Below are 55,300 nucleotides of genomic sequence, written 5' to 3' on the forward strand. Positions count from 1 at the left end.
CGCCCGCCGCTCTATTTCGGCGGCTCGTCGGATGCGGCGATCCAGTTTTCCGCCGGTTTCGTCGACAAGTATCTCACCTGGGGAGAGCCGCCCGAACAGGTCGCGGAGAAGATCGCCACGGTCCGCAGGGCCGCGGCCGCAAAAGGTCGCGACGTCAGCTTCGGCATCCGTCTCCACTTCATCGTCCGGGAAACCGACGAGGAGGCATGGGAGGCTGCCGACCGGCTGATCTCGAGGCTCTCCGACGAGACGATCGCTGCCGCACAGGAGGCCTTCGCCAGAACCTCCGATTCCGTCGGCCAGACCCGCATGATCGCGCTCCACAACGGCCGGCGCGACAAGCTCGAGGTCTCGCCGAACCTTTGGGCCGGCATCGGTCTCGTGCGCTCCGGTGCGGGTACGGCGCTGGTCGGCTCTCCGAAGACGGTGGCCGCCCGCCTCAGGGAATACCAGGCGCTCGGCATCGATACCGTCGTCGCCTCGGGGTATCCGCACCTCGAGGAGGCCTATCGCGTCTCCGAGCTGCTTTTCCCGGAAATCGGCCTCGGCAGCCCGCGCAACCAGATCCGCTCGTCCTTCGGCGACCGGCCACTCTTCGGTGGCGGCGGCCACGGCGGCAATCTTCGGGTCGTTTCCGGCTCCTGAGGCCCAAGGAGGACGCCGCGCGGTCTCGTCCGCGCGGCAAGGCATCGAGAAGAAAGGAAAGCGATATGACCGCGTTTGACATTCCGACGAGTAGCGTGATCACACGTAGCCGTCTCGCAGGCGCCGGGCGGGCGCGGTTGCGGATCGATACGGGCAGCCTGCTGCCCTTCGCCGTTCCCGGCCTCGTTCTCCTCGTCTGGCAAATCCTCTCCTCGGCCGGCTGGATATCGGCCCGCGTGATGCCGGCTCCGACCGATGTCGCGTTCGCGTTCGTAGACCATCTGGCAAGCGGCGCGCTCGTCCACGACATCGCGGTTTCCGGCGCGCGGGCGCTTGCCGGCCTGCTGGTGGGGGGCGCGATCGGGCTCGCCCTCGGCATCGCGAACGGCGTCTCCAGGCTTTCTGAGCAGTTGACGGATACGACGCTGCAGATGCTGCGTACCATCCCTCATCTTGCGATGATTCCGCTCGTCATCCTCTGGTTCGGCATCGGTGAGGAATCGAAGCTCTTTCTCACCTCGCTCGGGGTTCTGTTTCCCGTCTATCTCAACACCTTCCACGGGGTGCGCAGCGTTGATCGTGACCTTCTGGAGATGGGCCGCATCTACGGCATGAGCGGCTGGACGCTGTTCCGCCGTGTCATCCTGCCGGGAGCGCTGCCCTCGATTTTCGTCGGATTGCGCTATGCGCTCGGGATCATGTGGCTGACGCTCATCGTGTCGGAATCGATCGCGGCATCCTCGGGTATCGGCCATATGGCGAACGAGGCGAGGGAGTTCATGATGACCGACGTGGTGATCCTTTCCCTGCTGATCTACGCCGCGCTCGGCAAGCTTGCCGACCAGATCGCGCGCACGCTCGAACGACGGATGCTGGCATGGAACCCGGCCTATCAGAAGTGAGGATACCGACATGATCCGCCATGCAGCAAGCCTTCATCACGGCCCGTCAGGGCGGGATGTCGCCGCGGGACGGGGGACGGATATCGCTCCCGCTCCTCCGGTGCCTTCCGGACCGGTTTCGATCTCGCTCACGCATGTCGACAAGCGTTTTGGCGACAATCACGTGCTGAGGGGCGTCGACCTCGAGGTTCCGGCAGGCCAGTTCCTGGCCATCGTCGGCAAGAGCGGCTGCGGCAAGAGCACGTTGCTTCGCCTGCTGGTGGGCCTGGACCGGCCGACCAGTGGCGCGATTGCGATCCGCGACGGAAACGGTGCGGCCGCGGCGAACACCCGCATCGTGTTCCAGGAGCCACGGCTCCTTCCCTGGGCGAGCGTCATCGACAATGTCGCCGTCGGGCTGCGAGACGGCGTTCCCAGTTCGGAGGCGCGTCGCGAGGCGGCGAATGCGCTGCGCGACGTGCAGCTCGCCGACAAGGCCGAACAATGGCCGGCCCTTCTCTCGGGAGGACAGCGCCAGCGCGTGGCGCTCGCCCGCGCCCTGGTGAGCCGTCCGGGACTGCTGGCGCTGGACGAACCGCTCGGTGCTCTCGACGCCCTCACGCGCATAACCATGCAGCAGCTGGTGAGCCGCGTCCGTCGTGAACTCGGCTTTACCGCGGTGCTCGTCACTCACGATGTCAGCGAGGCCGTCCACCTGGCCGACCGGGTGATCGTTCTCGATCAGGGGCGTGTGTCGCTCGACCTCGCGATTGAGACGGAACATCCCCGCCATCACGGTGATCCGGAGCTTGCCGGTTACGAGCGGCAGCTGCTCGAGGCCATTTTCGGCGAGGCGTGAGCGCCTCGCATCGCAGGCATCGGTTCATCTCCCTGCGTTCGGGTTGACGTCAGACGAGGTCGCAGGTCGTGCGAGCCGAGGCCCGGCGGGCGATGATCGTGTGGGCGATCTGGTCGGCTTGCGTGGCGATTTCGGGCACGCCGGTCAGTTCACCGAAGGTGCCGCGGGCGAGCGGCCCGGCGATGAACAGGCTGTCGACAGGATAGCCGTTGCGACCGATCGCCCTGCTTGTCCGATCGCAGGCGACCCCGAGGCCGAGGGAGTCGGCCGCCACAAACCCCAGGCGTTCGAGTTCTGCAAGCCACGGCTGCGAGGTGACGACCGAACCGAAATCCGGACCGGTTGCGACCACGGCCCAGTCGGTGACCAGTCGCTCGACCGTGCCCGCGGGTTTCTTGATCACGTCGACCGAGATCTCGTGGCGGCTACGCTCGATCCGACAGATGCGGCCGGCCCGGTGGCGGAGCAGTCCGGCCTCGAAACGGTCGTGCATGATCCTGGCGTTCTGGGGTGGCAGCCGGTAGCGGCGGGTCTCGAACTGGCGCTTCAGGTGGCGCAACAGACGCGCCTGCTCTTCGAGCGGAAGGCCGGCCCAGATTGTTTGCCCCTGCTGGCGGAGAGCATCGAACACGCTCTGCCAGGAAAGCCCCTGGCTCTCGGCCTCGGCGACGGTTGCGCGCACACGCTGCAGCAGTTGCCGTCCGCTCCGTGGGGAGAACGCTGAGAAATCGCCGAAGGGTTCGACGGCCGAGACGGACTGCACTTGCGGCAGCAGGCCCGACCGAGAGAGCAGGGTGACGACGCCTGCGTGGCCGCGGCCCGCAAGTTGTCCGACGACGTCCGCTGCGGTCAGGCCGGCGCCGAAGACGAGCACACGATCATTTGTGCGCACGTGGGATAGCCATTCGCCTTTGAGGCCGTCTGCCACCAGGCGGGGATGACCATTGAGCGCGGATGCGATGGCCTTGGGCGCTTGCGGTCCGGGCTGACCTGTCGCAATGATCAGCTCGTCGGCAACGGCGGAGGAGCCGGCCTCGCCGGTGACGAGCCAGAGGTCGGCCCGCCGCGTCACGTGCACCACCTGCTCGCGGCGGTGGACGATCCTCTCCTGTTCGATGAGTGGCGCCATCTGCGTGGCCATGAACTCGCCGAAGTCGCCACGACGTGCGAAGACGTGTTCGCCGGCGACCGCCCGGGGATCGGCCGCAAGGCGGCCGGTTCTTGCGTGCCACTCTGCGAAGGCCTCCGGCCGACCGGGGAGCGCACGCATCCTGTGGGCTGCAACGTTGAGCCGGAGCGACGGGTCCGTCGTGTCGTAGGCAAGTCCGGCGCCGATCCGCTTGCGCGGTTCGAAGATCACGACGCCGTCCTTCTCGACGCCGTCGCAGAGGGCGAGCTGCCGGGCAACCGAGGCGCCGGAAAAGCCGCCGCCGATCACCACCACGCGGCAGCGATGAAAGACGGGCGCGGTCCGCGCTCCGATCGCAGAGGAAAGCTGCAGCATCACCTTCTCCTTCCGATTCTCGCGTTGGCTAACGATATTTTCTATAAATTATATGTAAAATAGAAAGCGATGTCTACAGTTCCGGCCCGGTTTCGCCAAGAATGACCCCAAGCTTTTGAAATCCGTATGTGAAAGGATCGAAGCATGAGCAAGGAACTGTCATCCCCGGCATTCGGTGTCCTCGAGGTGACGCCTCCGCTGCTGGACAGCCCGCCCGATGCAGAGGGTCTCAGATCGGCTCTGCGTCTGCTGGCGGGTGGGGTGACGATCATCACCGCAGGCGAGGGTGACGACCGTACCGGCGCCACCGTAACCTCCGCGACGGGTCTCTCCGTCGACCCGCCGCGAATGCTCGTCTCCCTCAATCACACGTCTTCGACCTGGCCGGTGGTCGAGCGCTACGGCCATTTCTGCGTGAACCTCGTCGGTCCGCACCATCAGGCTCTGGCCAACCAGTTCGCCGGTCGCGGGGGGCTGAAGGGTCCGGAGCGCTACCGCGGAGCGGAATGGACGCGACTTGCGAGTGGTGCGCCGGTTCTCGACGACGCGATTGCCGCGGTCGACTGTGTCGTCGAAGAGGTTTTGCCGCGCCATGGTCACGTACTGGTCATCGGGAAAGTGGCCGCGATCCGCAGCCGCGGCGGTCAGTCGCTCGGATATTGCGCCGGTCGTTATGTCCCGATCCCCGAGAGCAGCGTCTTCAACGGTTGAACAGGCGGCGCAAAGTCCTTTAAATGCACAGATTTAGTGGAAATCCTTGACGGTCGCTTCATTCGCTGTGACACTCGCTGGTCTCTGACGAGAGCGAACAGGAGGATGGTTCCATGCCTGTGGGTATCCCGAATGCATCGTTCGCGGCCGCCACGAACGTCCTTGGACGCCAGGTCTTGCAGCCGAAATGTTGGCCTTGCATGGCTTTGGTGCCGAAGGTCGGGTTCCGGAGTCGTCCAGTCGGCGTTGTCCTCCGCTCGAACCGATATGCATGATATCCCTTGGGAACGCTGGGAGCGGAAGCCATGGCAACCATCACGCATCTCGAAGTACACGGGCGCGGACTTCCGGCCCGTATCACCTCTGAAGAGGAGGCGCTTTCCGTCGCCGCCAAGGCGACCGAGATCTTTGCCGTCGCCTCCCCGGATACCGTCGGCGAGTGGCTTGCGCGTTCAGGCTTGCTGGCGATTTCGGTGCCCGCGGAACTGGGCGGTATCGACGTCTCCAATGTCGTCCTGGCGGAGATCGTTTCTGCCTTCGCCCGGGCATCCGCCGAGGCGGCGACAGCCCTCACCGCCCATTTTGCCGCGCTTGAATTGCTGCGCGGCGGCGGTACGGAAGATCAGCGGCGGTCTGTCTTTGATCGTGCCCGCCAGGGCCAGCGTTTTGCGCTCGCAAGACTGCCGACCGACCTGCAAGTCCAGCTGACCGACGTGACCGTCGAAATCGGAAAGGCGGAGGAGGCGGCCGCGCTGCCGCCCGACTGGCGGATCATCTGCCTGCAGAGCCTTCAGGACAGTCCCGTCGCAATGATGCTCGCGCGAACCGGCACTGTTCGGGAGGATGTCGAACGCTCGCCTCTCGGGGCTTTTATCGGAAAGACATCAGCGCCGCATGTCGATGCGATGTTGGCGCTCCAGCAGGACGCGCTTTTGCTCTCGACGGCGCTTTCGCGCCTGCTGACCGCGGCGACGGTGCTCGGCCGATGCGAGAGCGAACTCTCGGCCCTGATCTCGCCGGATCAAGGCGCGGATGATGTGGTCGACCGGGCCGAACGCGCTGGCCTACTGGCGGTGCGCATCGAGACCCTGCGGGGCATTGCGCATCGCTGCGGCGCGCTGTTCGATCGCGCACAGGTGAGCCCGACGACGCAGGCGATCGAGGAGGCGTGCCGCGTCTCGACCATACTCGACGTCGTCATCCGCGAGACAGGTCTGCCCTGTCCCTCGGGGGAGGACCGTGCGGCGCTGCGCGCTGTGGGGAATTCGGTGCTGTTTGGCGGACGCTGACATCGCAGGACGCCGCCCAGAAGCCTTGGATCAGCTGAGCGCCGGCGCGTCGGCGAGCAGGTCCTCGCCCTTGGCGACGAATTCGGCAAGGGTCATGTTGTCGAGGATCGCCGCAATCGCGTCGCGAACTTCCGTCATCGAGATGCGTACCTGACAGCTTACCGGGTCGTCGCAGTCGTCGCAGGCCTCGAAGGCCGTGCGGCTGGCGCAACGGATCGGGGCAAGCGGGCCGTCGAGGGCGCGGATCACCGCGCCGATGCGGATCTCCGAGGCCGGCTTCGAGAGGGCGTAGCCGCCGTTCGGCCCCTTCTTCGAACGCAGCATGCCGTTGTTGCGCAATTCGAGCAGGATGGTGTCGAGGAATTTTTTCGGAATGTTGTTGCGGGCCGCCACCTCGGTGACGAATGCGGTCTCACCGGGGCCGAGACGCGCGAGATCGACGAGCGCCTTCAGCCCATATTTGCCCTTCTTGGTCAGCATTCCAGAGATTCCATCCTGAGAGGTGGCGACAAACGGAGCTCGCCATCGAAGAACTATACTATGCATATAGTTTTTAAGGAATTCCTGTGCAATGACCGATTGCGGCATTCGCCGGCGGCTCTTGCCGCAATCGGCGCGGAAAACATGCAGCTTGCTCCTCCGCAAGACGCTCTTTCGATGCGCATCCGGGTGTCGAGGGCGTGGTCCGCCACGTCAGCCCGGCAAGGGCCCGTAGATCCGCCGCAACTGCTCGACGAAGGATTTGAGTTCCGCCTCGGAAAAACGGGAGGTGAAGCGCTTCTCGTGCAAGGCGATGAGTTCGCGCGCTTCCTGCAGCACCTTTTTGCCTTCCTCGGTGAGGAAGAGTTCCTTGCGGCGCCGGTCGGTCCGGGAGGGGCGTCGTTCGAGAAGGCTGCGCGCCTCCAGCCGGTCCACGAGCGCCATCGTCGTCGCCTTGTCCATGCTGAGAAGCTCGGCGATATCGATCTGCACGACACCGGGATTGCGTCCGACGAGTTCCAGCACGGTGAACTGTTTAGGCGTCAGCGAAAGACCGGCCATTGTCTGCTGATAGTCCTGGAAGATCGCGACATTCGCCATCCTGAGGTGGAAGCCGAGGACCCGCGTCAGGCAGCCCATGTCCAGTGACGGCCCGGCCGAAGCGTTGCCGATGTCGGACGTAAGGTCCTTTTCCGCCTCCAGATTTCCCTCGTCTGCCACACCGGTCTCCCGCAAAGTCTACGATCGCGGCACTCCTATCATTTTCCACTTGTGTCGGCGACCGGTTTATATAATATGTACTACATACTATTTTGGCTCGTATGGGAGTGCGGACCCGGGAGGAGAACATGCTGCAACACGCATTCGTCGGCGCGTCGATGGATACCGCTTTCGCGCTCGGCGATCCGGTCGGCTACCGTGCCCTTGTGGGGCCGGCTCGGCCAGCAGTCTACGAGGTGGAGACCGGTCGTTCGCTGACCTATGCGGAGCTCGATGACCTGATCGCGCGGATCGCCGCGGTCCTGCTGCTGAAGGTTGCGGCGCCGGAGCCTCATCCTCGCATCGCATATCTCGGGCGCAATTCGATCATTCAGGTCGCAATCTGCCTCGCCTGCCAGCGTGCCGGTTACGTCTTCGTTCCTCTCAACTGGCGGCTCGGCCCCGTCGAGATCGGGCAGATCGTCGAGGACTGCCGACCTTCCCTCATCGTCCACGCGGCGGAGTTTGCCCATACGATCGGCGAGATCGCCGATCCGCTTCCGCCGCTGCTGCCCGTCGACGGCGAGGACGGCTTGCTTGCACTCATCGCCGAGAACCCGCGCACCGAGCCGGAAGCGCCCGTCGCCGACGGGCCCTGCATCATGCTCTACACTTCCGGCACGACCGGGGCGCCGAAGGGCGTCGTCGTGACGCGCCGCAACGCCTTCGCCGCGGCGCTCAATTTCGCACTGGTCGGGGAAGTGACGGCACGCTCGGTCGCGCTTCTCGACCTGCCGCTCTTCCATACGATCGGTCTCGTCGCGATCGCCCGCACGACGCTGATGATGGGCGGGCGGCTGGTGATCTCCGACCGGTTCCTGCCCGAACGGACGCTTGCAACGCTCGGCGATCCTTCCCTTTGCGTGAGCCACTACTTCGCCGTGCCGCAGATGGCGGCGGCGCTGCGTGCCTCGCCGAACTGGAACGCCGCCGCGCTGAAGGCCCTCCAGGCGATCTTCATCGGCGGGGCACCGCTCTCTCCGGCGCTGATCGAGACCTTCCTCGAGGACGGCATCCCGCTCGTCAACGGTTACGGCATGAGCGAGGCGGGGACCGCGATCCACATGCCGCTCGATCGCGACATGGTGGCGACCTTCCCCGGCAGCGTAGGGTTTCCGGCGCCGATGCTCGCCATCCGCCTCGTCGGCGAGGACGGCCAGGACGTCGCCGACGGCGAAGTCGGAGAAATCTGGCTCAGCGGCCCCTCCGTGACCCCCGGCTACTGGAACAAGCCGGAGGAGACCGCGCGCGCCTTCGTCGACGGCTGGTATCGCAGCGGCGATCTCGGCCGGCGGGGACCGGGCGGGGTCATCTACGTGCCAGACCGGCTGAAGGACATGTATATCAGTGGCGGCGAAAACGTCTTCCCTGCCGAAGTGGAAGCAGTGATCGGCGCCCATCCGAAGGTTCTGGATGTCGCGGTCGTCGGGGCTCCGGATCCGAAGTGGGGAGAATGTGGCATCGCCTTCGTCGTGGCTGCCGTCGCGGATGCGACGGATGAGGAGATCCTCCTCCATTGCGCCGAGCGGCTTGCCGCCTACAAGCGGCCGGCCCGCGTCGTCTTCCTCGAGGCGATCCCGCGCACTGCATCCGGAAAGGCGCAGAAGCACATCCTGCGCACCCATCACCTTCCCTCGTGAACTCAAGCATTTGCGGTGGCGACGTTCGACCCCGCGTCGATCCAGATGAAAGGACAGAGACCATGACAGAAACCGACAAGAGCAAGGCCGACCCCGTCGTCGTCGACTTCGACGGCGGTATCGCCTTCGTGACCCTCAACCGGCCGGAAAAGCGAAATGCCATGAACCCGGCGCTCAACCGCCGGATGATGGAAGTTCTCGACGATCTCGAAGGGGACGAGCGTTGCGGCGTGCTGGTCCTTCGGGGCGCCGGCTCCTCCTGGTCGGCGGGCATGGATCTCAAGGAATACTTCCGCGACAACGACGGCAAGGGGCGTCACGTGACGCTGAAGAGCCGACGCCAGTCGGGCGGCTGGTGGAACCGCCTGATGTTCTTCGAAAAGCCGACCATCGCCATGGTCAACGGCTGGTGCTTCGGCGGGGCGTTCACCCCGCTCGTCGCCTGCGACCTTGCGATTGCGGCGAACGAGGCGACCTTTGGGCTTTCGGAAATCAACTGGGGCATTTTGCCCGGCGGCAACGTCACCCGCGCCGTCGCCGAGGTGATGAACCACCGCGACTCGCTCTACTACATCATGACCGGCGAGACCTTCGGCGGCGAGAAGGCCCGAGAAATGGGCCTCGTCAACGAGTCCGTGCCGCTCACGGAACTCGAAACACGTGTCCGGCAGATCTGCGCGAGCCTGCTCGAAAAGAACCCGGTCACCCTGAAGGCAGCGAAGGACACCTTCAAGCGGGTCCGCAACATGCCCTGGGATCTTGCCGACGACTACATCTACGCCAAGCTCGAACAGATGCTCTACCTGGACAAGACGCGTGGCCGCGACGAGGGCCTTAAGCAGTTCCTCGACGACAAGACCTACCGGCCGGGCCTCGGCGCCTACAAGCGCTAGCCGGACGGGGCTCGCCCTTCGCCAACCGTCACCCCGCCTGCGGGGCGACGGTTCCGGCGGCATCGAGATAGCTGTCGAGTTCGTGTCCCGAGACCGGTGGCGAATAGAAATAGCCCTGGATCAGCACGGCCCCGAGCGCTGCCAAGGCATCCATCTCCTCCTGCGTTTCCACTCCTTCGATCACGCAGTCGAGGTGCATGTCGCGGCTGAGCGCGAGCAGCGACTTCACGATCTTGTAGCTTGCCGGGTTCTTGTGGAGGTCTTTGACGAAGCTGCGGTCGATCTTGATCTTGGTCAGCGGCAGCGCGTGAAGCCGGGTCAGGCTCGAATAGCCGGTGCCGAAATCGTCGAGCGAGATTCCGCAGCCCATCACGCGCAGTGCTTCGACCGACTTCCGCACCTGCTCGAAATCATGGGCGAAGGCCGTCTCGGTGATCTCGAAATCGATGCGGTGGCTGCCGAAGGCGCTGTTGCCGAGGATCGCGGCGATCGCGAGCACGCTTTCCTCGGTGTTCAGGTCGTGTGCCGAGAGGTTGAACGACAGCCGGGTCCCGGCGGGCCAGGTTTCCGCCGTGGCCACCGCCTTCCGCAACAGGATGCGGGTGAGACTTCCGACGAAACCGGCCCGCTCGGCAATGGGAACGAACTGACCGGGTGGTACGCACCCGAGAACGGGGCTCTCCCAGCGCGCGAGCGCCTCGAAGCCCATGGTTCTTCCGCTCGATCTGTCGACGATCGGCTGGAAGACCACGGTCAGTTCCTGTTCCAGGTCCGCCTGCCTCAAAACCTGTTCGATCAACGCTTCGCGACGGATCTGCGCGTCGAGCGCGTTCGAGAACAGGGTGCAGGTGCCGCGACGGGTCCGCTTTCCGTGGTAGAGCGCGTAGTCGGCATGGTCGAACAGGGTTTCCGGCGAGGTCGCCGCGTCCGGGTGAATGGCGACGCCGACCGAGGCGGAGATCTGCACGGTGGCGGCGGGCAGAACGATGGGCTTCTGCAACGTGTGACAGATGTCCTTGCCCAGTGCCATGACGGCGCTGCCTTCCGTCGCGTCCGTCGTCACGAAGGCGAATTCGTCGCCGCCGAGGCGAAAGAAATGCGTGCCGGAGCCGGCATTGAGGTCGGAGAGGCGCACGCCCACCTGCACGAGAAGCTTGTCGCCGGCCGAATGGCCGTAGACATCGTTGACCGGCTTGAAACCGTCGAGATCGAGGATGCCGACCGCGAGCCGTGTTCCGTCTTTCCGGGCCTCCGCGAAGACGCCCTGCAGGTGCGAGAAGAAGGCGCGGCGGTTCGGCAGGCCGGTCAGGCTGTCGAGATTGGCAAGCCGCAGGTTCTCGTTGCTCAGCGCCTCGGTGCGGACCTGCGCGTTCACCATTTCGGCGAAGTTGCGGTAATTGACCATCAGGATCACCAGCATGCCGACGCTGACGAGGGCGATGTTGACGGCGATCGCGACGAAGGTCGGCTGGCCGGTCAGGGCATAGAAGGGGATGAAGGTGCCGTTGACGATCGCCGTCACGGTCACCGCGGCCGACCGCAGGAACATCAGGCAGAAGATGCAGCTGATCACCGTGATCGACATGTAGAAGGCGAGGTGCGACTGCGCATAGGCGTCGCCATAGGGAAAGAGCATGTAGGACCAGCCGGTGAAGACGGCCGCGATGACGAAGGCCAGCCGGTTGGTACGCCGGAGCGCGTGGAGCGCTGCTTCCGGTGTCGGTTCGATACTGCGTGATGACCACCAGTGCCGGATACGGGCGAGGCTTACCACGGTGAAGAGCGCGGGAAGGGCGGTCGTCAGCCAGAGCGGTGCGGTGGCCATGTGCGTCGCGGCGACAGCCCAGGTGCTCGTCATCAGGATGAAATACATCATCGGCAGCTGCCGGGCGAAGGCGCGGTACTGCTCCCTGAGCAGCGACGGATTGTCGGAGGGCACCGACATGAAGGCGATGACGTGCGACACGGCCGATTTCAAAGGGTGGTCCGGTCCGTCGGGTTCGTGTTCGGCAAAGCGTTCGAATAAGCTCATTCAGACAGATCGCGTAAAGAAACGTTCTGCATTGTCGGCGATGGACGCTAAGAATCGGTTACGCGCCGTGGCTTGAGCCGGCGCTCTTCGGAGACAGGGGCGCGTCGCGTCGTGGGACACCTTGTGGGCGGAGGATTTGCCGGACGAGGCAGGTATTGCCGAGAAAGCCGCGCGCGGGTGTCTCCGCCAATATTTCTTCAGGGGCAGTGCTGTTCTCTGAGGCGGAGCAACAAGCGGCATCGCGCAAGATCGGAACGCGATCTGATTCCGCTAACTGACGCCACTCTCGTTCTTTGCCGAAGGCAAACACGAAAATGGAGATCTCTCCGGGCGCCCTGCCTCGACCTCGTCGAAGCGGGTGACCGGAGAAACGGGTGTCTCCGTGTCAAGATCAACACAGCCGCTCGACCTTATCGGTGGACATGGCCTTCGCGTCTCTGTTGGATCTTGGATAGGTCGTCTTGTCAGAACGAACCCGGATTGGCCGGATGTGCTCCGGTCCTTGCCGGTGTCACTTCTTGCCGCCAAATCGTCGGGTCTTGTCGAGTTTGCCCTTGGCCGATGATGTCTTTGCATCGTAGCCTTGACCGTGGTTCGTTCCGCCAAGGTGTCCGCCGCCACTGGTGTTTGCCACCTGCCGCTGCGCCCTGAGGATCTGTTGTCCTGCGTCCGTCTTTTTCATGGGAGTCTTTCCTGGTTGGAAATGAAAAAAAGGCCGGGCGAGCCCGACCTTGCCATATGGTTCTGCGATCTGTGTCCGCGACGGCGGTCAGAGACCTGAACCCGTCCAGGCTTATGCCGCCTGAAGATTTTCGGCGGCAGTTCTGCCTGAGCGCTGGTCGGTGACGACGTCATAGCTGATCTTCTGACCTTCCATGAGGTGCGTCATGCCAGAGCGTTCGACCGCCGAGATGTGGACAAACACGTCCTTCGCGCCGTCCTCGGGCTCGATAAAGCCGAAGCCTTTTGCCGTGTTGAAGAATTTCACGATGCCGGTGTTCATAACAATTTCCTCTCGCTATCGCAGGAATTTACAGCCGGCATTATGCGGGCCGCGCAGTCATCGATTTTGAAAGGGAAGGTCACATCCGCACAATTGGCACAAAAATGAAGCTAAACAGCCAAATTCGATTGGTGAGAACTATCAGTCGATTGTGTCAGGCACAAGGCGACTTTGATTTTTATTTTGTTGCACCTTTCGGAGGCGAGGCGTATCATAAATTTGTCGGCAGCCATGTTCAGGGCGCTGCTGCTTCAGGGCTGTCATGCCCCGGCCCCAACGAAAGGAGGACGCTCATGTCTTCCGAGCTGCAGTTACACCGAAACCTCTTAAGCGTAAGCGGGTCTGGATACCGTGAGAACATTCAGCATCATGAGACCGGTCCATCGAACGCCGCTGCACGGATTGTAAGGCGATTCCGGGCAGTTCTTTCGGCGCCCGACCAGGTCCTGCTGTATTCGCCATCCCTTGGGGGTTCCTGCGCCATGTCGGCCTTGCTGGGCGGGCGAACGGATACGGAAATTCCTCAAAACTGAGTTCCACGCGGCAGCCGCCTTTCCGCCTCGCGAAGCGCATCCGTCGAAGCGGCCTGCCGGGCCGCTTCCTTTCGCCAGACAGGCAACCTTGGAGAAATTCCCATGGCAAAGGGCCAAATGCGAAGTAACCGCGAGGCGCGGAAACCAAAGAAGGAAAAGGCCTCGTCCGCCCCGCCCGCCGTTTCGGGCGCTCAGGTCAAGCTGGCGAGCAGCGGATTGAGCCTCGGCAAGAAACAGCAATAGCTGCCGCGAACAGAGCAACGGGACCCTTCGCGGACGGTTTGGATCACGAGCGTTTCCCACTTCCCGATTGACCGGATCGGCTGGCTTCTGGCGGTGCTGCCCTTCCAGGGAGCGTCCCGACCTCGAGCTCCCGTCGGAACGACTCCGAATTGGCCGGAAATGCTCGGGGTTTCAGTTCATGACGGATATGGCCTGCCGTTCGGCCGAGAGTTCCTTCCGATGCTCGCTTGCGCGCGAAGGGCTGGAGGCCGCTGCGGCGGTTTCCCCGCGTGTTCAGCTTCAAAAAGAGAGGAATTGGGCGATGAAGAGTGTTGATTACCATGCCGCCGCAGGACTCTATCCCTGCAAGACCGTGCGCCGGACGAGCAGGCTTCGATACAAGAGGTTTGACAGCGTGGCGGAAGCGCTCCGTTTTGCAATCGAGGACATGCCCAGCTCGATGCTCCGGGGCTGCGTGCTCGAGGTCGACGAGGACCGCTTCGATGGAATGCAGATGCAGAAGCTCTACGAAGCCGAGGACTATCCGCTTCTCCGACGCAGCCCCTCGGGCCGTCGGCGCCCGTGACGGGGTGCGTCTATCCGGAGAATGTATACCATAAGTCGAAAACAGAAGAACGCAAAACAAAAGGTTGACGCGGATCCAGCGATCGTATATTGAGTGTTCATCGATACTTTGTTTGCTGATATTTGTTTTGGCTGCGCCTCGCGCTTCGTGACGAACTTCCCCCTTCAAAAGTCGAAAACACCGCCGTGCGTCGCCCGGCGGTAATTAACGTTGCTGAGAAAGGGCTCGTTATGGCCACTGGCACAGTCAAATGGTACAATTCCACTAAAGGTTTCGGCTTCATTCAGCCTGACGATGGCAGCGCGGACGTCTTCGTCCATGTTTCCGCTATCGAGCGGGCAGGCATGAACACGATCGTTGAAGGCCAGAAGATCGGCTTTGAACTCGAACGTGACCGCAAGTCAGGCAAGATGTCGGCGGGCATGCTTCGCGCCGCCTGAAGCTTCAGCCGCAGGTGACCACGGATGTACTGGCATCGCGGCGAAAGGTTGGAAAGGCCAGGCATGCGTCTGGCCTTTTTTCTTAACTTGCACACCGCTGCAAATTCTGAACCCGGTCCCGCTCAGGGCGGGACGCGGGGGAGCTCTCGAACTGACGAGTTCCAAAGGATGAGAGATTGAGACACCCGAACGACAACGGCTTTCATGCGCGCCGTACGGCCGCGGCCGAGGCGAAACGCGCACTATTGGAAAAATTCGCATCTGCACCCAAGGCGATCGATCCGCAGATGCGGGAACGATTGGCCGCTCGTGAAGCGGTCGCCATCGCCAGAGAGCAACGCCGGGCCGAGCGGCAAGCGATGAAAGTCGCGGAGCACGCGCGAATGCTCGCGGATGCAGAGGCTCGTGCGGCTGCAGCAGAAGCCGAGCAGGCAGCCGCCAAAGCACAACAGGACGACGTCAAGACTCGCATGATCGCAGACGAGGCGGCCCGCAAGGCGGAACGGGATCGTCGCTATGCCGCCCGAAAGGCGCGCCGGTCCTGACGACCCGAGATGCGCCCGTGATCGGGCGCGAATAACAACACCGCCGTCTGCACTTTCATGCAGCGAAGCGAGTGAACGGATGGTTTTCCGATGAACACTATGATCCAAGCCCCTGCGAAACCCGCCGAAGTCGATGCTGCGGCCTGGTTGAAAACCTTGTCGCGATATCGCCAACCACGGGCACGGCGCAGCGTCTTTGAGCTCTTGGTTACGATCGTTCCCTTCGCGATTTTCTGGTTTCTCGCATATTTCTCCATCTCCCGCGGTCTTTGGCTGGGGCTGATATTCGTCGTACCCGCTGCCGCGTTTCTCTTGCGCCTGTTCATGATTCAGCATGATTGCGGGCACGGTTCGTTTTTCGCTCGTCGCGGTATCGATGACTGGGTGGGGCGTCTGCTCGGCGTACTTACCTTGACGCCTTATGACTACTGGCGTCGCGCTCATGCCGCCCACCACGCCTCGGCCGGGAATCTGGACGAACGGGGCGTCGGCGACATCACGACCCTTACGGTTGCCGAGTATCGTTCGCTCTCCCGCATGGGCCGTCTCGGTTACAACCTCTACCGGCACCCGCTGGTGATGTTCGGCATCGGTCCCGCGTGGCTGTTCCTCTTCAAACAACGTCTGCCGTTCGGAATGATGCGATCGGGCGCCTTGCCGTGGGTGTCGACGATGGCCACCAACGCTGCCATCGCCGTACTGGCAGGCGTGCTGGTGTGGCTGATCGGAATCGGGCCCTTTGTTGCCATTCACCTGCCGATCGTGCTCTTGGCGGGTGCGGCCGGCGTCTGGCTCTTCTATGTCCAGCATCAATTCGAGACGACCCACTGGGCCAAGGGCGACGACTGGCATTTCCCGGAGGCGGCGCTTCACGGCGCTTCCCATTACGACTTGCCGCTGGTGTTGCGGTGGATCACCGGCAATATCGGCATTCACCACGTGCATCACCTGTCGAGCCGCATCCCCTATTACCGGCTCCCGGAGGTGCTTCGTCATCACCCGGAGCTCGCTTCCATCGGACGTATCACGCTGTGGGAGAGCCTGAAGTGCGTGAAGCTCGTCCTCTGGGACGAGAGAAGCCGAAAACTCCTCTCCTTCCGGGATGCCGCGCAGGTTACAGCCGGCGCGTGAATGCGTTGCAGCCGGCTGCTTGCCGGCCGCGCTTCCTCACCAAGACAACGAAAGACGACGATGATCGAACTGACACCGATACAGATACGAGGTCTGAAACTCGCAAAGGACGGCGATTTGTTTCTCCAGGACGGCAAGAAATGGACGCATCTCGACGCCACCGAAACCTATGCAAAGACGGACCGGTTCAAGGAACGACCACAGAAGGTCAAATTCCTGAAGACCAGCACGCTGAATGAACTGACCGAACTCGGTCTTCTGAAGAGGCTCAATCCCGAAGCGCAGACAGAAGAATCCGCCCACGCCATCACGATGGCGGGAAAGATGTGGCTTCTCAAGAACAAGTGACGCCCGCAAGGGAGCATTGGCCGTGCACCACCAAGACGCATTCTCGGTGCGGGTGGCGGACATCTTCTTCAGCGCATTCGTCGGAACACGAATCTCCGCCAAGCCCCTGTCGCTACGGCAGGGTCGCGGAGCTTCGGTCTTGGGTCTCAGGTCGGCGTTGCACCGCGATGGCGGATCCGTGCTGCGCGATGCCCCTGGCGGCGAGCATTCCTGGATGCCGTCACGCCGCCAGCAGGGGCGAAAAATAGGGATTCTCCAGAACCCCGGCGCCTGAAACGCTGTGGTGGGCGACGAAGCCCCTTTCTCCGAGGTCACCGTTTCGCAGCAGGGACAGGAGTCCTGCCGCGTAGCCCGCCGCGACGGACGTCATCGCGTTGAAGGGGCCGAGGGCCGGGCTCGGGCGGAACCGATAGGACGACGAGGCTTCGAGCTTGCGTGCACCCCTCGCGGAGCGCGCCGTCAGGAACATCACCAGCTCGTCCTCCTCGATGATGGGCAGACCGTTGAGCAGGAGCGAGCGCAGCATGTCGCGGCGGTTCCTGAGGCCGAGGTCGTCGAGGAGGAACTGCATGTGCTCGAGGTGCCCGGGATAGCGCAGCGTCTTGAAGGTGACGTTGCCGACACCGGCCGTGGCGAACATTGCGAGATCCTTCAATCCGCGCGAGGTCGTGAAGCCTTCATAGGTCACGCCGTCGAGCACGACGTGTTCCTTGCCCTCGAGTGGCGCGAGATGAACGCGCTCTCCACCGCGCAGCGCCTCGCAAGGCATCGTATATTCGTCGATCAGTCCGTCGATGTCCCAGATCTGTCCGTAGCCGAGGCGGTTCGTCGGCAAGCGCGGTATGGAGCCGACGCGGATCGTCAGTTCGGAGACTGGCGCACACCGGGCAACGAGGCTGCTTGCAATGTTCTCGACGAGACCCGGCGACACGCCGCAGCCATTGAGCACGACACGCTCGCCGGCGAGCGGCTCCAGCGCCTGCCGGGTGTCGGCATGTAGTGGCGAGAAATCGAGGAAATGCGTGCCCGCCGATGCCGCCGCCCGGGCGATCGCCGGCACTGCCCGCTCGGGCACGGCCGCGACCGTGACATCGCTCTGCTTCAGGAGGTTCGCAAGCGGCTCGTGCGAGCCGAGGTGGTGCAGAGAAACAGGCAGGTTCAGATCCAGCAGCCGGTCGAGAGCCTCTTCCGAAGGATCGATGACCTCTACGGCAAAGCCTCCCGCCGTGCCGAGGCAGGCGGCAAGCGCCGAGCCGATACTGCCTGCGCCGACGATCGATACGCGGAAGCCAACCATAGGTTTACCCTCTGAAGCGTGAGACGAACGCCTGAAGGCGCGGGTTCTGCGGGTTGAGAATGACCTCGTCGGCCGATCCGGATTCGGCGATGACGCCCTGATCGAGGAAAAGCACGCGATTGGCGACCTCGGCGGCGAACGCCATTTCGTGGGTGACGATCGCCATGGTCATGCCGGCGTCCGTCAGCTGGCGAATAACCGTCAGGACCTCGCCGACCAGTTCGGGATCGAGTGCGCTGGTCACCTCGTCGAGCAAGAGAACCTCGGGGTCCATGGCAAGTGCACGGGCGATCGCCACCCGCTGCTTCTGTCCGCCCGAGAGATGGCTCGGATAGGCGGCATGCTTTTCGGCGAGGCCGACCTTGGCGAGCAGGTCCATGGCGCGTTCCTCGGCTTCTCGGCGGGGCGTCTTGCAGACCACGATCGGGCCTTCCGTGACGTTCTGGAGAACGGTCTTGTGCGGAAAGAGATTGAAGTGCTGGAAGACCATGCCGACATGGCGGCGAAGCGTGCCGATGCCGATGTCGCCGTCCTTGTCTCGGAAACGGTCGCCGACCTTCTTCTGGCGAAAGAGGATCGTGCCGCCGCTCGGGATCTCCATCATGTTGAGACAGCGAATGAAGGTCGACTTGCCGGAGCCTGACGGACCGATCAGCGCCACCACCTCGCCGCGGGCAAGGCTGAGATCCAGCCCCTTGAGGACCTCGAGCGGGCCGTAGCTCTTGCGTAGCGATACCGCTTCGATGACCGGGGCGCTTGTTTCTTTGTTCATGCTCATGGTCGTACCGTTTCCTTAGTCGCTCGCCCTGAGGCGTCTTTCGATCCAGTCGGCAGCCTGCGTCAGCGGCAGGAGCATGACGATGTAGAGCCCGGCCATGATGGTGTAGGACTCCAGCGGCCGGTAGGTCTGCCCGTTGACGACGGCCGCCATGTAGGCGAGGTCGGCGACGGAGATCACCGAGACCAGCGAGGTGTTCTTGAACTGGATCACCGACTGGTTGATGAAGGAGGGCAGCATGCGCTTGATCGCCTGCGGCAGGATGATCCGCGTCATCGATTGCCAGGGGCTCATGCCGATGGCGGCGGCCGCCTCGCGCTGGCCACGGTCGATCGAGACGATGCCGCCGCGGAAAATCTCGGCGTAGAAGGCGCCGACATAGAGCGAAAGCGTCAGCATGGCCGCCACGCGATTGTCGATGGAGCCGCCGACCAGCAGCGGGAAGGCATAGTAGAACCAGAGCAACTGGACGAGAAGCGGCGTGCAGCGGAAGATCTCCTGGTAGACCCGCGCCACCGCCTTGAGAATCTTGAAGCGCGACAGACGCGCTCCGCAGGTGGCGAAGCCGATGATCACGCCGAAGAAGATCGACCCGAAGGTATAGAGGACAGTGATCCACAGCCCTTCGAGAAAAAGGTCGTAGAAGACCCAGACCGAGTGGAAATCCCATTTATAGGTCATCTTGGTCTTCTCTCCTGCAGGCGTTTCCACCGCCAGAGTGGCGGGTGTTACTGGCTCTCATGGTCGTTCCCCATCTTCTTCGTGATCCGGGACTGGCGTGGTCCAGCCACGGTTTCATGGTCCTATCTTCCGCGGCGGGCGGCAATGCAAAGCTGCGGCGGGCGCTTACCGCATTTCTTGGAAGGCGGCCGTGGCCGCGCTGTAGCGGCCGAGGATTCCGGTGAGGCGTTCGCGGTTCGCGTCCGAAACAGGCACCATCGGCAGGCGAAGTTCCGGACCGGCGAGGTTCGATAAGGCGAGTGCCGCCTTGACCGGTCCGGGATTGGACTCGATGAACATCCCTTCCGTGAGCTCGGCGATGATGTCGTTGAGCGCCAGCGCGAGGCTGGTGTCGCCGTTCTCCCACGCCTTTACCATCTCGACCATCTCGCGGGGCGCGACGTTCGCGACGACGCTCGTGACGCCGCAGGCGCCGAGAGAGAGGAAGGGCAGGGTGAGGCCATCGTCGCCGGAGTGGATGATCAGGTCATTGCCGCAGGTGCGCCGCAGTGCGGTCACGCGGCCCGGATTGCCGCCGGCCTCCTTGATCGCCACGATATTGGCGTAGCGCTCCGTCAGGGCGGCACAGGTTTCCGGGGCGATTTCGACGCCGCAGCGGCCGGGGACGGAATAGAGCATGATCGGCAGGGTCGTCGCTTCTGCCACCGCGCCATAATGGGCGACCAGTCCGGCCTGGGTCGGCTTGTTGTAGTAGGGCGTGACCACCAGCAGCGCATCGGCTCCGGCTGCTTCCGCCGCCTTTGCCTTCTCGACAGCCTTTTGAGTATTGTTGGCGCCAGCGCCGGCAACGACAAGCGCGCGGCCCTTGGCGAGTGCTGCGGTGCGGGCGATGAGCTCGACCGCTTCCTCATCCGACAAGGTAGCGGCCTCGCCGGTGGTGCCGACGGGAACGAGGCCCCTGACGCCGGCCGAGAGCTGCCGCTCGACGAGCGCGTCGACGGCGGCGATGTCGACGCTGCCGTTCCTGAAGGGGGTGACGAGTGCGGTGAAGACGCCTTTGAAGCGGTGGGCCAAATCCTGCATGTGCCTCGATCCTTTCCTGTCTCTTGTTACCTGGCCAGACTGTCGGCCAGCGTATAGCGCCCGTTGGCGCGTGGTTCCGATATCAGCCATTCGGCTGCTGCAAGTGCGCCTTCCGCGTAGGCCGCAAGCGTATGGACGCGGTAGGTGAAGGCGACCTCCGCCGAACCGAGATCGAAGCGGACTTCGTTGACGCCGACGGTGTCACCTTCGCGATGGACGGCGATCGGCGGCTCGGGCGCGGCAAATCCCATGACCTGACTGCGCGTCGCATGCAGTTCGCCTGCCAGAAGTCGCGACGTGCCGGACGGCTCGCTCTTCTTGCGCGCGTGGTAGATCTCGGCGACGGAAGGCTCCGCCGCAGCCATGCGACGCATGAAATCGACGGCGCCGAGGCGGAAGGCCTCGAAACCACGTGCGAAATTGGCGCTGACCAGCATCGGCCGGTATGCGGCGTAGCGTGCGAGCGCCTCGCTCTCCTCCGCGGAGAAACCGGTCGTGCCGATCACCATGGGAATGGGTTTCTCGCCGACCAGCGCCTGGAAGGCGAGGCTTGACGCTGGCGTCGAGAAATCGATGACGACGTCGCAATGGCTGTTCATCGCACGGTCGGCCGGCCGGTATTCGATGCTGCCGCCGGCAACCGGCGTGCCGCAGAGCCGGGACACGGGGGAGACGAAGGCCGCCGCCAGTTGCAGGCCGGGATTGGCCAGGACGAGCTCGACCAGCCTTGTGCCGACGCGGCCGGATGCGCCGAGAATGCCTACTCTCATCGTCCCGGCCCTCAATCGATCACCACCTTGGGCTCGGACATTTCCCTGAGCGCAATGCGGACCCCTTCTCGGCCGAGGCCTGAGCGTTTCACACCGCCGAACGGCACGTGTTCCGCCCGGAAGTCCGGACCTTCGTTGATCATGACGCCGCCGACCACGAGGTCGCGGGAGAACTGCCTGATGACCGCGTGATCGTTGGTGAAGACGCCAGCCTGCAGTCCGTACTCCCCGGCATTGACTTCCGCGATCGCTTCGGCCGCTTCATTGAAGGTGCGGATGGCGATGACGGGGCCGAAGGTTTCCTCCGCGATCACCGGCGCGTCGGCGGTGATCTCCGAAATGACGGTCGGGGCAAAGAGCGCGCCGGCGTGATTGCCACCGGTCAAGAGCTTGCCGCGCTTGCTGGCGATGGTCGCATCGATCCGTTCCTGGACGTTCCGCGCGGCGGCCGCATCGATGAGGGGACCCATATCGGTGTCGTCGAGGGAAGGATCGCCGAACTCGACCGCGTCGACTTCGGCGAGCAGCTTCTCCGTGAACGCCCGCTCGATGTCGCGGTGGAGATAGAGTTTCTTGACGGCCGCGCAGCTCTGGCCGGCGATCTCGAAACGATGGCCGATCGTGGTGGCGACCGCCTTGTCGAGGTCCGCGTCCGGCATGACGAAGAGGGGATCATTGCCACCGAGTTCCATCAGGCAGCGGACGAGGCCACTCGCGTTCTTCAACGCGAGACCCGCCGCCGGGCCGCCGGTAAAGGAGAGAAGGTTGATCGGCGAGCGGGCGAGCGAGAGGGCCGCGTCGGCGCCGCCGTGGACGACCTGGAAGAGATTGCGGGGCCAGCCGGCCTTTTCGGCCAGCGCGCAAAGCCTTTCGGCCGCGAGCGGCGCCTTCGGCGAGGGCTTGGCGACGACCGCGTTGCCGGCTGCAATCGCCGGGCCGAGCTTGTGGCAAAGAAGGTTCAGCGGATAGTTGAACGGGGTTATGGCGGCAGCGACGCCGACGGGTTCGTAAGTGATCGTTGCCAGCCGGTCGGCTCCCCCCTCGACGATCGCGCAGTGGAGCGCCTCGCCGTCGAGGAAGGTCGCCGCATCGCCCGAGAGTTTCAGCGTGTTCTGGGCCCGACGGACCTCGTTTCGGGCTTCGCGAATGGTCTTTCCCATCTCCGACGAGATGATCCGGGCCAGCTCTTCGGCATCCGCTGCGATTTCGGCGGCAAGGGCATTCAGCAGGCTGCGACGGAGCGCCGGCGTGGAGCGCCGAAATTCCTGCTGGGCGATCTTCGCCCGGGTCACGGCCGCGGCAATTTCGGACGGCGTGCTTTCGGCGACGTCGCCGACGATGTTGCCGTTGAACGGGTTGCGGACGGTGATCGTCGAACCGGCGTTGAGGGTCGCGACTTGGGTCATCATTGGGCCTCTTCTAGTCTTGCTGTTCGTCTCGAGGGGTCGTCTCTTCGGCACGGGCGGCGACGAGGGCGCCGATCGCCACGGGACGTGTCGGCCAGCGTCGGCCGGTCAGATCCTCAGGGGAGGGGGGCGGTCGATCGGGGGCGAGTGCTGCCATCAGGGCTGCGGTGTTGTCGGCGCAGAACCGCCCCTGGCAGGACCCCATGGCGAAGCGACCGTTGTGCTTCACTTCGCGTCCACTCGGGATGTCCGGCCCGGCACATAGCCGTTTCAGGTCGCCGACGGTGCGGTTCTCGCAGCGGCAGAGGATTGTCTCGTCCGGCAGCCGCATCAGAGGATCAGCGCCATCGACCGGCCGGAAGAGACGGGCAAGGACATCCTGCGCCCGCCGCAGTCTTGCGATTTCCCGCTCCTGCCGCCAGCCCGTGCCGGCGAGCCGTTCGAGGATTTCGCCGGCCGCACGCCGGCCGTCCGCGATCGCCGCCTTTGCGCCAAGCGCCTCCCGGCAATCGCCGGCGCGCAGGATGACGGGAAGCGACGCGTCCTTTGCGGCTTCGGGGGGAAGCCCGAATTCGTTGGGCCGAATGCCGTCGTGAAGGCCGATGCGATCGACGTCGAAGACATGCTCGCGGCCGCGGCCGTCGCGCACGACGGCGCGCAGCAGTCCCTTCTGTCGCCGCTCGATTCTGGTGATAGATGCTGCCCTCATCCAGGGGATACGATGGAGATGGACTGTCCGCAGATAGGACAGCGCCTCGGTCACGAGTTCCGGATAAGCGCAAAGCCCGATGCCGGCCGCAAACCGGCGGATGGGGTCGCCGGCCTCAATGATGGCGACGGGAGGATTGCCGAGCTTCGCCATCTGCGCGGCGACCGCAATGAGGAGCGGGCCGTTGCCGGCGAGCAGAACGCGCCCGCCTGGTGCCCGGCCGGTTTCCTTCATCATCACCTGAAGGCCGCCCGCCGTCGACACGCCGGCAAGCTGCCAGCCGGGACGAGGCAATACCTTCTCCACAGCGCCAACGGCGAGGATCACGCCTCGTGCCGCCACTTTCCGGATCTTTCCGGCATGACGATCTTCGATGAGCACGAGGCCGGCTCCGTCGATGCCGACGAAGACGCAGGCATGCCGGACTGCAACGCCACTTGCGGCAAAGTCATCGGCAAGCGCGCGCCAGCGCCGCTCGGCGCCCGTCGCCTGCCGCACGGGGCGGGCTCCGGCGATCGGCTGGCGATAGATCGCACCACCGATGGTCTCGCGTTGCTCGATGATTTCGACCGAGAGGCCGGCACGGCGGAGCTCGACGGCCGCGGCCAACCCGGCGGGGCCGGCACCGACGATCAGGACATCGACGTCAATCATGGCGCGCCCCTAAGCTTTCGACCTTCATTCCTGCACGCGCGGGCGTCAGGCAGGCTTCGCGCATCACGCCGTCGATCATCGCCAGACAGCACTGGCAGGCGCCGATCCCGCAGAAGTAGCGTGCCTCCACGGCGAGGGAGTCACGGCCGAGCATCGTGATTCCGGCCGCATCCAGTGCCGCGGCCACGCTTTCGCCCGGGCGGAATGGAATCTCCCGGCCCATGAAATCGAAGAGATGCCCACTCATGCCGCCACCTCGATGCCGGCAAACCGGGCGGGATCGAACGGGGCGAGATCGATGGACGGCTCCTCGTCGCAGGCGAGCTCGACGATTGCCTTGGCAGCGACCGGACCGAGACAGATGCCGTCGCCTTCGAAGCCCGTGCTGACATAGGCATTGTCGAGACCCGGCAGGCGGCCGATGAGCGGCAGTCCGTCAACGACCGCGGTGCGTACCCCGGCAAAGCTTCGCAGCAGCCGGACCTCGGCGAGGCCGGGAACCAGCGCAACCGCATCCGCGAGAATGCGTGACACGGCATCGAGATCGTTCGATCGATGGTCGTCGGTATCCTCGCGTGTGCCGCCGATGAGAAACTGCCCGGTGGTCAGCGGATCGATCACCAGCCCGATCCCGCGAGCGGGCTTGCCGGCGGCGGCCTTCTGGCTGCCCTTGCTGAGAAGATAGCGCCCGGACATGATCGCACCCGGCATGGCGGCGTTGAGGTGCGGTGCGCGCTCCGTGACGAGGAGCTGCCCCTTGCGCGGCGCGAGCGTGTCGCGAAGGCCGAGCAGATGCGCCGATCCGTTCCCGGCCGCGAGGATAACCGCGTCGGCCTTCAGAACGCCTTTGGTGGTCTCCACACCCTCGGCACGTCCGCCGGAGACAAGAAGCCGGCGCACCGGCTCGTCGCGGCGGACGTTTATGCCGCCGGCCGTCAGCAGGCGATGGACGATCCGGTAGCCGATCGCGTGCCCCTCATCGTGGACCTCGACCGCCATTTCGGCGCTGCGTGAGAGCACCGGAAAGCGCCGTGCGGTCTCGGCGCGAGAAAGTCTGTCGACACGCACGCCGGCGCACGAAAGAGCTTCGGCATGGGCGTGGAGCACCTCCGCCTCCTGTTCCGACGAGGCGACGATGAAGGTCGAACGGGCCTTGAAGAGATCGGCGAACAGGCCTTCGCCGGCGAGCGCGCGGTAGAGCCGGATGCCGCAGAGTGCCGCCTCCATCAACGGGCCCGACCGCTTGCTGGCGACCGAGACGGCGCCGTCGGCGGCCCCCGTTGCCGCAGCCGCGGGAGCGCTCGCTTCGACGACCTCAACGTTCACGCCGCGCCGGGCGAGGAAATAGGCGGCGGCCGCGCCGGATATCCCCGATCCGATGACGATGGCTGATGCTGGCGGGCGGAACTTCATATCATTTGACCGAGATTTTTGCGTTCGATACATCTGATATTGGCGAAGTGCGGCCTCGCCCGTCGATACAAGATGACGGCCTTCCCAGTTCACGAAATTTGTATCCGCTGGAAAGAGAAGAACCCATATGCCGAGACCGGGTATCAAGGGGACCAGCGATGGCGAAGATCAGCCTTACTCTCATCCAGACCTTCTACCAGGTGGCACGGCACGGCTCCTTTTCGGGGGCCGCACGCGATCTCAACCTGAGCTACCAGTCGGCCGCAAACCACGTCCGGCGGCTGGAGCAGATCCTCAAGGGCAAGCTCATCGACAGCGAGCAGGGGGCGAAGAGGATATCGCTGACGCCCCGCGGCCGCGCCCTCTACAATCTCCTCCATCCGGAGCTGGATATCATGCTCGAACGGCTCACCAAGCTGATCGAGAGCCAGCGCTCGTCACTTCGTGTCGGCATGCCGCAGGCCATCTTCTTCTACCTGTTCCCGAAGGTTCTGGCGCGTTTCCGCGAGAGCTTCCCGGAAATGGAGTTCGCCGTTTACGAGCGTGACACGGTGCTCGCCGAGCTCGTCAAGAACGGCAGCCTCGATATCTGTATTTCCGAGCGCTATTTCGGCGATCCCGTCGTGCCGCAGCGGCTTCTCGGCAGTTACCGGCTGAGCCTCGTCTATCCCCGCGTGTGGGGCGAGGCGCCTGCCGTGGCGGGGATCCCGGCCTGGGCGGAAGGCCGGCCGTTCGTCACCTACGAGCCGGGCCAGACACTCAGAAACCTGTCGGTCGACTTTCTTGCACGTGACGGTGCGGTCGTTCAGCCGGTCATCTCGACGTCCGGCAGTTCGAGTGTCAAACGCTGTGTCGAGGAGGGACTCGGCTTTTCGATCATCCCGTCCTGGTGCATCGGCCCCGAAGACCATACCATTGCTTCGGTCAAACTGGACACGCTGCCGGAGGTGCGGGTCTATTTCGGCACTGCCGGCTTCCTCCAGAAACATCCGATGGTCCTGAAGCTCTTCGAGGATTGCCAGCGCGAACTGGTCGGACCCGTGCTCGACCCGCCGCAGGGCGGCGACTTCCCCCGTGATACCCTTTGAGCGGCAACATACAAAAATGCCGATAAGTGTGTCCGGTTCTCTAGCATTGTGCCGCTTCCGTTCGGCGATACGCTGTCCATGGCCGCAATTGCTTCGACGGAAACCGGCGGATGCAAGGCGGGTAGACAATCGTTCTCGGGGAACAAGGGAGAAACCCAACATGCAGATTTTCGCCAAGCTTTGCAGCATGGCCGCGGTCGCGGCATCGCTGTTTGCGACATCGGCCTCGGCCGGCACGATCGACGACATCCGCTCGCGCGGCGTCCTCAGGATCCCGGCCATCCTCAACGAGGTGCCCTACTTCAACAAGGATCCCCGCACGGGCGAGTGGCAGGGCTTCGTCATCGACATGGCCAGTGACATCGCCAAGACCTTGGACGTGAAGCTGGAAGTCGTGGAGTCGAGCTGGGCGAATGCCATTCTGGACGTGCAGAGCGGCAAGGTCGACATGGCCTTCGCGGTGACCGCAACGCCGGTGCGCGCCATGTCCGTCTCCTTCTCGGATCCGACCTACTACAACAGCTTCGTGCTCGTTTCGGCCAAGGACGAACTGACGGGCAAGGCGTGGAACGAACTGAACGACCCGAAATATACCTTCGCCGTCGACCTCGGCTCGGCACAGGACCTGATGGCCACCCAGTATCTTCCGAAGGCGAACATGCTGCGCTTCAAGACGCGCGACGAAGCCATCGTCGCCGTGACCACCGGCAAGGCCGACGCTCTGGTCAACACCATGCTGAACGGCCTCGTCATCTCCAAGAAGGCCCCGACGATCGGCAACGTCAAGGTTCCGACGCCGGTCCTTTCCACACCGTCGGTCATCGCCGTCAACTACGGCACCGATGAAACCTTCAAGAGTTTTGTCTCCGCCTGGGCCGAATACAATCGTCGCATCGGCAACAACCAGACCTGGATTCTCAACAGCCTGAAGCCCTTCGGCATCGAACTGACCGACATGCCTCCCGGCTTCGGCTTCGGCGGCTGAGGCTGTCATAGACCGTCACAACCCTTCACGGTCATCCGGACGAACTGTCGCCGGCGAGCATGAAAGTGCTCGCCGGCTTCCGGTTGCATGGGCCACGGGGTAGGGAGAGGTTACGCAAACCTGCCTTGACGTCTTGGCATTACGCACTGCCGAACTCGGGCAAGGCTCCCGGGTAAAGCCGCCAAACGGCCTGGAGAGGACACCTTGATTTCGTGGTCCTCCGGTCTCGTGCCAGTCTCTTCATCGGCAGCCAAAGTGCTCTGTCGTCACGACGCTGCCTGCCGGTCGCGCAAAGTCTCGGCAGTGCACAACCTGCGATCCGGGCAGACGCGGATTCAGGTCCAGAAATGACCATTTTTTAGCCGCCGAATCGCCTTGACACATTTTTGTGCTGGACCTAACAATTTCTACCAATTGGTAAAAAATGGGGAACCCGAAAATGACCAGCGAGATCATGCTTACCCGGCGCACCATACTGGCGTCTGGCCTGGCGCTTGGCGCCTCTTCCTTCATTTCACCGTTGCGCGCCGCCGAGCCGATCAAGGTCGCCGGCATCCATGGATCGCCGGTCGAGAACGCCTGGAATTCCGTCCTTCACAAGGCGTTGCAGGACGCCGCTGCCGAAGGCGTGATCGAATACGTCTTCTCCGAAGGGGTCTCCGGCACGGACTATCCGCGGGCGATGCGCGAATATGCCGAGCAGGGCGTCAAGCTCGTCATCGGCGAGACCTTCCCCGTGGAGAAGCAGGCGCGCGAGGTGGCGGCGGACTATCCGGAAACCGCCTTCGTCATGGGTTCGAGCGGACAGGAATCGGGAGACAATTTCGGCGTCTTCGGCACCTGGAATTTCGACGGCGCCTATCTGGCGGGGATGCTCGCCGGCAAGATGACCAAGTCGAATGTCGTCGGTTCCGTCGGCGCTATGCCGATCCCGGAGGTCAACATGCTGATCAACGCCTTCGCGGCGGGCGTCAAGGCGGTCAATCCGGACGCCAAGCATCTTGTGACCTTCATCGGTACCTTCTTCGATCCGCCGAAGGCGCGTGAGGCGGGCCTTGCCCAGATCGACGCCGGCGCTGACATCCTCTTCGGCGAGCGCATCGGCACGGCGGACGCCGCCAAGGAGCGCGGCATCAAGTCCATCGGCTCGCTGATCGACTATACGCCGCGCTATCCGGACACGGTCTTCGCGAACGCGCTGTGGAATTTCCGGCCGATCCTGAATGCGGCACTTGCCGACGTCGCAGCCGGCAAGCCGACCGGCCGCGACTACACGGCCTACGGCCTGATGAAGGAAGGCGGAAGCGACATCGTCTACGTGAAGGGTGTGGCACCCGCCGACGCGGAAGCCGCAATGGAGGCCAAGCGCGCCGAGATCAAGGCCGGCACCTTCGAAGTGCCGAAGATCATGGACGCGCCGAAGTAAGCTTCGTCCATGCAGGCGGATGCAACGGCACTGGCCGGGGCGATCGCAAGCGGTCGCCTCACCAGCACCGAGGCCATGCAGGCCTCCCTTTCGGCTTGCGAGGCCCTGGCGGATCTCGGGGCCGTCGCCTATACGGACGCCGCCAGAGGTCTGGACGCAGCTTCGCGCATTGATGCTGTCGCGTCCGATGCGCCGCCGCGCCGCATGATGCCCTTTGCCGGCGTCCCGACGCTCGGCAAGGATCTCGGCGGGCCTTTCGCCGGGTTTCCGATGACGGCGGGGTCGCGGCTGATCGCAAGGCGGGGCGGTCTTATCGATTCCGACCTTGCCGAACGTTTCCGTGCCGCGGGCCTTTGCCTCTTCGGCCTCACCACAAGTCCGGAGTTCGGTCTTTCCTTGGCGAGCGAGCCGGCAGCAGGCCCGATCGCCCGCAATCCGCTTGCACCGGAACTGTCGGCCGGCGGCTCGTCAGGCGGTGCGGCCGCTGCGGTCGCGGCCGGCATCGTCGCGATCGCGCACGCGACCGATGCGGGCGGGTCGATCCGTGTGCCTGCTGCCTGCTGTGGCCTTGTCGGACTGAAGCCCAGCCGCGGCCTGATGCCGGCAGGCCCGCATTTCGGAAATCATCTCGCCGGCATCGCAAGCGAGCTTGCGGTCTGCCGGTCGGTGCGCGACACATCCCTGATCCTCTCGGCCCTCGGCGGCGAGGCGAAAGGTCCGTTTCCGCCCGTGGCGCGCAAGGACGCAGGGCAGGAGCGGTTGCGTATAGGTCTTCTCATAGACACCGGGGCGGAATTCCCGACCGAGGCGGAGCGGCTTGCGGTCGTCGAGGCGGCGGGCCGCTTCCTGGAGGTCGATGGTCACACGCTGGTTCCGGTCGATTTTTCGGCACTGGAAGCGATTGTGGCGACGAGCCGCCGCGCCTTCGCCGACATCGTCTGCATCAACCTTGCCGACACCGTCGCCCGCTTCAACCTCGACGCCTCGAAGACGGAGCGTCTGACCCAGGCCGTCATCGAACGTGGTCTGTCGCTCTCGGCGCGCGCACTGTGGCAGAGCCTGAACGCCATGGTCGTTGTGAGCCGGGATCTATGGCGCCTTTTCGACGGTATCGATTGTCTGCTTTGTCCCATCCTGTCATCGGCGCCGTTGCCGGTCGGCTCCTTCCTAACCGATCATGCCGATACGGATCGCCATTTCGAGCGGATGGCGGCCTTCGCGCCGCTTGCAGCGCTCGCCAACGCCTCCGGATTCCCGGCGGTCACGTTGCCCTTCGGCGCGGATACCGACGGCCTGCCGCTGCCGGTGCAACTGATGGCGCCGATGGGAGAGGAGGCGTTGCTGTTGCGACTCGCCGCACGGCTGGAGCAGGATGGGCGCTGGCAGCATCGCTTTCCCGTTGCAGGATTGAACGCATGAGCACCCCGGTTCTGGAAATCCTCGGCGTCAGCAAACGCTTCGGCGACAACCTCGCCAACGACGACATCTCGCTGACGCTGGAGCGGGGCGAGATCGTCGCGCTGCTCGGCGAGAACGGTGCCGGAAAGACGACGCTGATGAGCATTCTCTTCGGTCATTACATGCCCGACAGCGGTCGTGTGTTGGTCGACGGCCGGGAATTGCCGCCAGGACGTCCCCGTGCGGCGATCCGCGCCGGCATAGGCATGGTGCATCAGCATTTCTCGCTGGCGCCGAACCTGACGGTGCTCGAGAACGTCACGACCGGCACGGAAAGCCTCTGGTCGTGGCGCTTACGCCGCGCCGAGGCGCGGGAGAAGCTTCTCAATATCTCGGAACGCTTCGGCCTCAGGGTCGACCCCGATGCGCGGCTCGGGGACCTTTCGGTCGGCGAGCAGCAGCGGGTGGAAATCCTCAAAGCCCTCTACAACGATGCGCGCATCCTGGTGCTCGACGAACCGACCGCGGTATTGACGCAGATCGAGGCGGAACGGCTGTTTTCGACCCTGAAGGACATGGCCGCGAACGGGCTCTCCCTGATCTTCATTTCCCACAAGCTGGACGAGGTCATGTCGACCGCCGACCGCGTCGTGGTGCTGCGTGGCGGACGCCGTGTCGCCGAGCGCGCGACGTCGGAGACCAGCAAGGCGGAACTCGCCGAACTGATGGTGGGGCGCACCGTCATTCGGCCGGTGCGCGAGCCGTCGACCCCGGGCGAGGTCGTCCTGGAGGCGGCTGCCGTCACCGTCCGGACGGGTGGGGTGGACAGGCTCAAGTCCGTCGATTTCAGGCTTCATGCCGGCGAGGTGCTCGGCATTATCGGGGTCTCCGGCAACGGCCAGGCGGCGCTGGCGCAGCTGCTCTCAGGCATACTGCCGAAAACCTCCGGTGATTTCCTGCTGTTCGGTGACCCCGTCGATGAGCTTTCCGTCGCGGACGTCATCGCCGCCGGCATCGGGCGCATTCCCGAGGACCGCAACAGGGAAGGTGTGATCGGCGAGATGGCGATCTGGGAGAACGCCGTCCTCGAGCGGCTGCCGGCCTTCTCCCGCCGGGGCCTCGTCGACCGGCAGGCGGGGATCGCGTTCGCCGGAAAGATCATCGAAGCGTTCGACGTGCGCGGCGGTTCTCCGGCAACCCGGACCCGGCTTCTTTCCGGGGGGAACATGCAGAAACTCATTCTCGGGCGCAATCTGATCAACCGGCCGCGCATCCTTCTTGCCGCGCAGCCCGCCCGCGGGCTCGACGAGGGTGCGGTTGCCGCCGTGCACGAACGCATCCTGGAGGCGCGGCGGCAGGGAACGGCGGTTCTCCTGATCTCGGAGGATCTGGACGAGGTGATGGCGCTTGCCGACCGGATCCAGGCAATTGTCGGCGGAAGGCTGTCGCCGCCGGTTTCCGCGGACGAGGTTTCCGCGCGCAAGCTCGGCCTGATGATGGCCGGCGAATGGGAAAGCGAGGTCGCCCATGCGGTTTGAGCGGCGTGAACACAGACCGGTGGCGCTGGTGGTGGCGACGCCGCTGATCGCGATCGCCGCGGCGCTCGCCATTGCCGGCGTTCTGATCGCCGTCGCCGGGGCGCCGGTCCTCGATGCCTATTGGGGTATCCTGAAGGGAGCTTTCGGCTCCCGGCTTTCGGCGACGGAAACGTTGACACGGGCGACACCGCTGATCCTGACCGGTCTTGCCGCGGCCGTCGCCTTCCGCGCCCGCCTCTGGAACATCGGCGCGGAAGGGCAACTCTATCTCGGTGCGATCACCGTCGCTTGGGCGAGTTCGCACCTCTTCGGCGGGCTTTCGCCGGCACTGCAAATCCCGCTGCTTTTCACGCTTGGCGCCTTGGCCGGCATGGTGCTCCTCCTCGTGCCGCTCTGGCTCAGGCTGCGGTTTTCCGTCGACGAGGTCGTGACGACGCTGCTCCTGAATTTCGTCGCCGTGCTCTTCGTCTCGATGCTGATCGACACGGTGCTCAAGGACCCCATGGCCTTCGGCTGGCCGCAATCGCAATCGGTGACCGACGAGGCGATGCTGCCGAAACTGCTCGCCCGCTCGCGCCTGAATCTCGGCCTGCCGGTCGCGGTGGTGCTCGCCCTCGTGCTGCATTTCGTGCAGTCGCGCACCGTCTTCGGCATGCAGTCGCGGGCAGCGGGGCTCAATCCGCAGGGCGCGGCCTTCGCCGGGGTTCCGCTCGGGCGCACGCTGGTCGCCGTCGCCTGTCTGTCAGGCGGACTTGCAGGCCTTGCGGGTGCCGTGGAGGTGATGGGCGTCAAGGGCTACGTGACGACCGATCTCTCGCCCGGTTACGGCTATTCCGGCATTGTCGTCGCGATGCTCGCCAATCTCAGTCCATTGGGCGTCGTGCTGGCAGCGCTCTTCACCGCGACCATGTTCGTCGGCGCGGACGGCATGAGCCGCAGCATGGGCATTCCGAGCTACATCGCCGACGTGATCGTGGCGCTCTCCCTGCTGACCATGCTGGTCGCCGTCTTCTTCACTCAATACAGGATCCGCCGATGACAGAGGTTCTCGACATCGTCGCCTCCGCCGGCCTCTGGACGGCGGTTCTCCGGATCGCCACGCCGCTGATCCTCGGGACGCTCGGGGCGCTGCTCTGCGAGCGCGCCGGCGTGCTCAACCTCGGCATCGAGGGCATCATGACCTTCGGCGCCATGATCGGCTGGCTCGCGGTCTATAACGGCGCGGATCTCTGGACGGGTTTTCTGGTCGCGGCGCTCGCCGGGGGGATGTTCGGCGTGCTGCATGCGGGGCTCACCGTCACGCTCGGCCTCTCACAGCACGTGTCGGGGCTCGGCGTCACACTTTTTGCCGCAAGCTTCAGCTACTATGTCTTCCGCCTCATGGTGCCGGTCGCCGGTACACCGCCCACCATCGTTCCATTCCAGCCGGTTTCGATCGAGGGGCTCAGCGACTTGCCGTTCGTCGGCCCGGCGCTCTTTTCCCAGACGCCGCCGACCTATCTCGCGATCCTGCTTTCGCTCGCGCTCGCCTATCTCGTCTTCCGCACGCCGCTCGGTCTTGCGATCCGCATGACGGGCGAGAACCCGCACGCGGCGGAGGCGCAGGGCATCAATCCGATGGCCGTGCGATACGGCGCGGTCATTGCAGGCAGTGCGCTGATGGGCATGGCGGGCGCTTTCCTGACGCTTTCCGCCTTCAACAGCTTCTTCCCGACCATGGTGCAGGGACGCGGCTGGATCTGCATCGCGCTTGTCGTCTTCGCCTCCTGGCGCCCGACCCGGGCGCTTCTCGGCGCGCTGCTCTTCGCCTTTTTCGACGGTTTCCAGCTCCGCCTGCAGACGGTGCTGGGCGGCGTGGTTCCCTACCAGCTTTTCCTGATGATCCCCTATATCCTGTCGATTGCGGCGCTGGCACTGATGTCCCGGCACGCCCGTGTTCCGCAGGCACTGATGCAACCTTACCGGCGCGGCGAGCGCTGACCCGACGAGGCCGACCATGTTCGATCTGATCATCCGAAACGCCAACCTGCCCGATGGTTCCCAAGGTTTCGACATCGGTCTTGCCGGTGGAAAGATCGCAGCGATCGACAAACGCATCGACGCGGCAGCCCGCGAGGAGATCGACGCGACGGGACGCCTCGTCAGCCCGCCCTTTTGCGATCCGCACTTTCATATGGATGCGACGCTCTCGCTCGGCCTGCCGCGCATGAACGTCTCCGGCACGCTTCTCGAAGGCATCGCCCTCTGGGGCGAGCTGCGGCCGCTGCTGACGAGGGAGGCGCTGGTCGAACGGGCGCTGAGTTACTGCGATCTCGCCGTCACCCAGGGACTTCTCTTCATTCGCAGCCATGTCGACACTTCAGACCCGCGGCTGGTGACGGCCGAGGCGCTGATCGAAGTGCGGGAGCGGGTGAAACCCTATATCGAGCTGCAGCTCGTCGCCTTCCCTCAGGACGGGTACTATCGCGCGCCCGAGGGCGAGAAATCGCTCGAACGCGCCCTCGACATGGGCCTCGACATCGTCGGCGGCATTCCGCATTTCGAACGAACGATGGAGGACGGCCGTCGCTCGCTCGAGGCGCTCTGCCGGATCGCTGCCGAGCGTGGCCTCCCCGTCGATATCCACTGCGACGAAACGGATGACCCGATGTCGCGGCATATCGAGACACTGGCGGCCGAGACCGTGCGCCACGGGTTGCAGGGACGTGTGGCGGGCTCGCATCTCACCTCCATGCACTCGATGGACAACTACTACGTCTCTAAACTCATTCCGCTGATGGCGGAGGCCGAGATCAACGTCATCCCCAATCCGCTGATCAACATCATGCTGCAGGGTCGCCACGACACCTATCCGAAGCGCCGCGGCATGACGCGGGTGCGCGAACTGATGGCCGCAGGTCTCAACGTCTCCTTCGGGCAGGACTGCATGATGGATCCCTGGTACGCGATGGGCTCGGCCGACATGCTGGAGGTCGGTCACATGGCGATCCATGTGGCGCAGATGGGCGGCATCGAGGACAAGAAGCGGATCTATGAGGCGCTGACTGTCAACTCGGCAAAGACGATGGGCCTCGAAGGCTATGGGCTTAACGTCGGCTGCAAGGCCGATCTCGTCGTGCTGCAGGCCGCGGACGTCGTCGAAGCCTTGCGGCTCAAGCCGACGCGGCTCCTGGTGGTGAAGGGCGGCAAGGTCATCTCCCGTTCGGCGCCCCGCATCGGCGAACTCTTCCTCGAAGGCCGCCCCGCCAGCATCGACCCCGGCCGGGACTACGTTCCGCGCTCCTGAGCGGGCCATTTTCGTTCCCCTTGTGCGGGAAGAGAACCGGACGGGCGGTGAAGGGCGAGCGGATCTCCGTGCAGGTGGAGATCTGCCGGACCGAGGCGTTCTTGTCGTCGCTTTGAGCGGGTGGGTGTTCGAAGAGGATGCACGAGGCCGACCCGCTCAACGGAGATTTGCAGGATCTTTTTCTTGAGGAAGAAGAAGCGACGAAATGAATGGTTTCAGGACTGTTCGAATCTGCGTCGGGAGCCATGACATGAACACCATCCAACGCATCTTGGGCATCGTCTGATGTGCCCTCTCCCATATCGCGAGCGCTCCGTTTTCGCGATCCCGCTCCGTCAGGGAGGATATGTGGGTTGGGGCTTGTTGCGAGTGGCGCCCAAAGGAAAGGTCGTCTTTGTCTATCTCTTCGGGTCAAAGTTTGGGGACCTTCCGATCTTGGTCGCTCCGACTTCTTTGTGTCCTGCGGAGGCCGAAAAGTGCCTTCGTGTCGGCGACCTCACCGCGACCGCCGCCGCCGCGAGCCTCGTGATCCTGTTGCCGGTAATGCTGGCCGGACGTATCCTCGGTCCGTGGAGCGCGCGGCGCTTCCATCATCTGGTCCACGGACTCCTGCCGCTCGCCGCCTGCGGCGTGTTCTTCGGCCTTTCGGCGCAGACCGTCACGCTGCTCCGGACAGACGGCTTTCGCCTCGCATGGGCGAACGACGTGCGGATGGCGGCGCTTGCCTTCGCAGCCGCCTGGAGCCTGCTCCTGGTCTGGAAGATCACGGGGCGTTATTGCAAAGGTCCTCGTCGCGCCCTCGCCACGGCGGTTAGCGGCGTTGCGATCGGGGCGGGGTTGCTGCCTTGGGGGCTGTTGTTCTGGGTTTGGTAGGGGATGGGTTTATCGCTGCGCGAGCCGGTGAGGGCTGTACAGAACCGCCTTGCCGCTGCTACCCTGCCGTGTGGGTCAGTGATCGCGGAGGACGCGGGGGACAATGATATCGGTGCGAATTGCTCCGCCAAATTCGGTCGTTCTCGTCGAAGACTTGGCTGGAGGTGATGTTCCTGACTCCATAAGCCACTCGCTCGTCGTATCGACGGGCTCCTGTATTGCAATCGGGTGCAGGGCGGAAGACGATGGCGAGACTGAAATCGCTATCGACGATTCTGACCGCGTGAACCCGAGCATGGAACTTGTATTCGAGGGCATGCTGCGGACGGACAGCCTCAAGCTGGTTGTCAGGACTGTGCTCGGCACGGTTCTTCTGCAGGCTCCGGTTCCAAGCGGCGAAACGAGGGTGAGTATTCGGGCCGACGACACGAACGAGCCGGAACGCATAGTCATCGGGTTTAGGCGAGAGGCCGGTGCATCGAAACAGCATATGTGTAGTTCTAAGCCTGCCTGCTACCAAGGATAGTATCGTTCAGCGAGGGGACCTATGCCTGCCTGGATCGCGGCGCTCGCAGCCATCAGCTTCGCCAGCAATTGGATTCTCTTCGTGTATGCGCGGAAGCTAGCCCATGACGATGGAGAGACAGATGGTGCCAAACCTCTCTGGCTCGGAGGAATGTTGAATTACCGTCTGGTCGGAAGCGTCTTGAAAAAGCATTCCGAAGAGGGAGATCTCTGGGCTCGACGGGCATACCGGGCGCATTGTGTCGTAGGGGCAATTGTGCCCGTTCTCATTGCAACTCTTTTTGTGCAGCAGTTGTGGTCGCGGTGAAAAGCATGGTCATTTGGCGTCGGTCGAGAAGAATTCCGGAAGTGCGACCTCCCCCAGCTGATTGACGAGTGTGGGAGGTCAGATCGAAGATTACGATCTTCCAGTAAGTCCTGCAGTCACTCGGCCGGACTTGCAGATCCTCCTCACGCCGCCTCCTCGCGCCGGTAGCCGGTGTCGATGACGAGGTGACCGCCGAGTGCACGGGAAACGCAGGCGCACATGCGGTGGTTCTCGCGTCGCTCGGCCTCCGAGAAGAAGACGTCGCGGTGGTCGATCTCTCCCTCGGCGGCGACGATGTCGACGGCGCAGAGCCCGCATTCGCCGCGCCGGCAGTCATAGATCATCGGCACGCCCGCTTCCGTCAGCGCATTGAGCATGCTCTGGTCGGCCCGGACCTCGACGGTGCGGCCGAGACCGGCGACCTCGACACGGAAGGGCTGTTCGGCAAAGCGGCCACTGTCTCCGAAAACCTCGAAGCGCAGCCGGCTCATCGAGCGGCCGCTCTTCTGCCAGGCCGCACGGGCCGCATGGAGCATGCCGAGCGGTCCGCAGACATAGGCCTCGCCGTCCTGCGGCAGGCGGGCGAATTCGGCGACGAGGTCGAGCGAACGGCCCTCGTCGTCCACGAAGCACTCCATCCGGTCACCGAGCAGGCCTTCGAGTTCGTCGGCAAAGGCCATCTGGCTGCGCGCCCTTGCGGCGTAGACGAGGCGGAGCGGCTGCCCGCGACCGGCAAGTGCCTTCGCCATGCCGTAGATCGGCGTGATGCCGATGCCGCCGGCGACCAGCAGATAGTGCGGCGCCCGCCAGGAGAGCTCGAAGCGGTTCTCCGGCACTGTCACCTCCGTCTCGTCACCCGTCTCGCGCGTCCAGACCCAGGCCGAGCCGCCGCGGCTGTTCGGATGCCGCTTCACGGCGATCTTCAGCGTGCCGGGCGCGCTCGGGACGACCGTATAGGTGCGGATCGCGGGGCTGCCGGCAATCACCACCCTGATATTGGTGTGCGAGCCGGGGTCGAAGGCCGGCAGTGGCCCTTCGACGGCGAAGGTGACGGCCCTCACGTCCTCGGCGGGCGTTTCGACGGCAATGACCCGCGCCTTGCGCCATTCTTCTCTCGAGCGCATTGATTTCTCCTCCCGTATTTCAAAAACCTGTCCGTCGTGGCACTCAGCCCGACATCAGCGCGAGCGCCAGAACCTTGCGACGCAGGTCCGGGTTTTCCTCGAGCACGAAATCAAGATTCTGCCGCGCGATGCGTGCATGTTCGCGCGCCAGAGCCTCGGCGCGCGCGCCTTCGCGAAGCTCGATGGCCGTGACGATCGCCCTGTGTTGCGCCTGCGCGACGACGAGCGAGCGGTAGAAAGCCGGCACGTCGACATCGGTGTTGACGAAGGCGTTCGGGCTCGCAAAGGGCAGGCTGGTGATCCGTTCGAGCTCGCGGCGCATCACCTCGCTGCCGGCAAGCTCGGAAAGGAGCGCATGAAAGCGGCCGTTGAGAGCCTCGTAGCGGCCGATGTCGAGCGCCTCCGGCCCTCCTCCAAGCACCTCGTCGAGCTGCTCCACCACCTCGCGGATCGCCTTCAATCGTGCTGGCGCGGCGCCGCGCTCGGCGGCGAGCCGCGCCACCGTCCCTTCGAGCACGCCCCGCAATTCGATCGCGTCGACGATGTCCTGCCGGCTGAAGCTGCGCACCGCATAGCCGCCGGAGGGAATGAGCGTGACGAGGCCCTCCTGCTCGAGCTTCTGCAGGGCGCTGCGGAGCGGCGTGCGGGAGACGTCCAGCCGCTCGGAAAGCGCCACCTCCGACAGTCGCTCTCCGGGCTCGATCTCGCCTTTGAGGATCAGGTCACGAATGCCCAGCAGGGCCTTCACCGATTGCTGGCGCGGACCGGCCGCCCGTTCCTTCGTCATCTCTCACTCCGCTGCCATTGTCGCCGGGCCGGTCTCGGCGTCGATCATCCGGTCGATCAGCCTGCGCGCCCACATGGAGCCGGCGTCGATGTTGAGATTGTAGAACTGGTGGTCAGGATTGGCGTCGATGGCGATCTGCTGCGCTTCAAGGACGACCTCGTCCTCGCGGAAGACGCCCGCGACCCCCTCCCGCAGCTCGTGGGTGCGGGCCTGGTTGTGGAGGTCGTAATTGCGGGCGAAGGCCCAGAAGTAGAGGCAGGTCTTGTCGGTCGACGGCGTGATCGTGTTGAGCACGTAGCCGTTGACGCCCTGCGAGCGGTCGCCCTCGCGGGCACCGGTCCCGGCCGCTGCGACGCCGACGTCGATTGCGATGGTGCAGGGGGCCTCGAAGCGGATGATCTGCCAGCGGTCGACTTTGCCCGGCTTACCGTACTGCTTCTTCCAGAAGGGCGGCGGGTCGATGTTCTCCATCCAGCGGGTGATGTAGGCGAAGCGGTCCGAATGGTTCGCCTCGAACGGCGCCTCGGCGACGGCGCGGTTGCCGATCGAGGAGCCGTGGACGAAGGTCTCGTGGGTGAGATCCATGAGATTGTCGACCACCAGCCGGTAGTCGCATTTGAGCTCGATCAGCTTGCCGTCGGCGGCCCAGGCCGGGTCGTCGTTCCAGTGCACGTCGGGGATCAGCGCGGGATCGGCGAGCGAGGGGTCGCCCGGCCAGATCCAGATGAAACGGTGACGCTCGGCGACGGGATAGGATTTCACGCAGGCCGACGGATTGATGGTCTGCTGCGACGGCATGTATACACACCGGCCGGTATCGTCGAATTCGAGGCCGTGATAGCCGCAGACGACATTGTCGCCGTCTAGCCGCCCGAGCGAGAGCGGCACGAGGCGGTGCCAGCAGGCGTCGGCGAGGGCGACCGGGGTGCCGTTCTCCTTGCGGTACAGGACGATCGGCTTGTTGCAGATGGTGCGTGGCAGAAGCGTCCGCTTCAGTTCCACATCATAGGCGGCCGCATACCAGGCGTTCAGCGGAAAGCTCGGTTTGTTCATGGTCAAGTCCTCCTCCGCAGACAAGGAAGACACAATGTATACAATTCGTCAAGACGGAAGCGAGATTCCGTCTTGTGTGCTCCAGAATGTATACAGCGATATGGAATGCCGCACCGGACGCACCCGGAGATCGCCGCCCCTTATTTCCACATCGCCCGCATGCGGGCGCCGACGTCGACGCGGACCTGTCGCGTGCTGCGCTCGCCGGCGTCGGCGCCGGGGCATAGAACTCGTAGCCCTTCGATCATCTGGTCCTTGGTCTCTTGCCGCGCGCCGCCCGCGGCATGATCCTTGGCTTTCGGCGGAGGCCCTCGCCGCGCGGCCGCCACGGCGGTAAGTGGTATCGCGATCGGGGCGGGCCTGCTGCCGTGGGTACTGTTGTTTTGGGTCTGGCAGTCCGCTGATTTGTCGGTGGGCAAGCCGGCGTAAGGGCTGTACAGATCGGTCCTGCCGCTGCTACCATGCCGTGTGGGCTGGTCACGGCGAAGGCATGCGGGGGAATAATGATATCGGTGCGAATTGCTCCGCCAAGTTCGGTCGTGCTTGTCGAAGACTTGGCTGGCGGTGATATCCCCGTCTCCATGAACGGCTCGCTCGTCGTATCGACCGGCTCCTGCATCGCAGTCGGATGCAGGGCGGAAGACGATGGTGAGACCGAGATTGTTATCGACGACTGTGACCGCGCGGACCCGAGCATGGAACTTGTGTTCGACGGCATGCTGCGGACCGACAGCCTCAGGCTGCTTGTCAGGACGGTGCTTGGCACGGTTCTTCTGGAAGCTCCGGTTCCAAGCCGCGAGACGCAGCTGAGCATCCGGGCCGATAGCACGAATGAGCCGGGACGGATCGTCATCGGGGTTAGGCAGAACCGTCTGACCTGAGGTCGTGAGGCGGGATCTTTTGGCTATTTCACCAGGCCACGGCAGTATTCGGGCAGCCTGCCAGAGGCCGTCTTTGCCGGCAATGTCGTCGGAGTGTTGAGAAGGTTTTCAGGGCAGCGGGGGGATTGATATTCGCGAGAAACGGTGCTCCGCACTTTGCCGTAGTGCGCGCCGATCCTGAACCGCCGCCGCAGGGCGAATTGCTTAGAACGGCACAGCCAGCTTCCCGCTGGACGAGGATATAGCCGATTTCCGCGCCGTCCTGGTTTCGCGGGATACGGGCGGGGCTCAACCGCTGGAGTGGAACTTTTGCGAACGATGGCAGCTCGAGAATTGATTGAAGGGGCGATGGATATTCCCCTTTCGGCTACAGGGTTCAAAAAGAAATCAGCCACATGGCATCGTGATTATGCCGACGTCGTATTGATCGTAAATTTACAAAAATCGCAATATAGCACCAAATTCTACGTAAACTTTGGCATTTATGTTAAGTCCCTTGGTGGTGGCGGCGAAATAAAAGAACACCTGTGTCACGTACGTTTCAGATTGCCTGCGATCGTATCGGCGCATAATGAAGAAGTCGAAGCCGTATTCGATCTGGAAAACGAGTCACTCTCAGCTCACGAGCGTCGGGAGGCTATCACAGCGCTAATCGGGGACGTGGCATTGCCTGTACTCACAGAACTTGCGTCCAGGGAGCGTCTGGTAGAGGCCATCAACAGTGGAAGGTTGGCAAATGCCATGATCCACAGGCAGCTCAGAGAGCTGTGAGCGTTGACCGCGGACTCGGGCGAGCGTGATTATGCCAAGGCAGCCTCTTCATAGGCTTTGGCGTCATTGTTCTGGGAGACGATGCGGACACTCCCGTAGCGCGCGAATTCTTGAGAAAAGCAGGCGCTCGAAGGTTTCCGTTCTGTCATCGAAAAATAGAGACGTTGACAATGCAATGGGCCGACTCGAACGATCGCAGCCGGCCCGGACGTTCGAGGTGACTTGAGCTCAGGTGAATGCGCCAGGAGGAATGACGTGCCGAAGACCAGAGACAGGCGCAACCTCAGCGTCCCGCTGCCCCCTACTGCCACATCGCCCGCATGCGGGCGCCGACGTCGACGCGGACCTGCCGCGTGCTGCGTTCGCCGGCGGCAGTCGGCGCGATCGGCCAGCTCTTCGCCTCGAAGAGGCCGAGCATCGGTGCAGGGATGAAACGGGTGCGCGAGGCGTAGACATGGCGGTCGCCCTGCGCATTCTGCCCGTAGGTGAAGAAGCGCTGCGGCGTGACGAGCGTCAGGCTGTCGCGGGCGCGCGTCATGCCGACATAGAGGAGCCGGCGTTCCTCCTCGATCTCCGCAGTCGTGCCAACGCCGAGATCGGAGGGAATGCAGCCGTCGACGACGTTCAGCATGAAGACCGAGCGCCATTCCTGCCCCTTGGCCGAATGGATGGTCGAGAGGATCAGATAGTCCTCATCGAGGAGCGGCACGCCCGCCTGGTCGCTGGTGGCGTCCGGCGGATCGAGGGTGAGCTCGGTGAGGAAGCGCTCGCGATTGGCATAGCCGGCCGCGATCTGCTCGAGCTGCAGCAGGTCGGCCTTGCGGGTCTCGGCATCCTCGTGGATGCGGTCGAGATGCGGTTCGTACCAGGCGCGCGCCGCGCTGATTTCGTTCGGCCAGCCGGACCCCGCCTTGCGCAGGCCGAGCAGCAGGTCGAGGAAGGCCGGCCAGTCCGCGCCCGATTTCGGGGGCGCGGGGATTTCGGCGAGCGTCACCAGCGGCTCGGGATCGGCGGCGATCGTGTCGAGGATGCGACCCGCGGTCTGCGGACCGATCCCCGGCAGGAGCTGCAGCAGGCGGAAGCCCGCGACCCGGTCGCGCGGGTTCTGGGCGAAGCGCAGCACCGCCAGCATGTCCTTCACATGGGCGCTGTCGAGGAACTTGAGGCCGCCGAACTTGACGAAGGGGATGTTCGAGCGGGTGAGCTCGACTTCGAGCGAGCTGCTGTGGTTCGACGAGCGGAAGAGCACGGCCTGCTGCTTCAACGCGATGCCGCGCTCGCGGTTTTCGAGCACCTGCTCGACGATGTGGCGGGCCTGATCGGCCTCGTCCCGGACGGTCACCAGCGCCGGACGCTCCTCGGACTCCCGGTCGCTCCAGAGGTTCTTGGTGAAGCGCTCGCGCGCCTCGCCGATGACCGCGTTCGCCGCCGCGAGGATCGGCTGCGTCGAACGATAGTTGCGGTCGAGCGTGACGACATGGGCCGGCGGCGAGAAGGCCTCCGGGAAATCGAGGATGTTGCGCACCGTCGCGGCGCGGAAGGAATAGATCGACTGGGCGTCGTCGCCGACGACCGTCAGCCCGTGCCCGCCGGGTCTCAGCGCCAGCAGGATCGCCGCCTGCAGGCGGTTGGTGTCCTGGTATTCGTCGACGAGCACATGGTCGAAGCGGCCGGCGATCTCGTCGGCAAGCTCCGGCTCGCTCACCATCTGCGCCCAGTAGAGCAGGAGGTCGTCGTAATCGAGCACGTTCTGCGCCTGCTTGGCCTCGACGTAAGCCGCAAAGAGCTGCTTCAGCTCCTCCTCCCAGCCGGCGACCCAGGGGTAATGCGCCTTCAGCACCTCGGTGATCGAGGTCTCCGAATTCACCACCCGGGAATAGATCGAGAGACATGTGCCCTTGGTCGGGAAGCGGCTCTCGGTCTTCGAGAAGCCGAGCTCGTGACGCACGAGATTGATGAGGTCGGCGCTGTCCTCGCGATCATGGATGGTGAAATCCTCGGCAAGGCCGATCTGGTCCGCATGGATGCGGAGAAGACGGGCGCCGATGCCGTGGAAGGTACCGGCCCAGGCGAGCGCATCGGTCATGACAGCGGCCTTGTCGCCGAGCACCTGGCGGCAGATGCGCTCGACGCGGCGGGCCATTTCCGATGCGGCGCGGCGGGAGAAGGTCATGAGGAGAATGCGGCGGGGATCGGCGCCGTTGACGATCAGGTGGGCGACGCGATGGGCGAGTGTGTTGGTCTTGCCCGATCCTGCGCCGGCGATGATGAGGAGCGGTTCGGGCAATCCGCCGCCGGACGCGCCGACACCATGCTCGACCGCGGCACGCTGGCGGTCGTTCAGCTTCTCCAGATAGGCAAGGCTCATCAGAAACTCAGTCCCCTCATGCGCCGAGACACGCAGCGGCATGTCACCGGGCGTGGCGGAGAGAGCAACACCGCACACGCGCCGGGACATGCCCGGAGCGTCCGTGACTATGGTGAGTTGACCTTGCCGCCGCATTTCCTCGTCATCGTTCAATGCGCTGTACGAGAGGCACGCGCAGAGAACGAATTGAGAACATAGCTCGACTTGCGGCAGATGGGAAGGGGCGTCACCCGCCAGGTCGTGGCGGGTGACGGATTGCCGGCCTTGAGCCCCTCAGTATCGCAGTCAGGCCCCTCAGAAGGCCGCCGCCATGAGCTCCTTCGTATAGGCCTGCTGTGGCGCGTCGAAGATGGCTGCAGTTTCGCCTTCCTCGACGATCACGCCGTTCTTCATCACGACGATATAGTCGGAGAGCGCCCGCACGACCGCGAGATCGTGGCTGATGAAGAGATAGGAGAGACCGTGCTTCTGCTGCAGATCGCGTAGCAGTTCGATGATCTGCTTCTGCACCGACCGGTCGAGTGCAGACGTCGGCTCGTCGAGCACCAGTACCTTCGGTTTCAGCACCATGGCGCGCGCGATGGCGATGCGCTGGCGCTGGCCGCCCGAAAACTCGTGCGGATAGCGGTTGCGCGAAGCCGGGTCGAGGCCGACGTCCCTGAACGCCTGAATGGCGATCCGGTCGCGCTCGGCACGGCTGATCTGCGGCTCGTGGACGAGCAGGCCCTCGGTCACGATCTGGCCGGCGGTCATGCGCGGCGAGAGCGAGCCGAACGGATCCTGGAAGACGAGCTGCATCTGGCGGCGCAGCGCACGCATCTGCTGCGGGCTTGCCTTCGAGATGTCCTGGCCGTCGAAGATGACCCGGCCGTCGCTGTCGAAGAGACGGAGCAGGGCGCGCCCGAGAGTGGACTTGCCTGAGCCGGATTCCCCAACAATCCCGATCGTCTGTCCCTTGCGCAGCGTGATGCTGACGTCGCGAACCGCCTTCACTTCCAGTTTTCTTCGCCCGAGGAACCCGCCGCCGGCGGTGAACGTCACGGCGACGTTCCGGCCCTCGAGCAGCCTCGGAGAATCGGCAGGCACCGGCTCCTTGCGGCCGGTCGGCTCGGCGGCGAGCAGCATTTTCGTATAGTCGTGCTGGGGGTTCGAGAAGATTGCCTCGACGGGCCCCTGTTCGACCACTTCGCCGAGCTTCATCACTGCGACGCGGTCGGCGAAGCGCCGCACGACGTTGAGATCGTGCGATATGAAGATGATCGAGAGACCGATCCGCTCCTTCAGCTCGCGCATCAGGTCGAGGATCTGCGCCTGGATGGTGACGTCGAGCGCGGTGGTCGGTTCGTCGGCGATCAGGAGCTCCGGATCGTTGGCGAGCGCCATGGCGATCATCACGCGCTGGCGCTGGCCGCCGGACAGCTCGTACGGGTAGGAATCGATCCGGCGCTCGGGGTCGGGGATCTTGACGAGCTTCAGCAGCTCGATTGCCTTCGCCCGTGCCTCCTTCGCCGAGAGACCCTTGTGGTGGATCATCGGCTCGGCGAGCTGGTAGCCGATCTTGTAGAGCGGATCGAGCGAGGTCATCGGCTCCTGGAAGATCATGGTCACGCGCTCGCCGCGGACGTGATTCAGCCCTTTCAGCGGCAGTCCGAGAATTTCGGCACCGTCGAGCTTCGCCGAACCGGACGCAGAGCCGTTGGCGGCGAGCAGTCCCATCATCGCCATCATGGTCTGGCTCTTGCCGGAGCCGGACTCGCCGACGATCGCCAGCGTCTCGCCGCGCTTGACGTCGAGGCTGATGCCCTTGACCGCCTCGACCTTGCCGAGCGGCGTGTCGAACCAGACCCGCATGTCGCGTATTTGAAGCAGCATATCTGTCTTTGTCATCGTCAGCGGTCCTTGGGATCGAGCGCGTCGCGCAGGCCGTCGCCGACGAAATTGAGCGCGAACAGCGTGCTTACGAAGAAGATCGCGGGGAAAACCAGCAGCCATGATGCGGATTGCATGCTGGCGGTGCCTTCGGCGATCAGCGTGCCCCACGAGGTCATCGGCTCCTGCACCCCGAGCCCGAGGAAGGAGAGGAAGCTCTCGAGCAGGATCACCTTGGGCACGAGTACCGTGACGAAGACCACCACGGGACCGATCGTGTTCGGGATGACGTGACGGCGGATGATCTGCCAGTTGGATAGCCCCATGGCGCGGGCCGCTTCGACGAATTCGCGTCGTTTGAGGGACAAGGTCTGGCCCCGCACGATGCGGGCCATGTCCAGCCACTCGATGGCGCCGATCGCCGCAAAGATCAGCACAAAGTGGCGACCGAAGAACACCACCAGCATGATCACGAAGAACATGAACGGCAACGAGTAGAGGATCTCGACGAACCGCATCATGACGTTGTCGATACGCCCGCCGATGAAGCCGGAGGTCGCGCCGTAGGTGACGCCGATGACCAGCGACACGAAGGTCGCGAGCAGGCCGACGACGATCGAGACCTGACCGCCCAGCATCACGCGGGGCAGGAGGTCGCGGCCGTTGCGGTCGGTCCCGAAGGGGAAATACTGCCCGTTGACCCGGCCGGTGACGACGAGCGTCTTGCCGTCGTTCTGCGTCTCCTGGAGTGCGGCGCCGTCGAACTCGTCCGGCCGGTCGAGATAGCGCAGGACGCGCTCGTCGATCGGCTTGTCGGAGGAGATCGTGGCGGTGTAGGCGGAGCCCGAGACGTCGAAGGCGTTCAGGCTGACGCGGGCGCGCTCGACGGCCTTCGTCATGACCTCTTGCAGCGTCGCCTCGTGCGGGTACGGCGAGAGCGAGGGCGGCACGGCGACATAGCTCGTGAAGACCGCGTCGTAGCGATGCGGCCAGAAGACCGGCCCGCCGAAGCTGAAGACGACGATCAACAGCAGGTAGCCGAGCGAGAGCATGGCGGCGGTGTTCCGGCGGAAGCGGATGCGGGCCAGCTTCCAGAGGCTGAGGCCTTCCCGGGCATCCGTTTCGAGGGAGATTGCGCCGGGTCCGGTTTGGATTTGTGGTTCACTCATAGCGGACCCTCGGATCTAGCAGCGCGTAGAGGATGTCGACGATCAGGTTGAAGACCACGATGAAGACGGAGATAAGGACGACCGTTCCCATGACCAGCGTGTAGTCGCGGTTGAGAGCGCCGAGGACGAAATAACGTCCGACGCCGGGCAGCGAGAACACCGTCTCGACGACGACGGAGCCGGTCAGCACGGCCGCGGCGGTGGGGCCGAAATAGGAGATGACCGGCATCAGTGCGCCGCGCAGCGCATGCACGACGATGATGCTGCGCTGGGGAAGACCATAGGCGCGCACCGTGCGGATGTGGTCGGCCCGCAGCATCTCAATCATCGACCCGCGGGTCAGGCGGGCGAAGATCCCGACCTGCGGCAGGGCCAGCGCGATGACCGGCAGGACCAGATTGTTGAACCCGCCGTCTCCCCAGCCGCCTGCCGGCGCCATGCGCAGGATGACGGCGAAGACCAGCGAAAGAATGGGCGCGACGACGAAGCTCGGCACGGTAATGCCGATATTGGCAAAGCTCATGACGAGATGATCGAATGCCGAATTCTGCCGGATCGCGGCAAAGCTTCCGAGGATGATGCCGCCCGTGACACCGACGGCGAGCGCCCAGGAGCCGAGGATCAGCGAGTATGGCAGGCTCTTGGCGATCAGCTCTCCGACCGTGAAATCGCGGTAGACGAAGCTCGGTCCGAGGTCTCCGTGGAGAAGGTTTCCGAGGTAATGGAGGTACTGCACCGGCAAGGGCTGATCCAGCAGGAAGGCCTTGTTCAGATTGGCGAGAACCTGCGGCTCGAGCGGCCGCTCCAAGTTGAACGGGCCGCCGGGCGCCAGCCGCATCATGAAGAAGGACAGGGTGATCACGATAAAGATCGTGGGTATCGACGACAGCAGTCGTCGCAGGATGAATGACAGCATTGCTCTCTCCTGAAAACCGGAAACAGCAGGACAAGCCGGAGGGGTTCTCCGGCCTACGCGCAAAAACGCGAAGAGGCGGAATCCGGTCGTCCCGGATTCCGCCCGTCCTGCATGTGCTTTATTCGACGGAGAGGAACTTGGTCAGGTGCTCGTTGACGGCGTTCAACTCGAAGCCCTTGACCTTGCGGGAAACGAGCCAGGTCGAGGCGTGAACCATCAGCGGTGCGTTGCCCTGCTCGTCCATGGCGATCTGCTCGGCGTCATGGAGGATCTGCATACGCTTGGCCGGATCGCGTTCCGCGTAGGAGGCCTTCATCAGCTCGTCGTACTTCGCATTGGCCCAGTGGCCGTAGTTGAAGCTCGTGTTGGAGGAGACGAGAAGATTGAGGAAGTTCTCCGGGTCGGCGTAGTCGGCCGACCAGCCGGCGCGCGCCACATCGAAGGCGCCGCCTTCCTGCAGGTAGGCATAGTGCGACTTCACGTCGAGGTTCTGCAGCGTGACTTCCGCGCCCACGGCCTTCCACATGTCGGCGATCGCAGTGGCAACCTTCTTGTGGTTTTCGTTGGTGTTGTAGCGGATGTCGATCTTGAGCGGCTTGCCGCCTTCGCCGTAGCCGGCTTCCTTCAGCAGTTCCTTGGCCTTGTCTTCGCGGTCGAGCTGGTCGAGCGACGCCCATTCCGGCGTTGCCGCGGTATAGCCTTCCATGCCCGGCGGAACGAAGGAATAGCCCGGGAGCTGGGCGCCAGAGTAGATCTTCTCGGCGAGGAAGTCCCGATCGACGGCCATCGACAGCGCCTGCCTTACCTTCACGTCGCTGAACGGCTCGTGCCTGCTGTCGAAGACGTAATAATAGGTGCCGAGGTCGGTGCTGGCGAGGACCTGGTCCTTGCCGAGCTTCTCTTCCAGGAAGGCCTTCTGGTCCGTCTGGAAGTTATAGACGACGTCCAGTTCCCCGGCTTCGAACATGCGCTCGGTGGCGGACTGGTCTTCGGAGGGGTTGTAGATCACCTTGTCGATCTTGACGTTGGCCGCATCCCAATACTTGTCGTTCTTGACGGCGGTGATGTGGTCGTTCGGAACGTTTTCCGTCAGGCAGTAGGCGCCGTTGCAGACCATGTTGCCGGGTTTCGTCCATTCCGCGCCGAGCTTCTGAACGACGGCCGCGTTGACCGGCAGAGCCGCGTAGTGCGAGGCGAGCTGCAGGAAGTAAGGCGTCGGGCGCTCCAGGGTCACTTCCAGCGTCGTGGCATCGATGGCCTTCACGCCGAGCGTGTCGACGGCAGCCTTGCCGGTGTTGACGGCCTCGGCGTTCTTCACCGGATAGAGAATGTTGGCGTATTCGGCGGCTTCCTTCGGATCTTCCATGCGGCGCCAGGCGAAGACGAAATCGTCGGCGGTCACCGGATCGCCGTTCGACCACTTGGCATCCCCGCGGAGCTTGAAGGTGTAGACGGTGCCGTCATCCGAAATCGTCCAGCTCTCGGCGACGCCCGGAATGACTTCGCCCTTCGGATTGTAGATCGTCAGGCCTTCGAACATATCGCGGACGACAAAGCCTTCGATGTCGATGGAAATATGCGCCTGATCGAGGGTCTGCGGTTCGCCGCCATTGCCGCGTCGGATGACCGTCTCGGCGGAAGCGAGGCTGGCGGTCATGGCAAGCAGCGTGCTGGAAAGCAGAACCGTCTTGAGGGTTCGCTTGAGTGAAGCGTTCATTGTTATATCCCCTATTGTTTTGTCAGTAGATCAGCCCTGAGGAGCCGTTTTCCACAGGGTTTCATGTTCGTAAATGCTTGAATAAGCTGACTTCCTTTTGGGAGAGACAGCTAATACTTGCACGTGCGCCGACGCTACGACTTGAGTTCTGACAAAGCAAGAGGGGGTTGCGGGAGAGTCTTCGGGGCGGCCCGCACTTGTCCACAGTTGCCGATGACCTCGGGCGCGGCGTGTGGCCATATCTGCTGACGCAAGGGGAAGGGAAGGATGGGAGGCGGTGAGGCCGAATGCCGCAGGAGCCGTGCGGAGGGGAGGCTGTTTCCGATGCGGAGCGGCAAGGAGGCAAGGAAGGTCGCTCTGCCGATTCCCGCGGGACCGTCAAAAAAATATCCCGGCCGCGGGCTTTTGAAGGCCATGGCCGGGTTGTCGTCGTCTGCCGGGCAAGGATCATCCTGCCGGCTTCTTCGGTTGGCCCGTCGCCGGGCCTCTTCGCCTCAGCGGCCGAAAACGGCCTGGCGGATCTGCGACCGCGAGACGCCGATGTCCTTCAGGGACGCGTCGTCGAGACGGGAGAGTTCGCGATAGGCCTTGCGGAGGCGGAAGTATTCGGTGATTGCACTGCCGATTTTCATAGCATTTGTCCTTCGATCTGACGCCTTCTATTTAGGCGTTTGCCGAAAAAACAGGAGATCAAATTTTGCACGGGAGGCATGCGTCGGCAGCAAATCTGCGGCCTGAATCTCGCCGTGACCGCAAAATCCGGCCGTGATCGGGACTGACTCAGGGCAAGAAGGTGACCTGGACCTTGCAGGCCCTTGTGCGGTCGCCAGCCTGTTCGAAGGCAGCGACTGCCTCTTCGAGAGGGAAGCTATGCGAGATGATCGGCCGGACATCGATCCGTCGGGCGGCGATGAGGTCGACGGCCAGCGCAAACTCGCGATCGAAGCGCTGTGTCCCGACGAGCTGGAGTTCCTTTCCGACGAGCGCATTCAGGGGGAGGGTGATGTCTCCGGTCACGCCGACCTGGACGATCGTCCCGCGCGGCCGGACCGCTGCGATGGCATTGCGGAGCGCGGCCTCGGCGGCGGAACATTCGAAGGCGACGTCGAAATAGCCCTTGTCCCTTTCGTAGGCCGCCAGTCGACCGGGTTCTTTCCCGACGTTGATCGCCTGTGTCGCGCCTATTGCAATCGCGCGGTCGAGCGCGGCATCGGCAAGGTCGGTCGCGATGATCTCGGTGGCCCCCGCATGGCGCGCAGCGGCGACGGCGAGCACGCCGATCGGACCGGCGCCCGTCACCAGCACGCGCTTGTCCGCGAGGCCGCCGGCGCGGGCGACCGCGTGGAGGCAGACGGCGAGCGGCTCGGCGCAGGCTGCCTCGTCCGCGCCGACGAGGGTGCCCGCCGGCAGGCACTGGAACGCCGGCACCGTGAGCCAGTCGCGGAACATGCCCTGCGCATGCGGAAGGCGCATCGCGCTTCCCATGAACTGCATGTCGAGGCAGTGGATCGGAAGTCCCTCCCGGCAGAAGCGGCAGGTGCCGCAGGGCCGGCTCGGATTGACCGCCACGAGATCGCCGACCGAAAGGCCGGTGACCCCGGCGCCGAGGGCGGCGACATGGCCGGAGGCCTCATGGCCGGGAATGATCGGCTCGCGCACCCTGACGGGGCCGAAGCCGCCATCCTGATAGTAATGAAGGTCCGAGCCGCAGATGCCGCCAGCCGCCATCTTCAGGAGGACTTCGCCGGGCCCGGGCGACGCAACCGGCGCATCTTCGACCCTGAGGTCACGGCGGCCGTAGAGGCGTGCGAAGCGCGTCTGCATCCTCGCACCTCTACCGCAGCAGGCCGAGTTCGGTCGGCAGCCAGAGCGTGATCGCCGGGATGAAGGTGATCAGCAACAGGGCGACGAACAGCGGGATCGTCCACGGCAGGATCGCCATCGAGGTGCGCTCTACCGACAGCTTCGATATCCGCGAGAGCACGAAGAGAACCATGCCGACCGGTGGCGTCAAGAGACCGATCATCAGGTTCAGCGTGAAGATCAGGCCCATATGGACCGGATCGATGCCGTAGCGGGCCGCAATCGGCATCAGGATCGGCACCAGGATGCTGATCGCCGCGATGGTGTCTAGGAAGGCGCCGACGATCAGCAGCAGGACGTTGACGATGATGAGGAAGGTCCACCAGTTGTCCGTCAGCGAGAACATGGAGTCGGAGAAGAGTTGGGCCGCCTGGCTGACGGTCAACAACCAGGCGAAGATCGACGCCGTGGTGACGATGAAGAGCACCGAGGCGGTGGTCTCGATCGTGTCGAAGCTCGCCTTCGTCAGCGTGCGCAGGGTCATGGTGCGATAGCGCACCAGCCCGAGGAAGAGCGACCAGATGACCGCTGCGACTGCGGCCTCGGTCGGGGTGAACCAGCCCATGGTCATGCCGCCGATCAGCAGCACCGGCGTCATCAGGGCCATGACCGCGTGGAAATCGAAATACCAGTCGAGCGCGATGAGCGCGGCAAGCGCGATGAAGACGGCGATGTTGATCGACAGGCCGGCAAGAATCAGCAGGTAGACCGCGGCCGGGAAGCAGAGGACGATGGCGACCTCGAGCGAGGCCGCCCCGAGCTGTCTCAGTTCGAACGGCGTGTCCGAGCCCCAGCCCTTGCGATGGGCGAAGATGAAGACCGTCAGCATCATCAGGCCCGCCATCACGATGCCCGGCAGGATGCCGGCCATGAACAGCGCGCCGATCGAGACGTTGGCCATCATGCCGTAGATGACGAAGGGGAGCGAGGGCGGGAAGATCGGGCCGAGGGTCGCGGAGGCGGCCGTCACCCCGACGGCGGCTTCTACGGGATAGCCGTGGTCCTTCATCGCCTTGATTTCGATCGTGCCGATGCCGGCTGCATCCGCGAGCGCCGTTCCGGACATGCCGGAGAAGACGACCGAGCCGATGATGTTGACCTGTGCGAGGCCGCCCTTCATCCAGCCGACGAGGGAGAGCGCGAAATGGTAGATGCGGCCGGTGACGCCGGCGATGTTCATGAGGTTGCCGACGAGGATGAAGAAGGGAACTGCGATCAGCGGGAAGCTCTCGACGCCGGCGATCATCCGCTGGGCGGCGATGATGTCCGGGGCGACGCCATAGATCAGAAGATAGAGGAGCGACGAGACGCCGAGCGAGACGGCGACGGGCGTGCCGATGATCGTGAGGGCGAGGAAGGATCCGATGAGCAGCAGCACTTGTCACACCCCCTGAATGCCGGATTCGCTCGCCTGCTCGCGAACGGTCTTTTCGTTGATCATGTCCCTGACGAAGTTCTGCACGGAGCGCGCCAGCATCAGCGCGAAGGCGGCAAACACGGTATAGAAGACATAGCCGCGCGGCAGGTTGACCGTCACCATGCGTTCGTTGCCGACGATGGCGATATACCGCCACATCAGCCAGGTCGTGTAGGCGAAGAAGCCGATGACGATGAAATCGACCAGGAGCTGCAGCAGACGCCCGATCTTCGGTGGCAGGAAGCGGTAGAGAAAGTCCACCTGGATGTGCCGCGCCATGCGCACGCACATGACCGAGCCGAGGAACACGATCACCACGAGACAGTTCGCGGCGATTTCCTCGGTCCAGGCGAGACTGTTGTTCAGCGCATAGCGGGTGAAGAACTGCAGGAAGACGCAGGCCGCCATCAGCCAGAAGACGGCCATGTTGAGCCAGTCCTCCACCGCATAGGAGGAGAGGTCCGCCGGGCCCGCGTCCTCCTCGAAGGCGTGCGCCATCTCTTCGACGCTGACCTGAGCGTGCTGTTGTTCCTTCATCGGGAAACTCCGCCAATCTCGGGGAAGGGAGAGCGCCCGGCGACGCAGGCACCGGGCGCGATGGGCGTGTGCCGTCTTACTTGACGGCGCGGATGGCTTCCCAGTCGGCCTTGTCGTAGCCGAACTCCTCGAAGCTCACCTTCTCCATCACCGCCTTCTCGAAGTCGGACCTGTCGACCTCGGTCACGGTGATGCCCCGCTCCTTGAACTTGTCGACCAGCGCCTTTTCGCGCTCCTCGATGATCTTCGTGCTGCGCTCGGCAGCCTCCTGCATCACCTCGGTGAAGATCTTCTTGTCTTCATCGGAGAGCTTCGCCCACAGCATGCCGGAGACCACCGTATTGAGGTGATCGACGATGTGGCCGGTGAGGCTGATGTTCTTCTGGACTTCGTAGAACTTCTTCGCCTCGATCGTGGTGAGCGGGTTTTCCTGCGCCTCGACCGTGCCGTTCTGGAGTGCGAGGTAGACTTCGGCAAACGCGATCGGCGTCGTGTTGGCGCCGCAGGCGCGCGGCATGGCGAGATAGGCCGGGACGTCCGGAACGCGGATCTTTAAGCCCGCCATGTCGGCGCACTTGGCGATCGGCCGGTTGGAGGTGGTGTGGCGGGTGCCGTAATAGGTGACGGCAGCGATATGGTTGCCGCCGGAGGCCTGCTCGTAGCCGGCGGCGAGCTTCTTGAAGACGTCGCTCTTGGTATAGGCGATCAGATGCGCCGGATCGCGGAAGGTATAGGGATAATAGGTGACGCCGATCGGCGGATACTCACGCGCGGCGAAGCTCGATCCGGAAATGATGATATCGACGGTGCCGAGCTTCAGGCCCTGGTTGATGTCGGCTTCCTTGCCGAGCTGCGAAGCCGGGAAGACGTCGATCTTGTAGCGCCCGTCGGTGCGCTTGGCGATTTCTTCCGCCGCCCACGCCGATTCGGTGTGGAAGGGTTCGGATGTTTCGTAGACATGGGCCCATTTGAGCACCGTCTCCGCCTGGGCGGTGATCGCCGAGGCGAGAATTGCAGCAGTCGCAGCGAGTAGCATCGTCAGTCTGAACTTCATCTTTTTCTCCTCCCAAGTTGAAGTCGCTGAAACGTGTCGTCAAAGTCCTCCGGCCTGTCCTCCCGCCGCAGTCGCGGCTGTCTCGGACGAATGGTCTTCCCCGAAGCTCTCCGAGAGCCGGAGTTCAGATTGTTGCAGATGGTCGCACATCGCCTTGCGGGCGGCGGCCGGGTCGTTGGCGGCGATCGCGTCGCGGATTGCGCGATGCTCCTCCGTCGCCGCCTGCCAGGTCCGGCGGTTCTCGAAATAGCTCGCCAGTTTCTCGAAATAGGGTGTCATGCGCATGTCGTGCATGCTGCCGACGAAGCGGTTGAGCGTCGCGTTGGCGATAATGCTCGAAACAATGACGTGGAATTCCCGGTCGAGTGCCAGCGCCCGGTGCCGGTCGTCGACCGCCGCCGCCATCTCTTCGAGGTTCCGGTCGAGGAGTGCGATATGTTCGGGTCGGGCGAGACGGGCGGCCTCCTCGACGACGGCGCATTCCACCACGGCGCGTGCCCGCAATAACTCGAAGGGACCCTCGAAATCTTCCGGCGGCGCGCCTGCAGCCGGCGCCTTGCGCGCGGCGACATAGACGCCCGAGCCCATGCGGATGTCGATCAGGCCTTCGACTTCCAGCACGATCAGCGCTTCGCGAACCGTCGGCCGGGAGACGCCGAGGCGCTGCGCGAGCTCGCGCTCGGCCGGAAGGCGCGAGCCGGCCGGCAGCTCGCCGCGCTCGATCAGGCTGCGCATCTGGTCCGCGACCTGACGGTAAAGCCGCCGCGTCTCCATGACCGTGAACATCGATGACACCATCGCGTCAACTTTCCAATCAGGTCGTCAGGTGGTCAAGCCAATTTGGAGGTGAAGGTATACTGAGGGTGGGGCGGGAGTCAAATCGATTGCAGGGGCCCGAAGTGCAGGCTCTCCCTTGAATAGTCTCCCCAGGGTCTGCGACGCCCCGGGTGCGCTTTGTGATCGTGTCCCAGCGCGTGGTGTAGCTTAGACGACCACGGCTCATCTGGTAGGGCCGGATGAGTGTCAGCTTGCGGCCGGCAGGCTGATGATTGGATC

The 55,300-nt window shown here is 64.0% G+C and carries 52 protein-coding genes (1 of these 52 cut by a window edge); 23 read left to right on the forward strand and 29 right to left on the reverse strand.

The window, feature by feature from the left end:
* The 3 genes from ssuD to NHF53_RS03105 form a co-directional block, all read left to right on the forward strand.
* Positions 1–645, forward strand: partial view of an FMNH2-dependent alkanesulfonate monooxygenase gene (ssuD, locus tag NHF53_RS03095; RefSeq protein ID WP_252833057.1) — the 3' portion only. It extends 525 nt beyond the left edge of the window; 645 of the gene's 1,170 nt are visible here — the last part of the coding sequence; the start codon falls outside the window, past its left edge; the stop codon is at positions 643–645.
* Positions 646–710: 65 nt separating this feature from the next.
* Entirely contained in the window at positions 711–1,547 is an 837-nt protein-coding gene (locus tag NHF53_RS03100) for an ABC transporter permease subunit (protein ID WP_252833058.1), read from the forward strand.
* A gap of 10 nt (positions 1,548–1,557) precedes the next feature.
* Positions 1,558–2,385, forward strand: a complete 828-nt coding sequence (locus tag NHF53_RS03105; RefSeq protein WP_252833059.1) for an ABC transporter ATP-binding protein — start codon at positions 1,558–1,560, stop codon at positions 2,383–2,385.
* Between the two features lie 49 nt (positions 2,386–2,434).
* On the opposite strand, the gene NHF53_RS03110 is transcribed toward NHF53_RS03105, so the two are convergent.
* Positions 2,435–3,889, reverse strand: a complete 1,455-nt coding sequence (locus tag NHF53_RS03110) for an FAD/NAD(P)-binding protein (RefSeq protein ID WP_252833060.1) — start codon at positions 3,887–3,889, stop codon at positions 2,435–2,437.
* Positions 3,890–4,033: 144 nt separating this feature from the next.
* Here NHF53_RS03110 and NHF53_RS03115 point away from each other — a divergent pair, with 144 nt between their 5' ends.
* Together NHF53_RS03115 and NHF53_RS03120 are read left to right on the forward strand one after the other, a co-directional pair.
* Positions 4,034–4,600, forward strand: coding sequence for a flavin reductase family protein (locus NHF53_RS03115; protein ID WP_252833061.1), 567 nt, complete (start codon positions 4,034–4,036; stop codon positions 4,598–4,600).
* A 305-nt stretch (positions 4,601–4,905) separates the two neighbouring features.
* Positions 4,906–5,889: an acyl-CoA dehydrogenase family protein gene (locus NHF53_RS03120; RefSeq protein WP_252833062.1), complete on the forward strand. Its 984-nt coding sequence runs from the start codon at positions 4,906–4,908 to the stop codon at positions 5,887–5,889.
* A gap of 30 nt (positions 5,890–5,919) precedes the next feature.
* Here NHF53_RS03120 and NHF53_RS03125 read toward each other — a convergent pair whose 3' ends face one another.
* Both NHF53_RS03125 and NHF53_RS03130 read right to left on the reverse strand, forming a co-directional pair.
* A complete protein-coding gene (locus tag NHF53_RS03125) occupies positions 5,920–6,369 on the reverse strand; it encodes an Rrf2 family transcriptional regulator (RefSeq protein WP_114363927.1) in 450 nt (149 codons plus the stop codon).
* A 213-nt stretch (positions 6,370–6,582) separates the two neighbouring features.
* Positions 6,583–7,089 carry a MarR family winged helix-turn-helix transcriptional regulator gene (locus NHF53_RS03130; protein WP_252833063.1) on the reverse strand — a complete coding sequence of 169 codons (507 nt, stop codon included), beginning with the start codon at positions 7,087–7,089 and terminating at the stop codon, positions 6,583–6,585.
* Positions 7,090–7,220: 131 nt separating this feature from the next.
* On the opposite strand from NHF53_RS03130, the gene NHF53_RS03135 reads away from it, so the two are divergent.
* Both NHF53_RS03135 and NHF53_RS03140 read left to right on the forward strand, forming a co-directional pair.
* On the forward strand, positions 7,221–8,768 hold the full coding sequence (locus tag NHF53_RS03135; RefSeq protein WP_374591145.1) for an AMP-binding protein: 1,548 nt from the start codon (positions 7,221–7,223) through the stop codon (positions 8,766–8,768).
* Between the two features lie 62 nt (positions 8,769–8,830).
* Positions 8,831–9,661 (forward strand): p-hydroxycinnamoyl CoA hydratase/lyase, encoded by an 831-nt coding sequence (locus tag NHF53_RS03140; RefSeq protein ID WP_252833065.1) that lies wholly within the window; start codon positions 8,831–8,833, stop codon positions 9,659–9,661.
* A 28-nt stretch (positions 9,662–9,689) separates the two neighbouring features.
* Here the strand turns inward: NHF53_RS03140 and NHF53_RS03145 are convergent, their stop codons facing one another.
* From NHF53_RS03145 to NHF53_RS03155, 3 genes are all read right to left on the reverse strand, one after another.
* A complete protein-coding gene (locus NHF53_RS03145; RefSeq protein WP_252834895.1) occupies positions 9,690–11,606 on the reverse strand; it encodes a bifunctional diguanylate cyclase/phosphodiesterase in 1,917 nt (638 codons plus the stop codon).
* 598 nt (positions 11,607–12,204) lie between these two features.
* Entirely contained in the window at positions 12,205–12,375 is a 171-nt protein-coding gene (locus NHF53_RS03150) for a hypothetical protein (protein ID WP_170141893.1), read from the reverse strand.
* Positions 12,376–12,486: 111 nt separating this feature from the next.
* Positions 12,487–12,696 carry a cold-shock protein gene (locus NHF53_RS03155; RefSeq protein ID WP_252833066.1) on the reverse strand — a complete coding sequence of 70 codons (210 nt, stop codon included), beginning with the start codon at positions 12,694–12,696 and terminating at the stop codon, positions 12,487–12,489.
* Positions 12,697–13,773: 1,077 nt separating this feature from the next.
* On the opposite strand from NHF53_RS03155, the gene NHF53_RS03160 reads away from it, so the two are divergent.
* The 5 genes from NHF53_RS03160 (at position 13,774) to NHF53_RS03180 (ending at position 16,501) form a co-directional block, all read left to right on the forward strand.
* The gene (locus tag NHF53_RS03160; RefSeq protein WP_170141892.1) at positions 13,774–14,037 is read left to right on the forward strand and encodes a hypothetical protein; all 264 of its coding nucleotides are present in this window, start codon (positions 13,774–13,776) and stop codon (positions 14,035–14,037) included.
* Between the two features lie 230 nt (positions 14,038–14,267).
* Entirely contained in the window at positions 14,268–14,477 is a 210-nt protein-coding gene (locus NHF53_RS03165) for a cold-shock protein (protein ID WP_112690504.1), read from the forward strand.
* 176 nt (positions 14,478–14,653) lie between these two features.
* Positions 14,654–15,022, forward strand: a complete 369-nt coding sequence (locus NHF53_RS03170; protein ID WP_114363922.1) for a DUF6481 family protein — start codon at positions 14,654–14,656, stop codon at positions 15,020–15,022.
* Between the two features lie 90 nt (positions 15,023–15,112).
* Positions 15,113–16,153 carry a fatty acid desaturase gene (locus tag NHF53_RS03175; protein WP_252833067.1) on the forward strand — a complete coding sequence of 347 codons (1,041 nt, stop codon included), beginning with the start codon at positions 15,113–15,115 and terminating at the stop codon, positions 16,151–16,153.
* A 60-nt stretch (positions 16,154–16,213) separates the two neighbouring features.
* Positions 16,214–16,501 (forward strand): hypothetical protein, encoded by a 288-nt coding sequence (locus tag NHF53_RS03180; RefSeq protein ID WP_252833068.1) that lies wholly within the window; start codon positions 16,214–16,216, stop codon positions 16,499–16,501.
* 220 nt (positions 16,502–16,721) lie between these two features.
* Here the strand turns inward: NHF53_RS03180 and NHF53_RS03185 are convergent, their stop codons facing one another.
* The 9 genes from NHF53_RS03185 to NHF53_RS03225 all read right to left on the reverse strand — a co-directional run bounded on the left by NHF53_RS03185 (position 16,722) and on the right by NHF53_RS03225 (position 25,292).
* The gene (locus NHF53_RS03185; protein ID WP_252833069.1) at positions 16,722–17,798 is read right to left on the reverse strand and encodes a saccharopine dehydrogenase family protein; all 1,077 of its coding nucleotides are present in this window, start codon (positions 17,796–17,798) and stop codon (positions 16,722–16,724) included.
* Positions 17,799–17,802: 4 nt separating this feature from the next.
* A complete protein-coding gene (locus NHF53_RS03190; protein ID WP_308218622.1) occupies positions 17,803–18,576 on the reverse strand; it encodes an amino acid ABC transporter ATP-binding protein in 774 nt (257 codons plus the stop codon).
* A 15-nt stretch (positions 18,577–18,591) separates the two neighbouring features.
* On the reverse strand, positions 18,592–19,257 hold the full coding sequence (locus tag NHF53_RS03195) for an amino acid ABC transporter permease (RefSeq protein WP_252833070.1): 666 nt from the start codon (positions 19,255–19,257) through the stop codon (positions 18,592–18,594).
* A 165-nt stretch (positions 19,258–19,422) separates the two neighbouring features.
* On the reverse strand, positions 19,423–20,340 hold the full coding sequence (gene dapA / locus NHF53_RS03200; protein ID WP_252833071.1) for a 4-hydroxy-tetrahydrodipicolinate synthase: 918 nt from the start codon (positions 20,338–20,340) through the stop codon (positions 19,423–19,425).
* A 26-nt stretch (positions 20,341–20,366) separates the two neighbouring features.
* A complete protein-coding gene (locus tag NHF53_RS03205; protein WP_252833072.1) occupies positions 20,367–21,110 on the reverse strand; it encodes a dihydrodipicolinate reductase C-terminal domain-containing protein in 744 nt (247 codons plus the stop codon).
* 11 nt (positions 21,111–21,121) lie between these two features.
* Positions 21,122–22,519 carry an aldehyde dehydrogenase family protein gene (locus tag NHF53_RS03210; RefSeq protein ID WP_252833073.1) on the reverse strand — a complete coding sequence of 466 codons (1,398 nt, stop codon included), beginning with the start codon at positions 22,517–22,519 and terminating at the stop codon, positions 21,122–21,124.
* A gap of 10 nt (positions 22,520–22,529) precedes the next feature.
* A complete protein-coding gene (locus tag NHF53_RS03215; RefSeq protein WP_252833074.1) occupies positions 22,530–23,879 on the reverse strand; it encodes an FAD-dependent oxidoreductase in 1,350 nt (449 codons plus the stop codon).
* Positions 23,872–24,126 (reverse strand): 2Fe-2S iron-sulfur cluster-binding protein, encoded by a 255-nt coding sequence (locus NHF53_RS03220; RefSeq protein ID WP_252833075.1) that lies wholly within the window; start codon positions 24,124–24,126, stop codon positions 23,872–23,874. The genes NHF53_RS03215 and NHF53_RS03220 overlap by 8 nt, the downstream gene beginning before the upstream one ends.
* On the reverse strand, positions 24,123–25,292 hold the full coding sequence (locus tag NHF53_RS03225) for an FAD-binding oxidoreductase (protein WP_252833076.1): 1,170 nt from the start codon (positions 25,290–25,292) through the stop codon (positions 24,123–24,125). The genes NHF53_RS03220 and NHF53_RS03225 overlap by 4 nt, the downstream gene beginning before the upstream one ends.
* 158 nt (positions 25,293–25,450) lie before the next feature.
* Here NHF53_RS03225 and NHF53_RS03230 point away from each other — a divergent pair, with 158 nt between their 5' ends.
* From NHF53_RS03230 to NHF53_RS03270, 9 genes are all read left to right on the forward strand, one after another.
* Positions 25,451–26,380, forward strand: a complete 930-nt coding sequence (locus tag NHF53_RS03230) for a LysR family transcriptional regulator (RefSeq protein ID WP_252833077.1) — start codon at positions 25,451–25,453, stop codon at positions 26,378–26,380.
* Positions 26,381–26,540: 160 nt separating this feature from the next.
* Entirely contained in the window at positions 26,541–27,365 is an 825-nt protein-coding gene (locus NHF53_RS03235) for a transporter substrate-binding domain-containing protein (protein WP_252833078.1), read from the forward strand.
* 439 nt (positions 27,366–27,804) lie between these two features.
* Positions 27,805–28,791 carry a BMP family protein gene (locus NHF53_RS03240; protein WP_252833079.1) on the forward strand — a complete coding sequence of 329 codons (987 nt, stop codon included), beginning with the start codon at positions 27,805–27,807 and terminating at the stop codon, positions 28,789–28,791.
* A gap of 9 nt (positions 28,792–28,800) precedes the next feature.
* On the forward strand, positions 28,801–30,210 hold the full coding sequence (locus NHF53_RS03245) for an amidase (protein ID WP_252833080.1): 1,410 nt from the start codon (positions 28,801–28,803) through the stop codon (positions 30,208–30,210).
* Positions 30,207–31,727, forward strand: coding sequence for an ABC transporter ATP-binding protein (locus NHF53_RS03250; RefSeq protein ID WP_252833081.1), 1,521 nt, complete (start codon positions 30,207–30,209; stop codon positions 31,725–31,727). The genes NHF53_RS03245 and NHF53_RS03250 overlap by 4 nt, the downstream gene beginning before the upstream one ends.
* On the forward strand, positions 31,717–32,766 hold the full coding sequence (locus NHF53_RS03255; RefSeq protein ID WP_114363905.1) for an ABC transporter permease: 1,050 nt from the start codon (positions 31,717–31,719) through the stop codon (positions 32,764–32,766). Before NHF53_RS03250 ends, NHF53_RS03255 begins: the two co-directional genes overlap by 11 nt.
* Positions 32,763–33,707, forward strand: a complete 945-nt coding sequence (locus NHF53_RS03260) for an ABC transporter permease (protein WP_252833082.1) — start codon at positions 32,763–32,765, stop codon at positions 33,705–33,707. Before NHF53_RS03255 ends, NHF53_RS03260 begins: the two co-directional genes overlap by 4 nt.
* A gap of 16 nt (positions 33,708–33,723) precedes the next feature.
* Entirely contained in the window at positions 33,724–35,013 is a 1,290-nt protein-coding gene (locus tag NHF53_RS03265) for an amidohydrolase family protein (RefSeq protein WP_252833083.1), read from the forward strand.
* Between the two features lie 435 nt (positions 35,014–35,448).
* On the forward strand, positions 35,449–35,886 hold the full coding sequence (locus NHF53_RS03270; protein ID WP_252833084.1) for a hypothetical protein: 438 nt from the start codon (positions 35,449–35,451) through the stop codon (positions 35,884–35,886).
* Between the two features lie 975 nt (positions 35,887–36,861).
* Here NHF53_RS03270 and NHF53_RS03275 read toward each other — a convergent pair.
* Genes NHF53_RS03275 through NHF53_RS03285 form a run of 3 tightly spaced genes read right to left on the reverse strand, consistent with a single transcriptional unit; the run spans position 36,862 to position 39,682 of the window.
* Positions 36,862–37,842: a PDR/VanB family oxidoreductase gene (locus NHF53_RS03275; protein WP_252833085.1), complete on the reverse strand. Its 981-nt coding sequence runs from the start codon at positions 37,840–37,842 to the stop codon at positions 36,862–36,864.
* Positions 37,843–37,885: 43 nt separating this feature from the next.
* Positions 37,886–38,629 carry a GntR family transcriptional regulator gene (locus tag NHF53_RS03280; protein ID WP_252833086.1) on the reverse strand — a complete coding sequence of 248 codons (744 nt, stop codon included), beginning with the start codon at positions 38,627–38,629 and terminating at the stop codon, positions 37,886–37,888.
* 3 nt (positions 38,630–38,632) lie between these two features.
* Positions 38,633–39,682: an aromatic ring-hydroxylating dioxygenase subunit alpha gene (locus NHF53_RS03285; protein WP_252833087.1), complete on the reverse strand. Its 1,050-nt coding sequence runs from the start codon at positions 39,680–39,682 to the stop codon at positions 38,633–38,635.
* Positions 39,683–40,221: 539 nt separating this feature from the next.
* On the opposite strand from NHF53_RS03285, the gene NHF53_RS03290 reads away from it, so the two are divergent.
* Entirely contained in the window at positions 40,222–40,563 is a 342-nt protein-coding gene (locus NHF53_RS03290) for a hypothetical protein (protein ID WP_252833088.1), read from the forward strand.
* Positions 40,564–40,881: 318 nt separating this feature from the next.
* Positions 40,882–41,334 carry a DUF4304 domain-containing protein gene (locus NHF53_RS03295; RefSeq protein ID WP_252833089.1) on the forward strand — a complete coding sequence of 151 codons (453 nt, stop codon included), beginning with the start codon at positions 40,882–40,884 and terminating at the stop codon, positions 41,332–41,334.
* A 301-nt stretch (positions 41,335–41,635) separates the two neighbouring features.
* Here NHF53_RS03295 and NHF53_RS03300 read toward each other — a convergent pair whose 3' ends face one another.
* The 11 genes from NHF53_RS03300 to NHF53_RS03350 form a co-directional block, all read right to left on the reverse strand.
* Positions 41,636–43,702, reverse strand: coding sequence for an ATP-dependent helicase (locus NHF53_RS03300; RefSeq protein WP_252834897.1), 2,067 nt, complete (start codon positions 43,700–43,702; stop codon positions 41,636–41,638).
* 294 nt (positions 43,703–43,996) lie between these two features.
* On the reverse strand, positions 43,997–45,589 hold the full coding sequence (locus NHF53_RS03305) for an ABC transporter ATP-binding protein (RefSeq protein ID WP_252833090.1): 1,593 nt from the start codon (positions 45,587–45,589) through the stop codon (positions 43,997–43,999).
* A 2-nt stretch (positions 45,590–45,591) separates the two neighbouring features.
* Positions 45,592–46,740 carry an ABC transporter permease gene (locus NHF53_RS03310; protein ID WP_114363897.1) on the reverse strand — a complete coding sequence of 383 codons (1,149 nt, stop codon included), beginning with the start codon at positions 46,738–46,740 and terminating at the stop codon, positions 45,592–45,594.
* Positions 46,733–47,656, reverse strand: coding sequence for an oligopeptide ABC transporter permease OppB (gene oppB / locus NHF53_RS03315; RefSeq protein WP_114363896.1), 924 nt, complete (start codon positions 47,654–47,656; stop codon positions 46,733–46,735). Before oppB ends, NHF53_RS03310 begins: the two co-directional genes overlap by 8 nt.
* Before the next feature lie 118 nt (positions 47,657–47,774).
* The gene (locus NHF53_RS03320) at positions 47,775–49,373 is read right to left on the reverse strand and encodes a peptide ABC transporter substrate-binding protein (protein WP_114363895.1); all 1,599 of its coding nucleotides are present in this window, start codon (positions 49,371–49,373) and stop codon (positions 47,775–47,777) included.
* Positions 49,374–49,867: 494 nt separating this feature from the next.
* Entirely contained in the window at positions 49,868–50,005 is a 138-nt protein-coding gene (locus NHF53_RS03325; protein WP_252833091.1) for a DUF1127 domain-containing protein, read from the reverse strand.
* 148 nt (positions 50,006–50,153) lie between these two features.
* Positions 50,154–51,197 carry an L-idonate 5-dehydrogenase gene (locus tag NHF53_RS03330; RefSeq protein ID WP_252833092.1) on the reverse strand — a complete coding sequence of 348 codons (1,044 nt, stop codon included), beginning with the start codon at positions 51,195–51,197 and terminating at the stop codon, positions 50,154–50,156.
* Between the two features lie 10 nt (positions 51,198–51,207).
* Entirely contained in the window at positions 51,208–52,614 is a 1,407-nt protein-coding gene (locus NHF53_RS03335) for a TRAP transporter large permease subunit (RefSeq protein ID WP_252833093.1), read from the reverse strand.
* A gap of 3 nt (positions 52,615–52,617) precedes the next feature.
* On the reverse strand, positions 52,618–53,190 hold the full coding sequence (locus NHF53_RS03340) for a TRAP transporter small permease (protein ID WP_252833094.1): 573 nt from the start codon (positions 53,188–53,190) through the stop codon (positions 52,618–52,620).
* A gap of 76 nt (positions 53,191–53,266) precedes the next feature.
* Positions 53,267–54,244, reverse strand: coding sequence for a sialic acid TRAP transporter substrate-binding protein SiaP (locus NHF53_RS03345; protein ID WP_252833095.1), 978 nt, complete (start codon positions 54,242–54,244; stop codon positions 53,267–53,269).
* Between the two features lie 39 nt (positions 54,245–54,283).
* On the reverse strand, positions 54,284–55,030 hold the full coding sequence (locus tag NHF53_RS03350) for a FadR/GntR family transcriptional regulator (protein ID WP_252834898.1): 747 nt from the start codon (positions 55,028–55,030) through the stop codon (positions 54,284–54,286).
* Positions 55,031–55,300: the final 270 nt, after the last annotated feature.

The sequence above is a fragment of the Ciceribacter sp. RN22 genome, from assembly GCF_024054295.1.
Classification (GTDB): Bacteria; Pseudomonadota; Alphaproteobacteria; order Rhizobiales; family Rhizobiaceae; genus Allorhizobium; species Allorhizobium lividum.

What these genes read in the sequence shown, in the direction of transcription:
- NHF53_RS03100 (WP_252833058.1), top strand. Translation starts at nt 711, where the DNA reads ATGACCGCGTTTGACATTCCGACGAGTAGCGTGATCACACGTAGCCGT.
- NHF53_RS03105 (WP_252833059.1), top strand. Translation starts at nt 1,558, where the DNA reads ATGATCCGCCATGCAGCAAGCCTTCATCACGGCCCGTCAGGGCGGGAT.
- NHF53_RS03110 (WP_252833060.1), bottom strand. Translation starts at nt 3,889, where the DNA reads ATGCTGCAGCTTTCCTCTGCGATCGGAGCGCGGACCGCGCCCGTCTTT.
- NHF53_RS03115 (WP_252833061.1), top strand. Translation starts at nt 4,034, where the DNA reads ATGAGCAAGGAACTGTCATCCCCGGCATTCGGTGTCCTCGAGGTGACG.
- NHF53_RS03120 (WP_252833062.1), top strand. Translation starts at nt 4,906, where the DNA reads ATGGCAACCATCACGCATCTCGAAGTACACGGGCGCGGACTTCCGGCC.
- NHF53_RS03125 (WP_114363927.1), bottom strand. Translation starts at nt 6,369, where the DNA reads ATGCTGACCAAGAAGGGCAAATATGGGCTGAAGGCGCTCGTCGATCTC.
- NHF53_RS03140 (WP_252833065.1), top strand. Translation starts at nt 8,831, where the DNA reads ATGACAGAAACCGACAAGAGCAAGGCCGACCCCGTCGTCGTCGACTTC.
- NHF53_RS03145 (WP_252834895.1), bottom strand. Translation starts at nt 11,606, where the DNA reads ATGTCGGTGCCCTCCGACAATCCGTCGCTGCTCAGGGAGCAGTACCGC.
- NHF53_RS03150 (WP_170141893.1), bottom strand. Translation starts at nt 12,375, where the DNA reads ATGAAAAAGACGGACGCAGGACAACAGATCCTCAGGGCGCAGCGGCAG.
- NHF53_RS03155 (WP_252833066.1), bottom strand. Translation starts at nt 12,696, where the DNA reads ATGAACACCGGCATCGTGAAATTCTTCAACACGGCAAAAGGCTTCGGC.
- NHF53_RS03160 (WP_170141892.1), top strand. Translation starts at nt 13,774, where the DNA reads ATGAAGAGTGTTGATTACCATGCCGCCGCAGGACTCTATCCCTGCAAG.
- NHF53_RS03165 (WP_112690504.1), top strand. Translation starts at nt 14,268, where the DNA reads ATGGCCACTGGCACAGTCAAATGGTACAATTCCACTAAAGGTTTCGGC.
- NHF53_RS03175 (WP_252833067.1), top strand. Translation starts at nt 15,113, where the DNA reads ATGAACACTATGATCCAAGCCCCTGCGAAACCCGCCGAAGTCGATGCT.
- NHF53_RS03180 (WP_252833068.1), top strand. Translation starts at nt 16,214, where the DNA reads ATGATCGAACTGACACCGATACAGATACGAGGTCTGAAACTCGCAAAG.
- NHF53_RS03185 (WP_252833069.1), bottom strand. Translation starts at nt 17,798, where the DNA reads ATGGTTGGCTTCCGCGTATCGATCGTCGGCGCAGGCAGTATCGGCTCG.
- NHF53_RS03190 (WP_308218622.1), bottom strand. Translation starts at nt 18,576, where the DNA reads ATGAGCATGAACAAAGAAACAAGCGCCCCGGTCATCGAAGCGGTATCG.
- NHF53_RS03195 (WP_252833070.1), bottom strand. Translation starts at nt 19,257, where the DNA reads ATGACCTATAAATGGGATTTCCACTCGGTCTGGGTCTTCTACGACCTT.
- dapA (WP_252833071.1), bottom strand. Translation starts at nt 20,340, where the DNA reads ATGCAGGATTTGGCCCACCGCTTCAAAGGCGTCTTCACCGCACTCGTC.
- NHF53_RS03205 (WP_252833072.1), bottom strand. Translation starts at nt 21,110, where the DNA reads ATGAGAGTAGGCATTCTCGGCGCATCCGGCCGCGTCGGCACAAGGCTG.
- NHF53_RS03210 (WP_252833073.1), bottom strand. Translation starts at nt 22,519, where the DNA reads ATGATGACCCAAGTCGCGACCCTCAACGCCGGTTCGACGATCACCGTC.
- NHF53_RS03215 (WP_252833074.1), bottom strand. Translation starts at nt 23,879, where the DNA reads ATGATTGACGTCGATGTCCTGATCGTCGGTGCCGGCCCCGCCGGGTTG.
- NHF53_RS03220 (WP_252833075.1), bottom strand. Translation starts at nt 24,126, where the DNA reads ATGAGTGGGCATCTCTTCGATTTCATGGGCCGGGAGATTCCATTCCGC.
- NHF53_RS03225 (WP_252833076.1), bottom strand. Translation starts at nt 25,292, where the DNA reads ATGAAGTTCCGCCCGCCAGCATCAGCCATCGTCATCGGATCGGGGATA.
- NHF53_RS03230 (WP_252833077.1), top strand. Translation starts at nt 25,451, where the DNA reads ATGGCGAAGATCAGCCTTACTCTCATCCAGACCTTCTACCAGGTGGCA.
- NHF53_RS03235 (WP_252833078.1), top strand. Translation starts at nt 26,541, where the DNA reads ATGCAGATTTTCGCCAAGCTTTGCAGCATGGCCGCGGTCGCGGCATCG.
- NHF53_RS03240 (WP_252833079.1), top strand. Translation starts at nt 27,805, where the DNA reads ATGACCAGCGAGATCATGCTTACCCGGCGCACCATACTGGCGTCTGGC.
- NHF53_RS03245 (WP_252833080.1), top strand. Translation starts at nt 28,801, where the DNA reads ATGCAGGCGGATGCAACGGCACTGGCCGGGGCGATCGCAAGCGGTCGC.
- NHF53_RS03250 (WP_252833081.1), top strand. Translation starts at nt 30,207, where the DNA reads ATGAGCACCCCGGTTCTGGAAATCCTCGGCGTCAGCAAACGCTTCGGC.
- NHF53_RS03255 (WP_114363905.1), top strand. Translation starts at nt 31,717, where the DNA reads ATGCGGTTTGAGCGGCGTGAACACAGACCGGTGGCGCTGGTGGTGGCG.
- NHF53_RS03260 (WP_252833082.1), top strand. Translation starts at nt 32,763, where the DNA reads ATGACAGAGGTTCTCGACATCGTCGCCTCCGCCGGCCTCTGGACGGCG.
- NHF53_RS03265 (WP_252833083.1), top strand. Translation starts at nt 33,724, where the DNA reads ATGTTCGATCTGATCATCCGAAACGCCAACCTGCCCGATGGTTCCCAA.
- NHF53_RS03275 (WP_252833085.1), bottom strand. Translation starts at nt 37,842, where the DNA reads ATGCGCTCGAGAGAAGAATGGCGCAAGGCGCGGGTCATTGCCGTCGAA.
- NHF53_RS03280 (WP_252833086.1), bottom strand. Translation starts at nt 38,629, where the DNA reads ATGACGAAGGAACGGGCGGCCGGTCCGCGCCAGCAATCGGTGAAGGCC.
- NHF53_RS03285 (WP_252833087.1), bottom strand. Translation starts at nt 39,682, where the DNA reads ATGAACAAACCGAGCTTTCCGCTGAACGCCTGGTATGCGGCCGCCTAT.
- NHF53_RS03295 (WP_252833089.1), top strand. Translation starts at nt 40,882, where the DNA reads ATGGCAGCTCGAGAATTGATTGAAGGGGCGATGGATATTCCCCTTTCG.
- NHF53_RS03300 (WP_252834897.1), bottom strand. Translation starts at nt 43,702, where the DNA reads ATGAGCCTTGCCTATCTGGAGAAGCTGAACGACCGCCAGCGTGCCGCG.
- NHF53_RS03305 (WP_252833090.1), bottom strand. Translation starts at nt 45,589, where the DNA reads ATGACAAAGACAGATATGCTGCTTCAAATACGCGACATGCGGGTCTGG.
- NHF53_RS03310 (WP_114363897.1), bottom strand. Translation starts at nt 46,740, where the DNA reads ATGAGTGAACCACAAATCCAAACCGGACCCGGCGCAATCTCCCTCGAA.
- oppB (WP_114363896.1), bottom strand. Translation starts at nt 47,656, where the DNA reads ATGCTGTCATTCATCCTGCGACGACTGCTGTCGTCGATACCCACGATC.
- NHF53_RS03320 (WP_114363895.1), bottom strand. Translation starts at nt 49,373, where the DNA reads ATGAACGCTTCACTCAAGCGAACCCTCAAGACGGTTCTGCTTTCCAGC.
- NHF53_RS03325 (WP_252833091.1), bottom strand. Translation starts at nt 50,005, where the DNA reads ATGAAAATCGGCAGTGCAATCACCGAATACTTCCGCCTCCGCAAGGCC.
- NHF53_RS03330 (WP_252833092.1), bottom strand. Translation starts at nt 51,197, where the DNA reads ATGCAGACGCGCTTCGCACGCCTCTACGGCCGCCGTGACCTCAGGGTC.
- NHF53_RS03340 (WP_252833094.1), bottom strand. Translation starts at nt 53,190, where the DNA reads ATGAAGGAACAACAGCACGCTCAGGTCAGCGTCGAAGAGATGGCGCAC.
- NHF53_RS03345 (WP_252833095.1), bottom strand. Translation starts at nt 54,244, where the DNA reads ATGAAGTTCAGACTGACGATGCTACTCGCTGCGACTGCTGCAATTCTC.
- NHF53_RS03350 (WP_252834898.1), bottom strand. Translation starts at nt 55,030, where the DNA reads ATGTTCACGGTCATGGAGACGCGGCGGCTTTACCGTCAGGTCGCGGAC.